The 42,146-nt window shown below is 51.2% G+C and carries 36 protein-coding genes and 1 riboswitch (1 of these 37 running past the window's edge); of the genes, 31 read left to right on the top strand and 5 right to left on the bottom strand.

The window, feature by feature from the left end:
* From ACFVU8_RS22530 to adhP, 6 genes are all read left to right on the top strand, one after another.
* Positions 1–1,132: WIAG-tail domain (locus ACFVU8_RS22530; RefSeq protein WP_387430312.1), on the top strand; the 1,132-nt coding region annotated here is incomplete at its 5' end.
* Positions 1,133–1,371: 239 nt separating this feature from the next.
* The gene (locus ACFVU8_RS22525) at positions 1,372–2,214 is read left to right on the top strand and encodes a glycosyltransferase family 2 protein (RefSeq protein ID WP_379469386.1); all 843 of its coding nucleotides are present in this window, start codon (positions 1,372–1,374) and stop codon (positions 2,212–2,214) included.
* A gap of 3 nt (positions 2,215–2,217) precedes the next feature.
* Positions 2,218–3,156 carry a glycosyltransferase family 2 protein gene (locus tag ACFVU8_RS22520; RefSeq protein WP_387430310.1) on the top strand — a complete coding sequence of 313 codons (939 nt, stop codon included), beginning with the start codon at positions 2,218–2,220 and terminating at the stop codon, positions 3,154–3,156.
* Complete coding sequence (locus ACFVU8_RS22515; RefSeq protein ID WP_175370905.1) at positions 3,153–3,890, top strand: glycosyltransferase family 2 protein; 738 nt, start codon at positions 3,153–3,155, stop codon at positions 3,888–3,890. The genes ACFVU8_RS22520 and ACFVU8_RS22515 overlap by 4 nt, the downstream gene beginning before the upstream one ends.
* Positions 3,891–3,937: 47 nt before the next feature.
* Positions 3,938–4,666 carry a sugar phosphate nucleotidyltransferase gene (locus ACFVU8_RS22510; RefSeq protein WP_379469382.1) on the top strand — a complete coding sequence of 243 codons (729 nt, stop codon included), beginning with the start codon at positions 3,938–3,940 and terminating at the stop codon, positions 4,664–4,666.
* 105 nt (positions 4,667–4,771) lie between these two features.
* Positions 4,772–5,782, top strand: a complete 1,011-nt coding sequence (gene adhP / locus ACFVU8_RS22505) for an alcohol dehydrogenase AdhP (protein ID WP_387430308.1) — start codon at positions 4,772–4,774, stop codon at positions 5,780–5,782.
* Between the two features lie 74 nt (positions 5,783–5,856).
* Here the strand turns inward: adhP and ACFVU8_RS22500 are convergent, their stop codons facing one another.
* Complete coding sequence (locus ACFVU8_RS22500) at positions 5,857–6,660, bottom strand: AraC family transcriptional regulator (RefSeq protein ID WP_387430306.1); 804 nt, start codon at positions 6,658–6,660, stop codon at positions 5,857–5,859.
* Positions 6,661–7,022: 362 nt separating this feature from the next.
* Here ACFVU8_RS22500 and ACFVU8_RS22495 point away from each other — a divergent pair, with 362 nt between their 5' ends.
* The 8 genes from ACFVU8_RS22495 to ACFVU8_RS22460 all read left to right on the top strand — a co-directional run bounded on the left by ACFVU8_RS22495 (position 7,023) and on the right by ACFVU8_RS22460 (position 17,118).
* Positions 7,023–12,188 carry a glycosyl hydrolase family 8 gene (locus ACFVU8_RS22495; RefSeq protein WP_387430304.1) on the top strand — a complete coding sequence of 1,722 codons (5,166 nt, stop codon included), beginning with the start codon at positions 7,023–7,025 and terminating at the stop codon, positions 12,186–12,188.
* A gap of 239 nt (positions 12,189–12,427) precedes the next feature.
* Positions 12,428–12,715 (top strand): nucleoside-diphosphate sugar epimerase, encoded by a 288-nt coding sequence (locus ACFVU8_RS22490; RefSeq protein WP_379469395.1) that lies wholly within the window; start codon positions 12,428–12,430, stop codon positions 12,713–12,715.
* 23 nt (positions 12,716–12,738) lie between these two features.
* On the top strand, positions 12,739–13,077 hold the full coding sequence (locus ACFVU8_RS22485; protein ID WP_379469373.1) for an alpha-helical endospore appendage domain-containing protein: 339 nt from the start codon (positions 12,739–12,741) through the stop codon (positions 13,075–13,077).
* Entirely contained in the window at positions 13,074–13,382 is a 309-nt protein-coding gene (locus ACFVU8_RS22480) for a hypothetical protein (RefSeq protein ID WP_379469371.1), read from the top strand. Before ACFVU8_RS22485 ends, ACFVU8_RS22480 begins: the two co-directional genes overlap by 4 nt.
* 5 nt (positions 13,383–13,387) lie before the next feature.
* Positions 13,388–13,801 (top strand): FliH/SctL family protein, encoded by a 414-nt coding sequence (locus ACFVU8_RS22475; RefSeq protein WP_379469369.1) that lies wholly within the window; start codon positions 13,388–13,390, stop codon positions 13,799–13,801.
* 183 nt (positions 13,802–13,984) lie between these two features.
* Complete coding sequence (locus tag ACFVU8_RS22470) at positions 13,985–14,503, top strand: GNAT family N-acetyltransferase (RefSeq protein WP_387430302.1); 519 nt, start codon at positions 13,985–13,987, stop codon at positions 14,501–14,503.
* Positions 14,504–14,712: 209 nt separating this feature from the next.
* Positions 14,713–14,811: riboswitch (purine riboswitch) on the top strand.
* A gap of 88 nt (positions 14,812–14,899) precedes the next feature.
* Positions 14,900–16,237: a 5'-deoxyadenosine deaminase gene (locus ACFVU8_RS22465; RefSeq protein ID WP_387430300.1), complete on the top strand. Its 1,338-nt coding sequence runs from the start codon at positions 14,900–14,902 to the stop codon at positions 16,235–16,237.
* 125 nt (positions 16,238–16,362) lie between these two features.
* Entirely contained in the window at positions 16,363–17,118 is a 756-nt protein-coding gene (locus ACFVU8_RS22460) for a DeoR/GlpR family DNA-binding transcription regulator (protein ID WP_387430299.1), read from the top strand.
* A 127-nt stretch (positions 17,119–17,245) separates the two neighbouring features.
* On the opposite strand, the gene ACFVU8_RS22455 is transcribed toward ACFVU8_RS22460, so the two are convergent.
* Positions 17,246–18,091: a sugar phosphate isomerase/epimerase family protein gene (locus ACFVU8_RS22455; RefSeq protein ID WP_387430298.1), complete on the bottom strand. Its 846-nt coding sequence runs from the start codon at positions 18,089–18,091 to the stop codon at positions 17,246–17,248.
* Entirely contained in the window at positions 18,091–19,164 is a 1,074-nt protein-coding gene (locus tag ACFVU8_RS22450; RefSeq protein WP_387430296.1) for a Gfo/Idh/MocA family protein, read from the bottom strand. Before ACFVU8_RS22450 ends, ACFVU8_RS22455 begins: the two co-directional genes overlap by 1 nt.
* A gap of 197 nt (positions 19,165–19,361) precedes the next feature.
* Between ACFVU8_RS22450 and ACFVU8_RS22445 the strand changes: the two genes are divergently transcribed.
* From ACFVU8_RS22445 to ACFVU8_RS22425, 5 genes are all read left to right on the top strand, one after another.
* On the top strand, positions 19,362–21,260 hold the full coding sequence (locus ACFVU8_RS22445; RefSeq protein ID WP_387430294.1) for an LTA synthase family protein: 1,899 nt from the start codon (positions 19,362–19,364) through the stop codon (positions 21,258–21,260).
* Between the two features lie 9 nt (positions 21,261–21,269).
* Positions 21,270–22,688, top strand: a complete 1,419-nt coding sequence (wsfD, locus tag ACFVU8_RS22440) for a glycan biosynthesis hexose transferase WsfD (RefSeq protein WP_387430292.1) — start codon at positions 21,270–21,272, stop codon at positions 22,686–22,688.
* Positions 22,689–22,915: 227 nt separating this feature from the next.
* Positions 22,916–25,996 carry a hybrid sensor histidine kinase/response regulator gene (locus ACFVU8_RS22435; RefSeq protein ID WP_387430290.1) on the top strand — a complete coding sequence of 1,027 codons (3,081 nt, stop codon included), beginning with the start codon at positions 22,916–22,918 and terminating at the stop codon, positions 25,994–25,996.
* Positions 25,997–26,018: 22 nt separating this feature from the next.
* On the top strand, positions 26,019–27,110 hold the full coding sequence (locus ACFVU8_RS22430; RefSeq protein WP_387430288.1) for a response regulator: 1,092 nt from the start codon (positions 26,019–26,021) through the stop codon (positions 27,108–27,110).
* Between the two features lie 45 nt (positions 27,111–27,155).
* The gene (locus ACFVU8_RS22425; protein WP_387430286.1) at positions 27,156–28,298 is read left to right on the top strand and encodes a response regulator; all 1,143 of its coding nucleotides are present in this window, start codon (positions 27,156–27,158) and stop codon (positions 28,296–28,298) included.
* A 503-nt stretch (positions 28,299–28,801) separates the two neighbouring features.
* On the opposite strand, the gene ACFVU8_RS22420 is transcribed toward ACFVU8_RS22425, so the two are convergent.
* A complete protein-coding gene (locus ACFVU8_RS22420) occupies positions 28,802–29,566 on the bottom strand; it encodes an AAA family ATPase (protein ID WP_379469347.1) in 765 nt (254 codons plus the stop codon).
* Positions 29,567–29,809: 243 nt separating this feature from the next.
* Here ACFVU8_RS22420 and ACFVU8_RS22415 point away from each other — a divergent pair, with 243 nt between their 5' ends.
* From ACFVU8_RS22415 to ACFVU8_RS22365, 11 genes are all read left to right on the top strand, one after another.
* Positions 29,810–30,898 (top strand): CgeB family protein, encoded by a 1,089-nt coding sequence (locus ACFVU8_RS22415; RefSeq protein ID WP_387430285.1) that lies wholly within the window; start codon positions 29,810–29,812, stop codon positions 30,896–30,898.
* Between the two features lie 31 nt (positions 30,899–30,929).
* Complete coding sequence (locus ACFVU8_RS22410) at positions 30,930–32,063, top strand: CgeB family protein (protein ID WP_379469343.1); 1,134 nt, start codon at positions 30,930–30,932, stop codon at positions 32,061–32,063.
* Positions 32,056–32,253 carry a hypothetical protein gene (locus tag ACFVU8_RS22405; RefSeq protein ID WP_379469341.1) on the top strand — a complete coding sequence of 66 codons (198 nt, stop codon included), beginning with the start codon at positions 32,056–32,058 and terminating at the stop codon, positions 32,251–32,253. Before ACFVU8_RS22410 ends, ACFVU8_RS22405 begins: the two co-directional genes overlap by 8 nt.
* Before the next feature lie 55 nt (positions 32,254–32,308).
* A complete protein-coding gene (locus ACFVU8_RS22400; protein ID WP_387430284.1) occupies positions 32,309–33,823 on the top strand; it encodes a glycosyltransferase in 1,515 nt (504 codons plus the stop codon).
* Between the two features lie 92 nt (positions 33,824–33,915).
* Positions 33,916–35,010, top strand: a complete 1,095-nt coding sequence (gene wecB, locus ACFVU8_RS22395) for a non-hydrolyzing UDP-N-acetylglucosamine 2-epimerase (RefSeq protein ID WP_379469337.1) — start codon at positions 33,916–33,918, stop codon at positions 35,008–35,010.
* Positions 35,000–35,986 (top strand): polysaccharide biosynthesis protein, encoded by a 987-nt coding sequence (locus tag ACFVU8_RS22390; RefSeq protein WP_379469335.1) that lies wholly within the window; start codon positions 35,000–35,002, stop codon positions 35,984–35,986. The genes wecB and ACFVU8_RS22390 overlap by 11 nt, the downstream gene beginning before the upstream one ends.
* Positions 35,983–36,822: a dTDP-4-dehydrorhamnose reductase family protein gene (locus ACFVU8_RS22385; RefSeq protein WP_379469333.1), complete on the top strand. Its 840-nt coding sequence runs from the start codon at positions 35,983–35,985 to the stop codon at positions 36,820–36,822. Before ACFVU8_RS22390 ends, ACFVU8_RS22385 begins: the two co-directional genes overlap by 4 nt.
* Positions 36,792–37,823, top strand: a complete 1,032-nt coding sequence (locus ACFVU8_RS22380; protein WP_379469331.1) for an NAD-dependent epimerase/dehydratase family protein — start codon at positions 36,792–36,794, stop codon at positions 37,821–37,823. Before ACFVU8_RS22385 ends, ACFVU8_RS22380 begins: the two co-directional genes overlap by 31 nt.
* Positions 37,820–38,539, top strand: a complete 720-nt coding sequence (locus tag ACFVU8_RS22375; protein WP_379469329.1) for a glycosyltransferase — start codon at positions 37,820–37,822, stop codon at positions 38,537–38,539. Before ACFVU8_RS22380 ends, ACFVU8_RS22375 begins: the two co-directional genes overlap by 4 nt.
* 145 nt (positions 38,540–38,684) lie before the next feature.
* The gene (locus ACFVU8_RS22370; RefSeq protein ID WP_379469327.1) at positions 38,685–39,407 is read left to right on the top strand and encodes a glycosyltransferase family 2 protein; all 723 of its coding nucleotides are present in this window, start codon (positions 38,685–38,687) and stop codon (positions 39,405–39,407) included.
* On the top strand, positions 39,404–40,441 hold the full coding sequence (locus tag ACFVU8_RS22365) for a glycosyltransferase family 4 protein (protein ID WP_379469325.1): 1,038 nt from the start codon (positions 39,404–39,406) through the stop codon (positions 40,439–40,441). The genes ACFVU8_RS22370 and ACFVU8_RS22365 overlap by 4 nt, the downstream gene beginning before the upstream one ends.
* A gap of 110 nt (positions 40,442–40,551) precedes the next feature.
* Here the strand turns inward: ACFVU8_RS22365 and ACFVU8_RS22360 are convergent, their stop codons facing one another.
* On the bottom strand, positions 40,552–41,622 hold the full coding sequence (locus ACFVU8_RS22360; protein WP_379469323.1) for a glycosyltransferase: 1,071 nt from the start codon (positions 41,620–41,622) through the stop codon (positions 40,552–40,554).
* 210 nt (positions 41,623–41,832) lie between these two features.
* Between ACFVU8_RS22360 and ACFVU8_RS22355 the strand changes: the two genes are divergently transcribed.
* A protein-coding gene (locus tag ACFVU8_RS22355; protein ID WP_387430283.1) for a YhcN/YlaJ family sporulation lipoprotein crosses the window boundary here: on the top strand, positions 41,833–42,146 show its start. The gene runs 595 nt beyond the window's last position; only the first 314 of its 909 coding nucleotides appear in the window; the start codon lies at positions 41,833–41,835; the stop codon falls past the right edge of the window.

Raw genomic sequence — 42,146 nt, 5'->3', positions numbered from 1 at the left:
GACCGAGCAAAGTGTGGAAGAGCGTCATGTAAGACCCGGCAGTATCACCCTTGAGCATCTGGCAGAGGAAGTATACACGTCCGATCTCTTGCCTGATGGCAGCTTAACAGGAGCGAAACTGGCAAAGGGAGCGGTGAACGGACAGCATCTGCAGCCTGAAAGCATAACTGGCGGGCACCTGACCGAGCAAAGTGTGGAAGAGCGTCATGTAAGACCCGGCAGTATCACCCTTGAGCATCTGGCAGAGGAAGTATACACGTCCGATCTCTTGCCTGATGGCAGCATAACAGGAGTGAAGCTGGCAGAGGGAGCGGTGAACGGACAGCATCTGCAGCCTGATAGCATAACTGGCGTGCACTTGGCCGAGCAAAGTGTGGAAGAGCGTCATGTAAGACCCGGCAGTATCACCCTTGAGCATCTGGCGAAGGAGGTATACACGTCCGATCTCTTGCCTGATGGCAGCTTAACAGGAGCGAAACTGGCTGAGCAAAGTGTGGAAGAGCGGCATTTGCGTCCTGGTATTATTAAGCTTGAGCATCTGGCAGAGGAGACAAATATCAGCGAACTGCTGCAGGCTGGCAGCATACCAGGGAACAAGCTGCTGCCAGGCAGTGTAGGAACACTGCAATTGTCGACCGATGCCGTCGGGACTACAGAGCTGCAGGATGAAGCAGTGGATTCCGGAAAAATTGCCCCATTCTCCGTACAGTCCCGCCATCTGGTGGAAGAGAGTGTACAGGGCTATCATCTTGCGCCGGGCGCGGTTAGCGCAGAGCATCTGGCCCCCGGCACGGTCAATCCGGAGCATCTTTCCTTCAGACCGGTGCAGACTGCTGGGTCACGCGAAGCCTTTCAGCAATTTGGCATGACAGCCTTTATGTTCAATGGAGATGCGGAAAGTGTCGAAGTGACGGTGACCTTCGATGAGAGCTTTGGGCACACCGGCTATGTCCTTGTGGCGATGACGAATCAACCTTTCTTTCATGCCTCTCTCAAGAGCCGGTCCTTGCATGAAGCTGTAATCGAGATAGTTAGGCTGCGTGAGAACAGTCAGTTCTACGGCGTCGTTTCCTGGATTGCTATAGGTTCTCCACAGGCTAAACCCGCAGTGAATCAGGTTCCTTTCGATTAATGGATCGATGCATAAGCCCACCAATGACTAGCGCGGCCTCAGGCCGCGCTTTTTTTCATCATCACAGGAGATTCAGGTTCCGTGGCTTTGCCGGAGGATAGGGCTCTTTGTCAGTAACGGCATTTGTCCTGTTTTCTGTGCGGAGGAGACATTGGCCGTTACCCTGCACGGCGGATGACATAAACTGTGATGTAACCCTCAGCCCGGATAATCAGCCCTGCAAGAAAGGTGGATGTGATATGAAGCCCAAACGTGCCTCTGCCCGTCGCCAGTTGCGACCGGCTTCCAAAGCTCGCCGGCGGACGGCCCGACCGGTGCAGCAAGCTGCAGCAATACCTCCTGTTAATCATCCCGAGCCTTATGTGTCCGTTATCATTCCTGCCATGAATGAAGAGCGGACCATCCGTGGCGTGATTGCTGAGGCCAGGGGGGTTCATTCGCGTTGTGAGGTTATTGTGATTGTGAACGGCTCTGCTGATCGTACGGCAGAGATGGCAAGTTCATCAGGTGCCCGCGTAATCTCCTATGAACAGCCGCTTGGACATGACGCCGGACGCAGTGTTGGAGCAGAGGCTGCTATGGGGGAAGTCCTGCTGTTCTTGGATGGAGATTTTGTTATACCGGCTTCAAAATTGCGTCCTTTCGTGCGGGCTGTAAGCGAAGGCGCTGATATTGCCCTGAATGGTTATTCCGGTCCGGTCCGCCAGGCAATGCCCCATCCGGTGGTGCTCTCCAAGCATGCGCTGAACCTTCTGCTCGGCCGTCCGGACCTGAAAGGAAGCTCTATGACCGCTGTGCCGCATGCCTTGAGCCGCAGGGCGCTTGCAGTGCTGGGCAGCGGCCTGCTGTCCCGTCCGCCGCTAGCTCATGCGGCGGCTGTTACGACAGACTTGCGGGTGCAGGCGGTCCATACAGTGGAGGTAGGGAAGCTGAACTCGGTCCGCCGCAAGGCGGGGGGAAGTGATCCCCTTCAGCAACAGATTGTAGAGGATCATCTGGAGGCGGTATCCCTGCTGCTGGAGCGGCGCGGACACCGGGCCGGCTTCGGCGACGGGAGCCGGCGGCGTGAGATCGTGAGGTGACAGATGAAGACAAAGTCGAAACGCAGACGGAAGCTTATCGTGGCCGTGCCCGGCAAGTCCGCCTCTCAGAGAGCGGCAAAAAGTGCAACAGCGGCGGCCAACAGGAGAAGTCCGCGGCGCAGCAGCGGCCGGCCCGCTGTGACCCGCAGGCATGGGTCTCGCAAGACGGGGAGATGGAAACGGAATGGCACCCTGTCGGTAATCATCTCGGCGCGTAATGAGCAGAAAACGCTGCTGCCTTTGCTCAAGCAGGTATCGCGGCTTCAGCCTATGGAGATCATTGTTGTACTTAACGGGTGCATTGACAACAGCTTCCGGCAAGCCCGCCTCTCCAAGGAGGCGCTGATCATCCACCTTCCGGATTCTGCGGGCCATGATGTCGGCCGGGCCATAGGCGCGAAGCTGAGCAGAGGTGACATCTTGCTGTTCCTCGACGGCGACATGGTGATTCCGGCACCGCAGCTTGCCCCTTTCCCTGCCGCGGTAGACAAAGGAGTAGATGTAGCCCTTAATGACCTGAATTCGCTCCTGCCGCCGTTCCGGCTGAGCGACGATGTGACCCGTAGCAAGATGTTTCTGAATCTTGCTCTGGGCCGGGGCGATCTGGGCGTTAGCTCCATGACGGCCGTTCCTCATGCGCTCTCCCGGCATGCGCTGGAGAAAATCGGTTTTCAGGAACTGATGGTTCCGCCCAAGGCACAAGCACTCTCCATCCTGGGAAGTCTCCGGGTGGAACAGGTGGGAACGGTTGATGTCATCAAGCATAATCGGCTGCGCAGAACCAATATTGGAACGGGCAACGCTGTGGAGCAGCTGATTACCGGAGATCATGCCGAGGCGCTGCACGAGGTGCTTTCCCGTCGGGACCCCGGCAGTCTTGTACCGGAAGAGGTCTTTTGGGAGAAGCGGCGCCAGATGGCGATCTGGAGGAATGGGTTATGACGCGAACAAGTATTATCATTCCGACCTACAACGGACTTGGCCTGCTGCGGACCTGTGTGGAGGCCATCCGGGCCTGGACGGATACTCCTTATGAAATCATTGTCGTAGACAACGCCTCACAGGATGGGACCGCAGAGTACTGCCGATCTCAGAAATTGGCGTTCATCTCTTTGCCCGTCAACCGTGGCTTCCCTGCTGCTTGTAATCTCGGGCTGCAGCTGGCTTCCGGCGATGAAGTGCTGCTACTGAATAATGATGTAGTTGTCTCCTCCAGGTGGCTGACCAATCTGAAGGCGGCGCTGTACAGTGCGCCGGGTATCGGGATTGTCGGGCCAGTGACGAACTATGCCAGTGGCCGGCAGCAGGTCAAGACGGAGTACACCGACTTGCCGGGGTATCATGAAGCCGCGAAAATCGCGAATGTCCCCGATCCCCGCAAATGGATCAGAACGCAGCGGCTGGTGGGCTTATGCTTTTTGCTGAAGCGAGAGGTGCTGAATTCTGTGGGACTGCTGGATGAGAGATTCTCACCAGGACATTATGAGGACGATGATTACTGCTACCGCGCTCGTCAGCAGGGTTACCGGTTACTGATTGCCGGAGACTGTCTCGTACACCATGAAGGAAGCGCCAGCTTCAAGGAAGTATACGATAGCGGCTGGGGTGATCTGGTGGAACGAAACCGCGGCAAGTTTATAGATAAATGGCAGGTGGATCCTGCGAATTTCATGTGAGGTGCAGACCCGAAGACTAACGACGTAGATAAAGAGGAGGAAAGTAAGTGAAGGGAGTCATACTGGCGGGCGGAACAGGTTCCAGACTTCTACCGTTGACCCGGCTTATGAACAAACATTTGCTTCCGGTCGGCAATTATCCTATGGTGTGCTACGGTATAGACCGGCTGCGCCGAGGGGGGATCACCGATATTCTTCTGGTCATCAGCAAGCAGTCCGCCGGGTTGTATACGGATTTTTTGGGCAGCGGTGCCTCTTTTGGCGTCTCTCTGACTTATAAAATTCAGGAAGCCGCAGGAGGCATCGCGGAAGCCCTGGATCTTGCGGAAGGATTCATTTCTCCGGGAGAACGGTTCGTGGTTCTGCTCGGAGATAATCTGTTTTTGGACGATCTTACCCCATACGTAGATAGCTTTCTTAAACAGTCCGAAGGGACCGCCAAAGTGCTGCTGACACCAGTGGAGGATGCACGCAGATATGGTGTTCCCGTCTTTGACGATAAGGACCCTTCGTGGATTGCTTACATCGAAGAGAAGCCTAGGCGCCCAAAGACGAATTACTGCGTGACCGGTATATATATGTATGACTCGGACGTATTTGACATTATACGGCGGATTGCTCCCTCGGGAAGAGGCGAACTAGAGATCACTGATGTGAACAACCTGTATGCCGCAGACCGCAAGCTGAGCTATGATGTGCTGAAGGAATGGTGGAGTGATGCGGGAACGTTTCAGTCTCTGCGCGAGGCTGGGGAGAAACTCAAGGATACCTTGTAATGAAGCGGTGGAGTGTTCCGGGAAGTTACCGGACACTCCTTTTTTGGTTAAATGTTGCATGGTCGCACATACTATTTTCAATTCATCATCTAGAGGAGGAACAGTATGAAAGCGGCAGTTACCCATGCATTTAAAAAGCCTTTGGAAATCAAGGAAGTCGGATTGCGTGATCCGGACCCCCATGAGGTGGTCGTCAAAATCCATGCCTGCGGCGTATGCCACACAGATCTTCATGCCGCGAACGGGGACTGGCCAGTCAAACCTAAGCTACCTTTGATACCCGAGCATGAAGGTGTTGGCGTCATTGTACAGATCGGCACGGGCGTTCATCATCTGCAAGTAGGGGATCGGGTAGGCATTCCCTGGCTGTATTCGGCTTGCGGTCATTGCGAATTCTGCCTGAGCGGACGTGAGACGCTGTGTTTGCAGCAGCAGAACGCGGGATATTCGGTCGACGGCAGCTATGCCGAATATTGCATCGCCCATGGCGATTATGTCGTGAAAATCCCTGATGCCATCGATTTTGTGCAAGCAGCACCGTTGTTTTGTGCGGGTGTGACCACTTATAAAGCCCTGAAGGTATCCAAAGCCCGTGCGGGGCAATGGGTGTCGATTGTGGGTGTGGGGGGTCTAGGTCATCTGGCTGTTCAATATGCCAAGGCTATGGGCCTGAATGTGGTTGCGGTCGATACTTCTGAAGAGAAGCTGGAGCTCGCGAAGCAACTGGGGGCTGACCTGGCGATTGATCCGAGGAATGACGATCCTGCAGAGGTAATCAAAAATAAGTTGGGCGGGGTCCAGGCCAGCATTGTCACAGCGGTGAACAAAAAAGCGTTCGACAGCGCCTATTATTCCCTCAAACGGGGCGGTACGCTAGTTCTGGTGGGATTGCCACCAGAGAAAATGGAAGTGCCTATTTTCAACACGGTGCTGGATGGGACAACTATTGTCGGCTCGATTGTCGGTACGCGACAGGATCTGGAAGAGGCTCTGCAGTTCGCGGCGGAAGGGAAAGTGAAGGCGATCACAGCAGTCAGGAAGCTGGAGGAGATCAATGAGGTCTTCTCAGAGCTGGAGCATGGCGAGGTTGACGGGCGGATTGTTTTATCTTTTTAAGAAATGGGAGTTGTCCTTTTGGGGGCACTCCCATTTCTTTTGAACCCGCAGCAGTTCTGGTGAAGGATCGAATTTCAATTCTGCGGAGAGTTAAACTCCCCATTTGCCAGGTACTGCTTGCGGTATTTGAGGGGCGAGGTTCCGGTCATAGCTTTAAATACTCTGCCAAAATGAGTCAGGTTACCAAAACCGGTGTGCTCGGCGATTTCTGAAACGGTTAATGTGGAGTCCTGCAGCAGAGAGCGTGCTGCTTTCAGACGGGTATTATTGACATATTCAATAAAAGTAAAGCCAGTTGTGTCTTTGAACGTTCGGCTTAAATGGGAGGAGCTTATAGAGAACTTGTCCGCCATATACTCCAGAGACAATGGTTTGGTGAAGTTCCCGTTAATGAAGTGGGTGATTTGCGAGATTTTCTTATGGGTCCGGTTCGGCTGTACAAGATGTTCATGGTGACCCGAAAGATTTTTGCGCTGGATGAAGATTAGCAATTCCATTAACAGGAGCTTTCGATAGACGTCGTAACCCGGAGGTTTTTGGGTGTCTTCATGGATCATTTTGCTGAACAAATTCTCGATAAAGATCTGGTCGGGGCCATTTAACTTGATCGTATTGGTCTCAGATTGAAAACAGGAGAGGACGCCTGGTGGAAGAGAGCTGTCCACGAAAAGATCGTGCAGGAACTCCCTTTTGAACAATAAAGTCACTCTCTCGTACTTCGTATTATGTACATTAACTAATCTGTGCAGGTCATAGACGTTAATGAATAATATAACCCCGCCGACGATTTGATAGGTTCTGTCTTCTATGAAATAGTATAGCTCGCCGGACACTAAGTAGAGTATTTCATAAGCATCGTGATAATGAGTGGTAGGCATACTGGTGACTCTTTTTGTCTCACGGCTAATGTAAAAGGGATCTGATTGATAAAAGTTGATTTCCAGGGGTGTCATCTCCAATCCTGCGGGAATGATCGAGAGTAACATCATGATCCATACCTAATTTCATCGTATCACGTTTGTTAAAGGATTGAGCAGGATGTAAATTAAATAGCGGTAAAAGTTGAAAATCAATAGCGATATCAAAATATGCAGAGATAGAGTAGAAAACGATGCGCTATAGTACATATGAATCTGAATATAGAAAGGGGGAGAGTAAAAGGACTGGTCGAAACTGAAAGTTAAAGCGCTTAAACTATTATCTGCGAAAAGAGGGAACGACATTGCCAAAGAAGGGTCATTTGAAAAGAAGACTACACCAATCCATTACTTTATTGCTCGTACTTGTGCTGCTGCCATTCCAGATTGCAGATGCTGCACCTGAACAAGAGGCTGCCGATTTAGCGGCAGTACCTGGTGTCCAGACCATTGCCGAATGGGCATTTGATAAAGCCACTGACCGTATGGGGGTATTCTCGGCTACGTACGGAATCTATGAGGCGGCGTCTACTTTTCGCAATGTAGGCGGTGTGTTCGAGGCTATGGATACAGGCAAGAAAGCAATTAGTTATCAGGGCTGGGACCAGGGCAACGGGAAAAAGTATTGGCTTGCTACCGTGTCTACAACCGGATTCAAGAATATCACCTTATCCTCTGAGCAGAATTCGTCCGGATCAGGTCCGCGTGATTTCAAAGTGCAGACGAGCCTGGATCTTCAGACGTGGGAGGATGTGCCGAATACGAATCTTAAAATGGCCGTCTCCAGCTTTGATTGTCCGGGTGCTACCTGCAAATTGGTGAACAAGCCCCTTCCGAACAGCAATGATCAGGAATTATTATATATTCGCTGGATCGTCAGCTCTGATACCAACACCAAGGGGAATGACGATGGCATAGGGAGCTCAGGCTCCAGCAGAATCAGAAACATCAAGGTATCCGGCGAGCCGATCCCGGGCCAAGAAATCGTCATTCCTACCGTCGATCTTGCCCAGCAGCCGGCTGATGGCGCAAGGAATGTGACTGTTGACGCTCCTATTGAGATCAAATTCAACAAGTCTATTACCCTTGAACCGGGTTATACAGTAGGGATTGTAGATGAGAACCATCACCAGTTGGACTCAGCATCCTTGGAAGTTGTGAACAGCGATACTCTGCGGGTTAACCATTCTTCTTTGACGTATGGACAATCTTATACGGTAACGGTACCTAAGGAACTTATCAAGGGTAAAACGGATCTGGTGCCGCTGGCCCGGGATATTTCTTGGAGTTTTAGTGTACAGGATTCACCATTTGCTCCCAAATCGATCAACATGACGTTTAACGGAGATCCAAAGACAAGTATTGCCTTAGCCTGGTACACGGATGTTATGACGGATACCGTGGTACAGGTGGCAGAAGCCTCGAAGGTTGTCGGGAATGTGTTCCCGGAGCAAGGAGTTTTGACTTATCAGGGGGATGCTGAAGAAATTGCGACCTTTGTGAGTAAAAGCGACAGAAGCAAGAACCGTACAACAAAATTTAGTAGTCATAAGGTCATCGCAGACCAGCTTCAACCGGGAACCGCTTATAAGTTTCGGGTGGGCAATGGCAAGTCGGAGGATTGGAGCGATGTCGGCTCGTTCACTACGGATGCTGCAGACCATCAGCCTTTTCGCTTTATCGCCGGTTCTGATTCTCAGGCTTCCAGCAAATCTGGCTTTGAGCCTTGGGGGGATACCTTCAGGAAAGCAGTTGATTATATAGGCGATCCCAAATTCCTGATCAGCGCCGGAGATTTGGTGGATAACGGTGATTTGGAGGAGCAGTGGCAGTGGATGCTCGGCACAGCTCAAAATTCATTGCTGCAAGTGCCTTTTGTGCCCGTGCTTGGCGGCCATGAGGTCATGGATTATGACGGTGATGAGACAACGCCGAATAACAACTTCTATAACCATTTCAACTTGCCAAAACAGGTTGTAGCGGACACGCATGAAGGGTCTGTGTATTCTTTTGAATACGGTGATGCGCTCTACCTTGTCTTCAATTCGCAGTACTCGGGAGCACTTGCTGAGGATGGAAAAAGTGTGGAATGGGCGGACAAACAATTCTGGGATCAATTGGACTGGATGAAAAATACCGTCGCCCGAAGTGATAAGAAATGGAAATTTGTTACTTTTCACAAAAGCCCGTATGCCGCAGGCGATAACTCTGCGCAATGGGAAGACGAGCGGGTCCAGTTTTACAAGAAATATCTGATTCCCGCGTTTGATGAGATGGGCATTGATATGGTGTTTGAAGCCCATGATCATATGTATATGAGATCCTTCCAAATGTACAATGATGAAGTGATTCCCAAGGAGAAGCTGACCTTTGACGAACAGGGCCATGCGGTCAATCCTAAGGGCACGGTCTACCTCATGTCCAATGCTTTCGGAAATAAATTCTACTATAAGAACAATCAAATGGAGCTGGATGAGCACGGTGAACCTCGGGAAAAATTAGATGAAAATGGAAAACCTGTTCCTTATGATGATTACTTTGCAGCCGTCGACGAACAGCCGGGGAAGAAGATGTTTACGGATGTTTCCATCGCAGACCAAGTGCTCTCCTTTACCGCGTATACCGCAGCCGTAACGGATGAGAATCAGCCGAACACCGTCGGGAACGGATTGAAGGCTTATGATAAATATGGGATTAAGCGAACAGACACAAAGCCGGACCCGGCGGAGGCCGTGAAGGTACAATTGAAGGGCAGTAAGGCGGTTCTGACCTGGAGCGCACCTTCCGCAAGTACAGAACCGGTAAGAGGGTTCCGGATTTATGAGAAGAACGACAAGGTAAAGACGCACTGGAGCATATATGTACCGGTGGCAGAAGGTCAGAGTAAATACAGCTATACAATAGAAGATATCAATCCGGCCAAAAAATATGATTTTATCGTCAAAGCGGTCGGTACGAGAATCAATTCTGATCCGGTTGAAGTCAGCACACTCCAAGGTCCGGTAGAGTCGGAACCGCCTTCAGCACCTTCAGAGTTAAAAGGAACTGCGGTTTCTCCTTACCAAATCAACCTGAAATGGACGGCTTCAGCCGGTAATATCCAGGCCACGGGCTACAACGTCTACCGTAACGGCAGCAAGGTCGGTCAGGCGGATGGAATCACCTATAGTGATACCGGATTAACACCGGGTACGGTCTATAGTTACGTTGTAAAAGCCTATAATGCAGAAGGTGTGGAATCGCTGGCGAGTAATACCGTTCAAGTGATGACCAAGCCGGCATCCACTGGAGAGGGTGTCCATAAGGCCTATCCGCAGCACACGTCTTATGTGGCAGGTTCGATTAAGCCGAATCACCTGACACAGGCCGAACTGGATGCTACCGTGGGCAGATTATACAACGAGTGGAAAGCAAAATATTTGAAACAAAATCCGTATGATCCAGACCAGTATTATGTGTGGTACAGTGATGGCGACTGGTTTGAAGAAAATGAGATCACTGTATCGGAAGCGCATGGCTATGGGATGCTGATTACCGCTTTGCTGGCGGGTCATGATCCGGAAGCCAAGAAGTATTTTGACGGGTTGTATCGCTATTTCAGAGCACATCCAAGTGAGATCAATCCTGATTTAATGGCCTGGCAGCAAGCGGATACCGGCAAGGAAATTATTGATATTAATGGTGCGGATTCAGCAACCGACGGCGATATGGACATTGCTTACGCCCTCCTGCTTGCCGACAGCCAATGGGGCAGCAGCGGGGAGATTAACTATCTGTCCCAGGCCAAAAAAGTTATCAACGCTATTATGGCCAGCGATGTTAACCATTCAGAGTGGACGTTAAAATTGGCGGATTGGGTCAGCGACAATGACCCCATGTTCGGCAATGCGACACGTCCTTCCGATTTTATGCTGCAGCATCTGAAGGATTTTAAAAATGTGTCCGGTGATGTCAACTGGGACCGTGTTGCGGATAAGACGTACAGCATTATTAATAGTTTGTATGAGAATTACAGTCTGAAAGCCGGGCTGTTGCCGGATTTTGTATACAAAGATGATAAGGCTGGGCAGTACAAACCGGTAAGTCAGAAGAAATGGGATACGCCGGATGGATACTTCCTGGAGTCTGAACATGACGGAGATTACAACTATAACTCTTCCCGTATTCCTTGGCGGATCGGTACGGATTATCTTTTGACAGGTGATGCCCGGGCCAAAGGCCAGCTCAGCACACTCAACAGCTGGATTCGCGGTACCACGGATAATGATCCTAAGAAGATTCTCGCGGGATATAAGCTTGACGGCACGGAAGCCATCAATGATTATGCGGATATTTCCTTTTCCGCTCCCCTGATGGTTAGCGCCATGATCGATTCATCCAATCAGAAGTGGCTCAATCAATTATGGGATTACAATGCGGCTGTCTCTACAGAAGATGATTTGTATTTTGGGAATAATCTGCGGCTGCTAAGCATGATTGTGGTATCCGGCAATTGGTGGACACCAACCATCGTGGATACCGAGGCTCCCGTGGAACCGACCATAGAGAGAGCGGAAGCGGTATCCAGCTCGGCCATCGATCTGAAATGGACACCTTCCACGGATAACATGGGAGTGACGGGATACAAGATTTACCGCAATGATGTAGAGATCAAGACGACAACGGCAACAGAGTACAGAGATAACGGTTTATCCGCAGATACCTCCTACAAATACTATGTTATAGCTGTTGATGCAGCAGGGAATACGTCCAAGATCAGCAATGTGCGAATCGTATCTACCTTAAAAGCCAGTGGGGGCGGTGAACCGGGAAGCGGCGGTGGAGGCAATACGGCACCAGCAGCAACACCGACACCGGTGACTCCGAAGCCAAGTGGGAGCCCAGCGCCCACAACCACCCCAACGCCTGTACCGGAACCGTCAGTGACACCAGCAAAGCCACTTTTCAGCGATATCAGCAGCCGCTTCTTGTGGGCTAAGGGGGCCATTGAAGCACTTGCGGCTAAAGGGATCGTCCGGGGTACGTCGGATACGTTCTTCGAACCAGGTGCCAAGATGAAAAGAGCGGACTTCATTTTGCTTCTGGTCAGAGCGTTTGATCTGAAGGCCGGATTTGCTGACAACTATGTGGATATCGATAAGAATGCTTATTATTATGAAGCACTGGGAATCGCCAAGCAGCTCGGCATTACTAGCGGAGTTGGCGGCAATAGGTTCAACCCGGGAGCGGAGATTTCGAGGCAGGATATGATGGTCTTGATCGTCAGAGCACTGCATAAATCGGGGAAACTAACGGATGGAGGTTCCCTCTCCGACCTGGACACCTTTAAGGATGCCGCTAAAGTGGCTGATTATGCTGTGAAGGAAACGGCGGCTTTAGTCAGGGAGGGCGTTGTCCTTGGCGACGGGAAATATCTCCATCCTAAGGAAACTGCAACCCGCGCCGAAACAGCCGTTCTAATTTACAGAATCCTCAATAAATATAATTAATCCGCAAGGCCAGTAGTCCGGTTCAGGTGAGCCGGGCTGCTGGTCTTTGTTTAAATATTAGAACATCAGAAAATCAAGTTTCTCTATAGCGCTAAGTGGAATGGCTAGTTTCTACACGACAGGCAATAACGTCGTCTATACCGACGATCAGAGCACTAACTTGCGCTGCGCCTTCCGGCACCGCTAGGGCTCCTGCCGCATATGTTGTAGCAGGGCGTTTGAGCAAAGGAGACATGAAGGTGCAGAATAAAATAACAAAAGTGCTGCAGCACATGGCCCATACGCACGAACAGATGGCGCGGATCCTCGACGCCGAACGTCACGTGGTTGTCCGTATGTCGCAAATCGTCCACGATTTGCCGGATGCAGATCCTGATTTTGGAGGAACCAGCGGTCTGATCGAAAGCTCGGGTCAGGTCAACAAGAATATTATTTCGTATCTCAATGCCCTGGCTGATCTGGAAGAGGCGATGGCGGAAGGGGTCGGCAGAGTCATCAAGGAAATGAATGGGCAGGAAGAAGAGTAGGCGCAAGGAGTAGGAGGCTGGTGATGAGCAGGGAGAAGGCTTTTCTACAAATGCTGGAGTCGACGGCAGTGATTCAGTGGAACGTCGCCATGATCCTGGAGGCGAAGGCTGTCGAGGCGGAGAAGGTAAAGCAGTGGACACAGCATCATATCCACGCGAGATCGTTCGAAAGCCACGAGGAGCAGTTAAAAGAATCCCTCTCCATTCACGAGGTGATCGTTGAGATGGTCGAAGGACTGACCAAGCTGGAGAACGGACTTTACAGCAATCTGAAGGCTGTGCTGGGCAGTGGTGAGGAAGAAGGCGGCGGAGAAGGGTTCTCGGGCGGAGACGGGTTTGATTTTGGGGACCTGAGCAAATGACCGGGGGCCGTCTATCGGAGCATGCCGTCAAACTGGAGATGATCCGCTCCATTTCCCGTAGCCAGGCTGCGTTGGCCGCCATACTGGAGAGCATCGCCGAATTGACGGGGCATTCCGAACTGACGGCCCGCAAGCTGAGCGATAATATCCGGATCTTAAGTGGGTACCAGAGCGCCATGTGCCGGATGATGTCCGGCATTTCACTGCATCGGCCTAAACGGGGAACTCCTGCAGCACCATGGTTAAACAAGACTAAGACTTGGGCTGGAGGAACCTCCAAAGTACATGGAGTACAGGAGGAATAAAGAGAATGAAGAAGAAGAGCAGCAGAAAAGTGCGTTTAGGTACGACAACCCGCAAACGGCGCAAATTGTTGCTGTCGCGGAAGGTCAAGATCCGCAAAGGCCTTGCCCGTAAAACTCGTAGAGGGCTGATCCGTAAAGGGAAGACCCGCAAAAGTCTTGTGCTGCGCAAAAAAAGAAGACTTCGGCGGCGTCGCATCCTGCGCAGAAGAATCAACATTGCCCCACAAGCTAACGCAGCACCTTCAGTGGATCCTAACGATGCACCACAGGTGATTCCGCTCCCCCCGGATCTTGGCGTCTCTCCGGAAACGCCTCCGGGAGACGCCTATCAGCAGGGCTACACCGAAGCATACAACGTGGGGTTCGACGCCGGTTTCGCCAAGGGCTTCGAGGACGGGCATAAGCTGGAATTCAAGTAACCAAGAAGTGTAGCAGTCTGGGCAAGAAGGAAATAACATCCGGTCGGGAGGAGTACGTCCGGATGTTTTGCCATGCTCTTTTTTCCGGAAATCCCCTCCTCAAAACGGACCCGAATATGATAGACTTCTTGTCAGGGTCTCGCTGAAGGGATCGAATTTGGATAAAAGAAAGCAGGTGCACAGGTGAGCAATGGGATTCGAACTGCACATAAGGAAGAGCTGGAAGAAATCATGAAGCTTATTGCCAAATGTGTGAAAGTTATGCAGGATGGCGGAAGTGATCAATGGGATGAGCATTATCCCAATAAGGAAGTTATCGGAACGGACATTGAGCGCGGTACACTATATGTATACGAAGACAATCATGCCATTGCGGGAATCCTCGTACTGGATGAAAATCAGGCGGAGGCCTATAAGACGATTACTTGGGAGCAAAACCAGGGACCTCATTTGATCATGCACCGTTTGGCAGTGCATCCCGAGGTGCAGGGTAAGGGGATTGCCCGGAAATTGATTGCTTTTGCAGAGGCGCTGGCATTGCGTAACGGGTATACAAGCATTCGTCTGGATACCTATGCGAAAAATACTAGAGCGTTGGAGATATACCCGGGGCTGGGTTATCAGCTTAGAGGCGAAATTTCTTTCCCGAGCCGTACCGCGAATTTCCCGGTATTTGAGAAGGTGCTGATTGCTACGGAGTAAATCTATGTTAGATATGTTTGATATTATCGTTTGATGGGGCCAGACATATTTCGTATGTCATTTAAAATAACACATATAACGGATTTACTCGTTATTTGTAGAATGAAAATATAAAAAAACATAACAGCATGAAGATTCATGTGACTTTAATTAACTTTTAATTGACATGGACCATGTCTTTCTTTTATGATTTAGCTTATTCAAGCGACTGAACTGAATAAGCCTTTTTTCGTATATCCTTAATAATGGGTTTAAGGGTCTCTACTGGAAACCGTAAATTTCCGGCTACGAAAATATGCTGCGGCATATTTTTGTGGCCTTTTTGTGTTACAGCTGGCTCTCAGGTATTCAGCAATTTAACAAGACAAAGTAACCAGGCTAAAGGGGGAGAATGTAGTGGCAGACATACTGATCAGAAATGCAGAGATTGTAACCATGAACAGCTCAGAGGACATCATCACCGGTGATATTCGAATCAAGGGCAGCCTGATCGCGGAGATCGGCAGTGGGCTTACTCCACAAGCGGGCGAGACTGTAATTGATGCCACTAACCGTACGGTTATCCCTGGCTTTATTCAAACCCATATTCATCTGTGCCAGACGCTGTTCCGCGGCAAAGGTGATGATCTGGAACTGATGGATTGGTTACGCAAACGAATCTGGCCACTGGAGGCTGCGCATGATGAGGAATCGCTGTATTACTCTGCAATGCTGGGCATCGGCGAGCTGATCTCTAGCGGGACTACGACGATTGTGGATATGGAGACAGTTCATCATACGGATTTTGCTTTTCAGGCCATTGCGGCGAGCGGCATCCGCGCCTTGTCCGGCAAGGTGATGATGGATCAGAAGGGCGGAGATGTGCCCGCAGCCTTGCAAGAGGATACGGCATCCTCCTTACAAGAGAGCGTGGATTTGCTGGAGAAATGGAATGGCTATGGAGGCGGACGGATTCAGTACGCTTTCTCCCCGCGGTTCGTCATTTCCTGTACCGAGCCGTTGCTGACTGAGGTGCGAGACCTGTCTGCCCGTTATGAGGTTAAGGTTCATACTCATGCATCGGAGAATCTGGGAGAGATCGAGATTGTGCAGGCCATGACTGGTATGCGGAACATCGTCTATCTTGATCATTTGGGCCTGGCCAATGAGCGTCTCATTCTGGCACATTGTATCTGGCTTGATGCCGAGGAGCGGCGGATTTTACGGGAGCGCGGCGTTCATGTCAGCCATTGCCCCGGCTCTAATCTGAAGCTTGCCTCAGGTATTGCGGATACACCGGGCATGCTGCATGAGCAGGTCTCCCTGAGTCTTGGTGCCGACGGAGCTCCTTGCAACAACAACCTGGATATGTTCAATGAGATGCGCCTGGCTGCCATCATTCAGAAGCCGCAGCATGGGCCGACGACTATGGATGCGAGAAGTGTGTTTCGCATGGCCACCATCGGCGGGGCTAAGGCAGTAGGGATGGAAAATAGTATCGGCAGCATTGAGGTGGGTAAAAAAGCTGATCTCGCACTGCTGAATCTGCGTAATTTTCACACGTTCCCGTCCTATGATGTGGACCCGATCTCCCGAATTGTATATTCTGCTACCCGTGCGGATGTGGAGACGACTCTTATTGACGGCGAGATTGTGATGGATCGTGGGCTCATGAAGACGATGGATAAGGAAATTGTGCTGCAGGAAGCCAATCGTTCTATTAAAAGACTGCTCAGCCGCACACCCCTGGGCTGAGTCTCACCGGATTGACCTTGATCAATCCCAGCCGCTATAATTTGCGTAGACAAACGCCGGAAATTACGCGCCGCGGATTGTTATAGACTTCGTCCGCGAGGGACGATGAACAAGGAGTCTTACCAGTGCTCAAAGAAGAACGGCAACAAATCATTCTGGATATGCTTATCAAGGAAGGGAAGCTGGTGGCGGCCGAGCTCAGCAGTCGTCTGAATGTGTCCGAGGACACCGTGCGCCGCGATTTGCGGGAAATGGACAATGCGGGTCTGCTGCATCGGGTACACGGCGGTGCGCTGCCTTCATCCCCGACATTGGCCAGCTTCGGAGATCGCGAGCGGCTGGGTGCAGAAGCGAAGATGTCTCTGGCCCAAGGGGCTACTTCGCTGATTCGCAGCGGTCAGGTCATTCTTATGGATGGCAGCACAACTACGCTGCAAATCGCCAAAGCCATCCCAGCGCATATCTCTGCAACTGTGATCACGAACAGTCCTCCGGTAGCCGTGGAGCTTGCCGGGCATCCCGGGATTGAGGTTACGATGCTGGGCGGTAAGTTGTTCAAAGACTCCTTGGTGAATCTGGGTCCGGCTGCGATTCAGGAATTACAGCATATCCGTGCTGATTTGTGCTTCCTTGGAGTGTATTGCATTCACCCCGAGTTCGGTATCAGTCTGCCGCACAACGATGAAGCTTTTGTCAAAAGAGCTATGATCGCAGGCTCGTCGGAGGTAATTGCACTGGTAACGCCTGATAAGCTTGGAACCTCAGCGCCGTTCGTCGTCGCCCCAGCCTCGGCATTGACTTGCATGATTACGTCAAATGAGGTGCCGGAGAACATCCTCCTTCCATATAGGGAACAGGGAATTACCGTCATTCAGTACTAGCGAGACTGGGATACTGCGACACTCACAATCTCCAGATTGAACGTGCACCTATGGGTGCTCTATCTTAACCAAAAACGCCTGCCGGAGGCTGCAATCCACAAGGGATGCTGCTTCCGCCAGGCGTTTTCTATGTTTTATTCTGAACTGCGGCGAGTTTCCTGTTAAGAAAATCGCGGCTTCCCGGAACATCTCGTTCCTCCAGGCCGTGCATGATCAACGGCCCTTGGTATCCGCATCTGAGCAGCAATTCTATATAGTGCTCATAATGTATCAGACCCTGTCCGGCCGCGCCAAAGCGGGTGCCGGCTTCATCCAGCACATCCTTGGCGTGAGCGAGAATAATGTCATGTCCTAGCAGATGGAAGGCTTCCTCCAAAATGGCCGAAAGTTTCTGTGGTCTTCCAGCCGGGTACAGATTGGCGGCATCCATAATGATTTTGAGCCGGGGGGATTGCATTTCGTCCAGCAGGCGGCGTGCTAGCGGGGCGGAAGCCACAACATTAGCCGGCTCAGGCTCGATGGCAAGCTGAACGTTATGCAGCTCGGCGAGTAGCAGCGCTTGCTCCAGAGCGGCTGTCAATGCACGCCAGGCTTCGGGCGAAGCGTTGCCCGGGTGATAGGCCCACATACTGCCAGCGTCCAGTGTGCCGGTACATAGTGTGATTACGGATGTGCCCATGTCCCGGCACGCTGCGGCCAGTACGGCGAGAGAGGTCAGACCCTTTTCCCGTTCCAGCGGGTCGGGATGGATCATATTGAAGGTGCCGGATACGGCTGACATCCGTATTCCCCGTTGTTGAAGCTCTTGCCCGATCCTGCGCGCTGTGGCCTGAGAAAGTTCATCCGGCAAGGAGGGCAAGCCGGCACAGGACATGTTGAACTGGATTTCAGTGAAGCCGAAGCTGCGCACAGTATCGAGCACTTCTGGCAGGGTGGCTCGCTGAAAGGTTTTGGCGAATATCCCGGGATTCATTAGACGCCTCCAGTAACATCGGCCAGCAGGACACGTTCTCCGGTCTGGGCGGACCGGGCGATAGCGGCCATGCCTCGCATCGCGGCAATCCCATCCTGGATATCCGCTCCCTGAAGAGGGACTCCGTGGAGAATGGTGTCTGCGAACCCTTCGGTCTGCAGCTTATAGAAATGGGCATCTGCGCCCAGTGGGCGGCGGGTGACGCCATCCCTGGCAGAGAAGACCTCGACATCACTGGATTTGAACAGCCATGGATTATAGGTCTTGCCGGTGACGCTACCGTGCTCGCCATAGATCTGAAAGCCCTCGTGCCAATCCATGCGCACAGCAACGGTAAGATCGAGATGGCCCATGCTGCCATCGGCGAATTCCACGGCGACGAACCAGCAGTGGGCGCCGTATTTCTGCACATGTCTGGCTTGGACAGCCACGAGCTCCCCGCCCAGATAGCGGGCGGTGTCCAGCAGATGGCTGCCATGTGTGAGCATGTAATAGCGCTGCTTGTCTTCCTTCGGATTGCCTTGCGGCTTCAGTGCTCCGCTGCCGGTTACAGGCAGCGGCATCACGTTATCCGTGACCGTATAACGGTAAGTGGAATCGCAGTACCAGGCTTTCAGCGCCAGCATCTGGCCCATTTCTTCACGGATGAACTTCCGGGCATAGGCAATGCCGGGGTCAAAACGTTTCATATGGCCGACCTGAAGCATTAGCCCGCTCTCCTCGGCTTGCCGCGCCAGCGCCTGACACTCCTCCACAGTCACGCCAAGCGGTTTTTCCACCAGCACATGCTTGCCTGCAGCCAGCGCTTTAGCGGCCATAGGAACATGAAACTGATCGGCAATGCCAATGATTACGGCCTCCACCAGGGGATCGGCAAGCATGTCATCATAATTGTAATAGACCTTCCTAGGGGAATGGACAGTAGCCATGGCATCTGCCAGTTCTTGCGAGATATCGCAGATGGCGTATAGCTCTGTATTACGCCCTCTCCGACAAGCCTCGAAATGAGCAGCCTGGGAGATTGGTCCGCAGCCCAGTACCCCGATGCGCAACAGCCGTTCTTCTTTGATCATGAGAATTCCTCCTGATATTGGGAATAGTAGTTACTAAAAAGTATATGTGCAAAAACGTGCAATATCAATTAAAAAAACGCATCAATAACAGCGATCCATTTTGAAATAAAAACAATTATTGCTATACTAGTGAAATCTGCTATTTTCCAAGCGGAAAACAGGAATCGAAATCATGTTCAAGAGTTAGAGGGGATGTTATGTACAAGGAGACAAACGGGCCGGTATATGCCCAGTTCTATATGGTATCAGGGCTGCTGCTGTTGAAGCTGCTGCTGCTGAGAGTGTTGTTTTTTGACAGGATCGCCTGGGAGTGGGTGGCCGCCGATGCCGCTCCGGTGCTGCTGCTGATGGGGGTGCTGGCTGTAGTGATCCCCCGGCGTCTGAAGTCTGGGGTCTTCTGGACATTCAACATTGTGCTGTCATTGTTGTTCTTCGCGAGTAGTGTGTATTTCAACCATTTTGGATCGGTACCCACCTATCTGGCTCTATACGAGCTGAATCAGGTATTCCAGATCAAGGAGAGCGTGGAGTCGACGATACAGATTATTGACTACCTGTTCTTTATAGATATCGTGGTGTATGCCCTCTACCGTGGGTTACGCAGATGGTTGCGGGGTTCTGCCTATTCGCAGGAAAAATATGTCTCATCTCACGCCCGCAGAGTTCATCTGATCGTGCTTCTGGTATGCGTAATTGGTGGCGCCTGGTTGTCTGCTTATACAATCACGAATGCGAAAGGGATCACGAATGAATTGGTGCAGGCGGAGAGCGCCGGATTCATCAACTATGAGGTAGTGGCTGCGATCAAGGCTAATGCCGATAACGGTCTGATTGGAACCGGGGATATCAAGGAGACCGTCGGCAAAATTAAAGACCTGGAAGCTTCCTATCCTTACCGTGATCAACCGCTCGGGACGATCCCTGATCTGTTTGGCTCACAGAAAGGCCGCAATGTCATTGTGATTCAGATGGAAGCCTTTCAAAACTTTCCGCTGCATCAGTCGCTGAATGGTCAGGAACTGACGCCGGTACTGAACAAGCTTGCAGATGAAGGATTTTATTTTCCCCATGTCTATCAGCAAATTGGTCCGGGGAACACGTCCGATGCCGAGTTCATGAGTAATACGTCTATCTACCCCATTGCTACGTTGGCGATGTCGACCGGGTTTGGAGATCGGGAGCTGCCTAGCCTACCGCGCCTTCTGCGCAGCAAGGGCTATGAAGCCTACACCTTTCATGTGAACAAGGTTGGTTTCTGGAACCGGAATGAGCTGTACCCGGCATTGGGTTTCAATGGTTACTATGACAAACAGAGTTTCAAGAATGATCACTTTAACGCCTTTGGTGCATCGGACGAGCAGTTGTACATCACCGGGGTGGAGAAGCTTGCTGAGCTAAAAGCTAAGGGAACACCTTTTTACGCACAAATGGTTACCGCCTCCAGTCACCACCCATTCAAGATTCCTGATGCCTTCAAAAAAATCAACGTCGAAGGTGATTTGAAGGACACTATGCTGGGCGACTACTTGACGGCAATCAATTACACAGACTACGCCATTGGTACGCTGATTGAAGGCCTGAAACAGAACGGACTGTGGGACAATACGGTGCTTGTTATGTACGGGGACCATTTCGGGCTGCAGCCGAAGGATGTCCCGCCGGAGCAGGTGGAGCAGGCACTAGGGATCAAATATGACTCTAGGATCAGCCGCTTCAACATCCCGCTTATTGTTCGAGTTCCCGGTATGGAGCAGGGGCAAGTGATCAACCGTACCGGCGGACAGCTCGATATTATGCCGACGATCGCCAATCTGCTGGGTGTCTCTTTGGAGGGAGAGGGCTTTACCGCCTTTGGGCATGATCTTCTGAACATGGACCGCAATGTGGTAGGGATGCGCTACTATCTGCCGACAGGCTCATTTTTTAACGATGACATCATGTTCGTGCCTGGAAAAAGTTTTCAGGACGGCGAGGCCATCTCGCTGGATACACTGGAGCCGGTGACGGACTTCAGCAAATATGAGTCCGACTATGATTATATTCTTCAACTAATGGGCTTGTCTGATGAATATGTGAAGCTGCTTCCGCAGCGGTAAGGAGAGATTATGAGAAGATTAGGCCGTCCAGAGACGGTGGTGACGCTGGTCGGACTGGGGATTATTATTTCGCTGTTGTTCCTGGGTCATTTCATTGGAGTGGCTGACAACGGAGATTTCCTGCGCATGATGAGCACTACCGGTCTGAATTACTACGAGGCGAATGAAACGTATGCCGATCGTTTTTTCAGCTTTAGCCATTCCCGGTTCTCGTATGAAAATTTGTTCAAGGGCTTCTATCCATCCTCGCAAATCGTGCTGGTTCTGATTCCGCGGCTGCTCGGTGGGCTGTTCCACGGAAGCTTCTTCGATATTCGTTTGCTGGGTGCAGTGTATGCTGTGTTATTGTTGGCGGCATCCTGGTTACTTGTAAAGCATAACGCCAAGGGCTCATATCTGACAGGGCTTTTGCTGGGTGCGGGTATTCTGCTTGTCTTTTATGACATCGGGTATCTGGCGTACTTCAATTCGTTGTATGGTGAGCCGGTGTCGCTGGTATTTATGCTGCTGGCCTTCGCCCTGGGGTTAAAGCTGACAGCTATGGAAAAGCCGACAACCAAAGTGCTGACCTTGTTCTTCATCGCCGTCGTTTTTCTTACCTGTTCCAAAATCCAGAACGCGCCGATCGGGATTGCCTTCGCGCTTATTTTTCTACGGTTCTCCTTCCTTAAAGGGGAGGAGAACTGGCGAAAGCTGGCGCTGCGCTTCTCTGCCGCGATCTTCGTGGTATCGGTTGTTCTGTACGTGGCTGCGCCGAAGGATCTGAAGCATATCAACCTGTACCAGACGGTCTTCTTCGGGATTCTTAACGAATCGCCGGATGTGCGTGGTGATCTGCAAGACCTGGGATTGCCAGAGCGGCTGGAGGTGCTGGCAGGAACGAATTATTTTCAGAATGATACGGCTATCAAGCAAAATGACCCCTCGTTAGGGCCGGACTTCTACGACAGGGTATCCCATAAAGATGTGCTGTTCTTCTATCTTAAGCATCCAGATCGCCTGATTAAGAATATGGAATATGCAGCGGGCAACAGTATGGCCATCCGTCCGTACTACCTCGGGAATTACGAGAAGACGGAGAATAAACCAGCTGGAGCTTTATCCTACACCTACAGTACTTGGAGCCAATTCAAAAACAAACATATCCCGCATACGCTGACCTTCCTGTCTGTATTTTACGCGGTGTACTTCGCCGTGGCGCTGTTACAGTATTTCCTTGCCCGGGAAACCCGGAGCCGATTGGCGGGGGAACTGCTGATGCTGCTGGGGCTGATTGGCATCTTTTGCTTCCTGGTACCGATCCTGGGCGACGGTCGGGCCGATATCGGCAAGCATCTGTTCATGTTCAACGTGAGCTTCGACATGATGGTTGTTGTGATGTTCGGTTGGGTGCTGCACCGAGTGACCCGGCTGTGGAAACGGAGATAAGGTTAAGTTTGTTCCTCGTAGTTTCCATTGCAAAGAGTAGTTTGTTGCACTGGAGTGCAAGGTCGTTAACATGCGAATAGATTTATTGGAGACACTTTAAGAGGCATCGCCCTCTAAAGTGTCTTTTTGTTATACACCCGTTTTAGAAACTATTTATTTTGAGATTTTTGTGAGTCACTAGTTATACAATGATACTGTTCAGTTGTTTGTGGAGAGGGGACCGACTGGTGAGAACAATCAAATACAGCAAGGCTGTTGGCTTTGCTTTGTTTTTTGTAATAGCAATATCGCTATTAACCGCAATTTATTCCCATACGTTGCCTAACCGGATGGCGCCTCTGGCGAAGCAGGGGGTACTTGATCTGACCCAGTGGGATTTGCACAATAACGGCGTTATCAATCTGGATGGAGAGTGGGAGTTCTATAAAGATGAACTGCTCGAACCCAAAGATTTCGTGCAAGGGCGTGCAGAGAAGGCTGCCTATCTGACCGTCCCGGGTACATGGCGGGGGGAGAGTGAGGGTAGTGGAATTAGCCGTAAAGGCGCCGGAACGTATCGGCTTACCATTTTATTAAAGGATAAGGACGAAGTTCTCGGATTGAAAATACGGAGTGTCCGCATGGCCCACCGGCTGTTCATTAATGATGTGATGGAAGGCGGGAGCGGTACTCCTGCTATGGGTGTCGAAGGTTTCCAGCCGAGTAATACACCCTACACAGTCTTTTTTCATAGTGATACTGCCAAGCTTGAGATTCTTCTTCAAGTCTCTAACTTCAACTTTGTTACCGGGGGCATCGTGAATTCCATTCCATTCGGTACACAGGGACGAATTTCGGAAGTAAGCAGCATTCAGCTGGGGGCGGATATTGGCATTATCTTAATTCTGGCCATGTTCGGAGCTTATCATTTCAGTTTCTATTTTCTGGGGCGAAGAGAGAAGGCTTATCTGCTTAGTGGACTATATTTGCTGCTACAAGCCCTTCAAGACTCCCTATACGGTGAAAAGGTGTTTCAACGTTTCTTTCCGGACCTGCCGTTTAACTTCGTGTATAAGCTGCTGGAAATCAGCCAGTTTCTAGGTGCGATCATCATTTTTATGTTCTTTTGCAGTGTGGAGAGCCGTCTGATGTCTGCGAAAAAGCTAAGGCTCCTCTTATTGCCCTTTGCGCTTTACCTCATTGCAGTTGTCACTTTGCCGTACAGTGTCCACATCAGTGTGAAATATTTTTTGGTGATCTATATGGCGTTTGCGGTGGCTGGACTTATCATCCGGATGATCTACTTGTACATTCGCAATCAGCAGCCGTCCTCCGATCGGTCAGAACTGCTGCTCATTATTGTGGGGGCTTTCGCGCTCTTGGTGTTTCTGGTGGACTCAAGCCTTTATTCCGAGAATGTTATTACCAATGATCTGGTTGGCAAATGTGGGGTTGTCATCTTCATCGTCCTCATCAATATCATGCTGGCCTTACGATTCTCGAATGCCTATGCCAATATAGAGGTGTTATCACGCCGGTTGATGGTCTCCAATCAGTTAAAGGACGAATTCTTAATGAACACCTCGCATGAGCTTAAGACCCCTCTGCATGGCATTATGAATATGACCTCTTACTTGCTGGAGGATATGGAAGAGAATCTACAGCCGAGCCAAAAGCAAAATCTATGGCTGATCAAGGATACGGCAACCAAGCTATCCATGCTCATTGAGGATCTTATTGATGTCAGCCGTCTGAAGCATGGGGAACTGCGTCTGCAAATGACGGTGGTGGATCTTCGTGTCGCTGCCCAGATTGTTATAGATGTGCTGCAGTTCGAGCTTGCAGGAAAAAAGGTAGAGCTGGAGAATCTGGTAGCCCACGATACCTGGGTTCTCGCTGATGAAAGCCGCTTACAGCAGGTGTTGTATAACCTCGTTCATAATGCGATTAAACATACAGAAGAAGGCGAGATCCGGATTACGTGCAGCCTTGCTGAGAACGTAGCTTCCATAGTGGTGGAGGATACGGGAACCGGCATTCCGCTGGACAAGCAGGAGACGATTTTCGAATATTTTGAACAGGTGGAGAAGCCGCTCCCCAAAGATGGCTACACAGGCATGGGCGTTGGGCTATATATCAGCCGTAAGCTGGTGGAGCGTATGGGTGGAGAGATTCGGGTGGAATGGTCCGAGTTGGGGCTAGGGACACGAATGCTTTTCACCATGCAAAAGATGCAGCGGATTCCAGGATATCGTGAATCAGCGGCAACTGCTGAAAATAAGAGATTGGCTCACACTGAGCTAATCTCATTGGATGATATCGATCCGAAACTTGCGAACACCATATTAATCGTCGATGATGAGGCCTCCAATATTCATAGTCTACTCCACATCCTCAGAAGGCATCACTACAATGTAATCACTGCATTCTCTGCCAGAGAAGCCTTGGACAAAATGAACTTGTACCCGGATGTCGACTTGGTGATTCTGGACGTCATGATGCCGGGAATTTCGGGCATTGAATTGTGCCGGACCTTGCGTACCAAGCACTCCATTCTGGAACTGCCGATTTTGTTCGCTACAGTCAAAGATTCGGCTTCAGACCTTGCGCTTGGGTTTAGGGCCGGGGCGAATGACTATGTCACCAAGCCGTTTGATGTGGAGACGCTTATTGCCAGAATACAGACCTTAATAGCGATGAAAACGTCATTCGAGGAGGCGCTTCGTAATGAGCAGGCTTTTCATCAAGCGCAGATTAAGCCACATTTTCTATACAATGCACTAAGCAACGTTATTTCGTTCTGCTATACGGATGGAGAAAAGGCCGCTTATTTGTTGACTATGCTGAGCCAGTATATCCGCTTTATTCTGGACATGGACCGCTCTACCCTGGTTGTACCCTTGCATCGGGAACTGGAGCTCATTCATGCGTACGTTGAGATTGAGAAGGCAAGGTTTGGGGAGCGGTTTGATTACGTGCTTGAGGTGGACAAGGGGCTGGCGTATTTTGAAATCCCTGCTTTAAGTATTCAACCCTTCGTTGAGAATGCTATCCGGCACGGACTGTTTGAGAAGGAAGGACAAGGCAGAGTTAGTTTAACAGTGCAGGCAAGAGAAGAATATATCAAGATTACTGTCGAAGATGACGGGATCGGTATTCCGGATGATTTGCTGTACAAGCTGACCGGCGGGGAAAGAGAGGATGGGGGCATAGGCATTGCCAATGTCAGGCAGCGCGTAGAGCGGATTGCAGGTGCTGCTTTAAGTATCCATTCCAAGCCGGAGCAGGGAACGATAGTCACAATCTATTTGCCTATAGAACAGGGATGAGCAGAAACGAGGGAGGACGAGCATGTTTCGTGCGGTAATTGTTGAGGATGAGCAGCCCATTCTTGAATTGATGAAGGTCATGATTAGTCGAGATCACCATTTCATCATTGCCGGTGCATTCATCCATCCACTGGAGGCGCTGGAGCGGTTGCCGGAATTGAAGCCGGATGTGGTGTTTATAGATGTTGAAATGCCGAGGTTAAACGGGATCGAATTGGCCAACCGAATTTATGCGTTAATGCCGCAGACACAAATCGTATTCACAACAGCCTATAAGGACTATGCCCTGGAGGCGTTCGAGGTACAAGCCCTGGATTATATTCTCAAGCCTGTGACGCCAGCGTCCATTAATCGAGTGCAGGAGCGTCTGAATCACAAGCGTGTGCCTAATAACGAGAGTTTTCAGAAAAAGAGGGCGGCGATCCGCTGCTTTGGTGAATTTGAGATTCGGGATGCTATGGGAAACCCGCTACATTTTCGTACCCGAAGAGCAGAGGAGTTATTAGCATACTTCCTATGTCATCCGGCTACCTATATCAGCAAATGGAGGCTGCTTGACTTGCTTTGGCCGGAGATGACCGAAAAGCAGAGCTTGTCCAATTTTTACAATACGCTGTACCTCTTAAGGAAGATGCTAAGGGAAAATAACTTTGGTATGGAAATCAAGAAGCTCAATGACAGATACATGCTGGATATCGGTGATGTCGTTTACGATGTACTGGCGTTTGATCAGGCTAAAAGCAGTGAGAGCAAAGAGAAGCTCAACAAGGGGCAAGCAGAGCACCTTTGTTCCTTGTATCAGGGACCGCTGCTGGACAACAAGCCATATCTATGGAAAGCTGCCCTGGAAGAGGCATATTTTAAGCAGTACACCGTGCTGATTGGTGATCTCGTTGAACGGAGGATTGCTTCTGGGCACTGGGATCAGGCAGAGGATCTGCTGGAAGGCTACCTGTCTATGTATCCGCTACAAGAGAAAATGCATGTGCTTTTGATAGACATGTATGAACAACGCGGGAAAAAAGAAAAGAGCAGCCGACTTCACCAACAATATTTGGAGGCTTACAGCCAGGAATTTGGAGCTGAAGCATTGGCAGAACTGAAATTGCAATAAGACGATCAGAGGTTGACCGTCAGTACCCAAGAAAGGAGCGATGGAATGGAAGAAGGAAGGACGTTTACTGTAGTCATTGTGGAAGATGAAAAGCCGATTCTGGAGTTGATGAAGGTAGTAGTAGGCAGGAATCCGCATTGTCACATTACCGGCGCGTTCAGCAATCCTATGGATGCTTTGACCAGCCTGCCCGATCTTCAGCCGGACATTGTGTTTCTGGATGTGGAGATGCCGAGGCTCTCCGGTCTGGAACTGGCTCGCAGGATTGATGAGTGCTGCGGAAATACGCGAATTGTATTTACAACAGCCTACAAGGAGTATGCGCTTGAGGCTTTCAATGTCTTCGCCTTTGATTATATTCTGAAGCCGGTTACCCCCGCTGCTATCGAGCGGATTACAGACCGGCTGATAAAAGACGCCGGGCGCTCAGCTTCGTCTGGGGCCATATCCACTTCCGTCCCGAAGGCCTTCATCCGCTGCTTCGGAGGCTTTGAAGTTCGGAACCCGAAGGGGGAGCTTATCCATTGGCCCGCACGGAAAACGGAAGAGCTGTTTGCTTATTTACTATGTTATCCCAATCAGGAATCCAATAAGTGGCATCTAATGAATGTGCTATGGCCAGATATGGATGAGGAGCGTGCGACACATAATCTGCACAATACAGTGTACCGCTTGAGGAAGCTGCTGAAGGAACAGGACATCGGCATGAATATTGTCAAAACCGGAGACGGGTATTTTCTGGAGACCTTGCAGGTCTCCTATGACCTGCTGGAAATGCAGCGGAGCAGCCCTGCTTTGGCTGATGCTACGGAGGATGTGACCTCGCTGGAGACTTTATGCGATCTTTACCGGGGCAGCCTGCTTGATCGGAAGGATTATCTCTGGAAGGTAAAATTGGAGGAAGGCTGTGCCAAGCAGTATAAGGTACTACTCTATCAACTGGTACGGCGCCAAATGGCTAGAAAGGACTGGGCTCAGGCTGAGCAGCGCCTAGAAGCAGGCCTGCTGGTCTACCCGCTTGAGGAAGATATGCATCTGTTGTTGCTGGAGGTATATGCGGCAAGTGGCAAGCCGGAGCGTGTTGTGAAGCACTATGCAGGTTTTGAGGAGCAATACCGCAAAGAATTGGGACTCGGGCCACCACAGGAAATGAAGAGATGGGTGGATGCTTATTTGAGCGGCCAGTAACTGTGGCAGTCTTATAGTAGAATTCAGAAATACGAAATACCCCCTAGAGGAAGTTTCCGAGCTGACTTCCTCCAGGGGGTATTTCTTTACAAAAATGGCACTATCTCCGCAACTAACAGCATTTTTGTACCTTAATTTTATGAAATATAAATAAATAAGGCATATAAGTGCATTATCGTAGCTTATTTTTTAAGAAAGTACGCTGAAAGGCTTATTGTGGAAGAATTAACGTACAATTTTGCATTTAATTACCACTGAAGTTTAGCTGCAGAGTATTTAGGGTACAAAAATGCCGTTAATTACACTTGGGAAATAACAGCGACCAGAAGTCCAGATACTCCACTCTCCACTGAAGTAACGATCAAGCCTTGCGTTTGGTTTATAAATTGAGATCTCAAGTACGTCTTACATAAGTTTGGATCTTAAGTTCGTCTTATATAACAATCTATCATTTCTCGCTTTAAGTCCCTCAGGAGCTTTTAAACTCTACCTGTCTAAAAAACTTACTCATCATCCACGAGCAGTTCCCGCAGCATCTTCTCGCGGTCATTCATGAATGCTTTGGTAACAGTGAAATGTTCAGTCTCCTCCAGCGTGACCTTGCGCATTCCCTCGCTTTCCAACTGAAAGATATCCGCGCCGGGATAGGACATCAAAATCGGAGAGTGGGTCGCGATAATAAACTGCGAGTTCAGCTTCACCAGCTCATGCATCCGTGCTATTAGTGACATTTGGCGTACCGGAGAAAGTGCAGCTTCCGGCTCATCGAGGATGTAAAGGCCACGGCCGCCGAAGCGATGAACAAATGTAGCGAAAAAAGACTCGCCATGGGATTGCTCATGCAGTGACTTACCACCATACGAATCTTTGATCTGCGGTGAGGGAGCCTGTTGCTCGTCCAATTCATCTATATATGAAGCGACATTATAGTAGCTCTCCGCCCGCAGGAAGAACCCGTCTTTAGGACGCCGGACGCCGCGGGCAATTCTGAAAAACTCGTAGAGCGACGAATGCGAAGCACGGGTGTTGAACGAAAAGTTCAGGGTCCCACCTTCGGGATTAAAGCCCCAGGCAGAAGCGATACCTTCCAGCAGTGTTGATTTTCCCGTCCCGTTTTCCCCTACCAGAAAGGTAACTTGTTTCTCAAACACAAGACGCTCCAGATCACGTACGGCTGGCAAATTGAAGGGGTAAGAGCCGAAAGAGGGAACTTTATCCCGCAGCAGCTCCGCGTGTCGTAAATACAGCGTGGTATTGGCGTTATACATGCATGATTACCTCCCCATAGGTCGAACCAGGCGGCAGCACAGTATTTCTCCCGAACCTGATAATCCCTTTATTATAGCAGTTTGGCAGGAGTGGATACATTCTGCATTGGTGTGTGCCAAGCCGGGCGAAAGACAGGGGGCATCTGCCAATTTATGCGTGCTACAGACAGATGTCCATGAGGCGGGTGCTGACTCCGCATATAGTACACTGTCTTGAGAATACGACAGGGCAGGGTGAAGGCCGTGACAGCTAAAATTAGAAAGGCGCATAACCCCGAATACCTCGATGGTTACCACGAGGGATACCGTCTAGGGTTATGCCAGGCCGTGCAAGGCTTAAACCCGCCGAAAGCGGAGGCATGCCGGCCATTTAAACTCATGTATGTACCTCAGGGTTTCGAAGCCATTGATACCGGTGTGAAGGAAGCTTTGCAGCAGCTCGTCAGCGAATTGGTGGTTAGTACGCCTGAAGCTATGTATGAAACCGCCGTTCGGGAACGACCGGAAGCGGTGCTTGTCATGAACGGGCTGCATGTGTTTCCGGAGAACCATCTGGAACAGATTGCTGCCATACGGGGGCTGGGCATTACAGCGGCGATCTGGTTCGTGGATGATCCTTATTTTACAGAGGACACCGCGGTCATTTGGCGGCATTACGACCATGTCTTTACGCATGAACTGGGTGCTGTGGAATTTTATCGTTCCCTTGGAGCGGCATCTGTACATTATGTGCCCTTGTGTGTGAACACCGGCATGTTCCATCCCCGCCGCACCGGGCCTCAGTACAAATACGATATCGTATTCATCGGTAATGCCTTCCGCAACCGGACAGAACTGTTCGACCAGTTGGCTCCTTATCTGAGCACCAAGAAGGTATTGATTGCAGGAGGATTCTGGGAACGGCTGGGCCGTTATGATCAATTGGCCCCGTTCATTAGGGACGGGTTTATCCCACCCGCAGAAACTGCAAATTATTACAGTGGTGCTAAACTTGTCATCAATATTCACCGACCGTGGGAGAACGGACAGGATAATCGCAATACCCATCAGCTTCCTTCCCGGTCTATCAATCCGCGCACCTATGAGATCAGTGCCTGCGGAACGATGCAACTGACGGATGTCCGGGAGGATCTGGGGCGCTTTTATAGCCCTGGCTATGACATTGAAACGTTCAGTTCCGCAGAGGAACTGAAACGAAAGATGGACTATTATCTGCATCATGAAGAAGAACGCCGCCAAATTGCGTTACGCGGACTGCATACCACGCTGCGAAATCATACGTTTACTGCCCGCCTGCCGCAACTGCTGGATGTCATTGCCCCGCGAAAATAAATCTATTTATGAATAAAGGAGCGAGAAGCTGATGAGCAATAACTTTGTACTCCCTACCCCCCCGCTGCCTCTTACACCTTCGGAAAAAGAAAAACTGCGGGGACGGTTAACCGGCTTCAAGACAGGGCATGACGAAGGGTATCTGCGAGGCCGGCTGGCAATTCTCCACGGTAGACCGGAGGAACCGCTTCCTGTGCGCGATATTCACGTTATGTATGTAGCCTCAGGCAAGGGCTATCCTTACTCTCCTCTGGACGAAGCCGTAGTTGCGGCTCTGCAAAAGCTGGCCACCCGGGTAACAGTGACAGATGTTCGTCAGAACTTGGTGGAGCTGGCAGGGGCAAATCACCCGGATCTGGTGTTAGTCTTGGACGGCATGGACCTGCCACTGGAGCAGATTAACGTGCTGAGAGGCTACGGTATCCGCACGGCCATCTGGCTCACAGATGATCCTTATTACACGGACTTTACTTTGAAAATCGTACTGCATTACGACTACGTATTTACTTTGGAGCGCAATTGCATTGATTTCTACAAAGGACTGGGCTGCCAGCAGGTTCATTATCTGCCATTCGCTGTCCACCGGGAGCATTATCATCCGACCACGACACGCTCACCGATCCAGCGCGATATCAGCTTTATCGGCTCCGCTTACTGGAACCGGGTCAACTTCTTCCGTGAACTCCTGCCTGATTTAATGAAGTACAACACGGTCATCAACGGAATCTGGTGGGACCGTTTGCCGGAGGCTCCGCAGTATGGCGATCGGATTGAGATCGGGAAGTGGATGTCCCCGCAGGAAACAGCGCTTACTTACAGCGGCTCCAAAATCGTCATCAACCTGCATCGGTCACATATCGATGAGGATGTCAACAACAATTCACTGGGTATTACGGCCGTTTCTCCGAACCCGCGCACCTTTGAAATTTCCGCAAGTGGTACGCTGCAGCTCTGCGATGCCAGGGATGACATGGGGAACTTTTATAAGCCGGGTGAAGAGATCGAGACCTTCGCCAGCCCGCGGGAAATGATGGACAAAATTCGCTTCTACCTTACGCATGAAGAAGAGCGCCGCGAAATTGTACTCCGTGCCTATGAGCGGACGCTGAAGGAGCACACGTACACCAAACGTCTAAATCAATTGCTGACTATTATCTATGGCTGAGCGAAGTCAGGCGAAGGACAGGAATGTGCTTTTGCCGGGTGAACAAATGCCGGTGCCGGGAGTAGATTTTTATCAATATACTGAATCACCGGATTCAGCATTTGCCTCTGAAGGAATAGCCTGGCTGATGGATATTGTTGTACAGGGAAGGGCCCGGTCAATGGAAGAACGTTGGCCGGACTCCGGATAACTTTTAGGAGGTGAATGGCCGCTCCCAGCCTTGGGTAAAGGAGCGCCAAGACGCCATGGCCGACAAAGCTACAATCGTCCTTTTTTCTCATGTCTCCAATACACGAAGCATTACCGGTGCGGAGAAGCTGCTGCTCTTCTTCGGCCGTGAGCTGTCCCGTTTTTTTGACTGCATCCTGGTTGCGCCGCATGAAGGGAAGTTGACCAGGCAGGCTCGGAGCTTTGGGCTGAATGTACAGCTTATGCCGATCCCTCTTTTGTATGGAATGTACACTCCGTATGCAGGCCTTCCAGCCGATGCCCGTCAGCTGCAGGAGAGCAGAGAATATCGGGAGCTAACCGACTGGCTGGTCGTTCTGCGTCCGGCTTTTATCATCACCAGCACCTGTGTGCATGTACTCCCGGCCATGGCCGCCAAGTCGCTAGGCATTCCCGTAGTATGGAAAATCTCGGAGGCCATAACGGACAATGAATATACAGGAATCAGTGTCGATCTGATACACCGCAACAGTGACGAGATCCTGGCTATCTCGCATACGGCGGCAGCCTGTTTTCCGCACGAGATGATGGTCGACAAGGTCACGCTGCTTCCCCCGTCATGGAATGATGAGGAGATGATGGCAGCATCCTGGAGCAAGCTGCGGGGCGAACGGAGACTGGAGCTGCGGGTACAGCCGCACCAGAAGCTGGTCGGCTATATATCTTCCTTCATTAATAAGGAAAAGGGACTGGAACATTTCGTAGATATGGCGGTAATCGTAGCGGCCGCACAACGGGATGCCAAGTTTCTCGTCATCGGGACACCAGGGGATAAGAGCTTCTATGACCGCTGTGTCCGTAAGGTGAAAATGGAGGGCCTCCACTCCCGCTTCCAATTTGTTGGCTATGAGAATTGCCTGCCGGCAGCTTATTGTGCGATGGATGTCCTCGTTGTACCCAGTCTCATCCGTGAGGGCTTCGGGATGACAGCCCTGGAGGGAATGTCCTTCGGTAAACCTGTCGTGGCCTATGCTTCCGGAGGACTGCAGGAGATTCTGCAAGCTGGGGGCTGTGGTGATTATCTGGTCCCGGTAGAGAATACCGTGGCACTGGCTGATGCGGTAAAAGCGCTGTTGGCGGAGCCTGGTCATGCCGCCGCCATAGGGAACAGGGCACGCGAGCTGGCCGAGGCCGCCTATGGCCCGGCAGCGTACCGCATGCGCCTGCATGGACTCGCGGAGAGGTGGAACCTCCGCTACTGCAGTTCGCCGCCGGCTGCGATCCCCGTCGCAGCGGTGCCTCCGCCCGGACCTGCGGTCCCGGGCGAAAGCGAGCCTCCCGCCGCCGCCGAGCCGCGGCGGGGAACTTCGCGCCGCGCGTCCCGGCTGCGGCGCCGCAAGATCCGGCGCGGCCGTCTGCGCCGCGCCAAGGACCGGGCGCGCCGGCGCGGGCGCCCGTCCGCCATTCGCCGCGCGTCCCGCAAGCGGCGGTCAAAACCCGCCGCCCGGCGGAAGCGGTCCGGCGGCAAGCGTTCCGGCAGCAAGCGCCGCAGCAGCGCCCGCCGGACCAAGGGCCGCCGCAAGGCGGCGTAGGCCGCGCCAGGGGAAGCGCGGTCTCTCCGGCCGGCCGCTTCAGATCCTTGGCGGCCGGAACGGAATTATACACAAAGCAGGGGAGTGAACTCATGAAGATCATGACGATCTTGGGCACACGGCCCGAAATTATCCGTCTCAGCGTAATCATTCCGCTGCTCGATGAGCACGCGGAGCGACATGTACTGGTGCATACCGGCCAGAACTTTACCTCCAGCCTCAGCGGCATCTTCTTTGCAGAACTGGGCCTGCGGGCACCGGATTATGTGCTGCAGGATAAGCAGGCAGGGCTTGGTGGACAAATGGCTGCTATGTTTGGCGGATTGGAGCCGATTCTGCGGAAGGAACAGCCGGACCGTATTCTGCTGCTTGGTGATACCAACAGCGCATTGTGTGCGATTCTGGCTGAGCGCATGGGAATTCCGGTGGTGCATATGGAGGCGGGAAATCGTTGCTACGATTTGAATGTGCCCGAAGAGAAAAACCGCCGTGTCATCGATGCGGTTTCCACCATTAATATGCCTTATACACAGCAGAGTAAAAGACATCTTGTCAGTGAAGGTTTCCCCACGAACCGGATCGTGCTGACCGGAAATCCGATCCATGAAGTGATGACACATTATGAAGCCCAGATTGGCGGGAGTGATATTCTAGACCGTTTAAGCCTTACGCCTAGTCAGTATTTCCTGGTTACGGCTCACCGGGCTGAGAATGTTGACGATCCTCACTCGCTTGAACAAATTATGTCTGGTCTGAATGAAGTTGCCGAGCATTTTGGAATTCGCCTGATCTGCAGCATCCATCCCCGCACACGCTCTAGGCTTACAGAGCAGCTCTCGTTATCCATGCACCCACTAGTTGAATTTCATGAGCCTTTCGGATTTTTTGATTTTGTTCATTTGGAGCGGCATGCGTTGTGTGCAATCAGCGATAGCGGCACGGTTCAGGAGGAATGCTGCCTGATGGGGGTACCGGCCGTTACCATTCGCAAAACCACTGAGCGCCCGGAGACGGTGGATTGCGGAAGCAATGTGGTGTCCGGGGTGAATCGGGACAGCATTCTGCGCTGCGTCAAGCTGATGACCTCGCTTCACCGGGAATGGGAGGCACCGGAAGGCTATAAAGCCCCGGATGTCTCGGCTAAAGTAGTCAAATTTTTGCTTGGAGGGAACCTGCATGTTCAATAATAAACGGATTCTGGTCACCGGCGGCACCGGTTCCTGGGGGCATGAACTGATCCGGCAGCTGTTGCCGCAAAATCCGCGCGAAATCATAGTATTCTCCCGCAGCGAGTCAGCCCAGGTAGCGATGAGCCGCGAGTTTGAGGATGATCGTCTCAGCTTCACTATTGGCGATATCCGCGATAAGGATGCCCTTACCGCGGCCTGCCGGGGGATCGACTATGTATTTCACCTGGCAGCACTGAAGCATGTTCCGGTCTGTGAAGATCAACCCTATGAAGCTTTGAAGACCAATGTAGTCGGCACACAGAATGTGATTGAGTCGGCGATTACGAACCATGTGGAGAAAGTCATCTATATTTCTACAGACAAAGCGGCCAACCCGTCCAACTTCTACGGAATGACGAAAGCGATTGGGGAGAAGCTGATCGTGTATGCCAACCTGCTTGGTTCAAACACACGGTTCGTAACGGTACGTGGTGGCAACGTGCTTGGCACGAACGGCAGTGTTGTGCATCTGTTCATGAAGCAGATTAAGGATAAAGGACAGGTGCGCATTACAGATATGGGCATGACGCGTTTCTTCCTGACTCTGCGCGATGCTATTACGCTGCTGTTCAAAGCTTCGGAAGTCAGTGTCGGCGGTGAAATCTTTGTCATGACCATGCCGACCTGCCGGATCGTCGATCTGGCTGAGGTACTGATTGAGGCTTCCGGGAAAGAGGATGTCAGCATTGTTGAAACAGGCATCCGGCCTGGTGAGAAGATCCATGAAATCCTCATGAGTGACTTTGAAAGTATGACAACAGTAGTCTATGACGAACAGTATCTGGTGATTTTGCCAACGCTGGATATGCCGGAACTGAAAGAGCATTACAGCCGTTACCCGCATGTCTCCTTTAATAGCTTCAGCTCCGAGACCAATCTGATGGAACAGGATGAGATCAAGGACATTTTGATCCGGGGAGGTTTTCTCCAATGAAGCTGCTTATCCTCGGTGGAAACGGTATGGCAGGGCATATGCTCGTGAATTATTTTCGCCGTCAGGGCAAGCACAGCGTCTTCTATACAACCCGGGATAAACAAGATCTCAGCGGGCTGTATGTGGATGCCGACGATATCGCCGGGGTAGAAAATCTGGTCGATATCGTCTCCCCTCATTGTATTATCAATGCCATGGGGGTGCTTAACCAGTTTGCAGAGCGTGACAGAATCGGAGCTTACCATGTGAACGGGTTTCTGCCACACCGCCTGCGGCGTGTGGCGGATGAGGTTCATGCGCGGCTGATTCATATCAGCACCGACTGCGTGTTCGAAGGAACACGCGGCGGTTATGCCGAGGACGACACTCCGGACGGGACTTCAGTATACGCGATTACCAAAAGTCTTGGTGAGGTGCGTGAACCGGGGCATTTGACCATTCGTACGTCTATTATCGGGCCCGAAATCCGCTCCGGCGGGATTGGATTACTAGAGTGGTTCCTGGCCCAGACGGGCCAGGTCTCGGGTTATAGCCGGGTAATGTGGAACGGGGTGACCACCCTGGAGCTGGCTAAAGCCATAGATTCTTTGCTGGATTCTACTGTTTCTGGTCTTATCCATCTTGCCCACCCTCAGCCGCTAAGCAAATACCAACTGCTGCAGCAGATTCGTAAAGCTTTTGACAAGCGGGATGTGGAGATTGTTCTTGAAGATATGTACGTGCAGGACCGTACACTGCTAAGCACAAGACCTGACTTCAGCTGGGATTTCCCGACGTATTCAGTGATGCTGGCGGAGCTTGCGGAGTGGATGAATCCGCCGGAAGCGACCCTATGAACGGGCGCAGATTGCTTATCACCGGAGCAGGGGGATTTACTGGACGCCATGCAGTTCGCAGCTTCGCGGCAGAGGGAGCGCAGGTCACGGCAGTGTTGCGCCGCCCCGGGAATGATGGGGGCTCCAGGGGAGCTGCCCCCATATTCCCGGAAGGCGTTCAGGTGCATTACTGCGATTTGAGCGACAGGAAAGCTGTTAATGAAATGATCCAGATGGTCGCACCGGATGAGGTTTTGCATCTCGCGGGCAAAAATTCGGTGCCGGAATCCTGGCGTGACCCGCTGCTATATATAGAAAGCAATGTAATGGCCACTCTCTACCTTCTGGAAGCCTTGCGGAGCCTGCCTCAAAGCCGAATTCTGGTGGCAGGCTCGCGTCTCAAGTTTAAGGCAGGCACGGCGGCCGGACCGCCGCATCCTTACAGTCTCAGCAAAACATTGGAGGAACTGGCGTCACTGGCCTGGGGAACCTTGTTCCGGCAACCGGTGCTAATGGCTGAACCCTGTAATCTGATTGGCCCCGGTCCCTCCACCGGGTTTTGCTCATTATTGACCCGGTATATTGTCAATCTGGAAGCAGGGGGGAAGCCGCCCCTGTTCAAGCTTTCTTCCCGGTATGACCTTCGTGACTTTCTGGATGTACGTGATGCGGTCAAGGCTTACAGTGTGATTTTGAATAAAGGAGAGACAGGAACGGTATATAAGATCGATTCCGGCCGCCAGCGTTCCCTGGGCGAGATCGCGGAGCATCTGGTCAGCCGCTCGGCAGTAGCGGTGCCGTTGGACTGGGGCCCAGAAGCCAGTGAAGCACAGGAGCAGAACGCGCTGAACGCGCTGGATCAGACGCAACGAGAGGATTCCGGGGCAATTGTCCCTGATGTCCAGGCTACACCAGAAGTGAATGTAGCCACGTTAGGATGGAAGCCGGAGATCGGTCTGGAGACCTCGCTCACCGATATCCTGGTCCATTATCGAACCAGCAGGGAAGGAGGATTAGTATGAACAATCCGAAAGTGTCAGTCATTATCCCTTTTTATAATTGTCCTTATATTGAACAGGCGCTGCAAAGCGCATTGTCACAATCCTGGCAGCCCTATGAAATCATTCTCGTAGACGATGGTTCGACGATCCATCAGGAGCGGATTACTCCGTATCTCCCTTACATTCACTATCTGGGAAAGAGCAACGGGGGAACGGCCACCGCTCTGAATCACGGTATTAGGCAAGCTACGGGTGATTATATCGTCTGGCTGAGTTCAGATGACTTGTTCTATCATGACAAAATCAGAAATCAGGTTCTGTACATGGAACAGAACAATTTGCTGATCTCCTATACTAATTTCAATTATATTAACGGACAATCCCAATTGATTAAGCTGGATGCGGCAGCGGTATTTCCAGACCACCTTGCGTATCTCCGCTGCTTCCTTCAGGGCAATCCTGTAAATGGCTGTACGATCATGATCAAGAGAGAATTGTTTGGAGCCATTGGTTACTTCGATGAATCGTTGCCCTTCACCCACGACTATGACTTGTGGTTCCGGGCAATACTCAATGGCTATCCTCCGGTGCTGCTGAATCAATCCCTGACCGCTTATCGTCAGCATGATGGTATGGGCACGATGAAGCATTACGATGCCATTTTGGCCGAAGTGGCTGTAACCACCAATCGCTATCAAGCTCCACTCCGTGAACTGATCTCCTCTATGGGAGGCTAATTATAAGAGAAGGACAGGACTAATTATCGGGAGATTCCTGGAGGACTATATGACCCGTGCAGCGTCCTCCGCCTGCGCGGGTCTCCTTTAAGGGACGGCACAGATTCTACGGAGGCCGTACGTTTAAGGTGGAGGAGGTGAGCACATGAATAATAAATCCAGGGTTTCGGTAGTCATTCCCTTTTACAATTGTCCTTATGTGGATCAAGCGCTGGAGAGCGTTCTGGTTCAGAGTTATACCGACATTGAGATTATCGTCGTTGACGACGGTTCTACGGTCCATGTAGAGAAGCTTGCGCCTTATATGGATAGTATTTTATATATCCGTAAGGAGAACGGTGGCACAGCTTCGGCGCTGAATCAGGGCATTAAGGCGGCAACCGGAGGCTTTTTTGCCTGGCTCAGTGCTGATGATATTTTTCACCCTGACAAAATCAGAAGACAGCTGGAAATGCTGCGAAGCTCCGGTCTGTCTTTTAACCATACGGCCTATTATTGTATCAATGAACGGGGAGAACGGATGAGCGAAGCGGTGAGTTCCCCGTTTGTCAGCAAAAAGCATTTGCTGGAGACGATGATGACAGGTTGTACTGTGAATGGCAGTACGGTGCTGCTGGATATGGACATTTTTCGTAAGCTGGGGCTGTTCAATGAGGCATATTTGTATACTCATGACTATGAGTTATGGCTTCGGCTGCTGCCTTATTATGAATGGTCTTTCATTGAAACGCCGTTGCTCAATTACAGGGTGCATGAGGCTATGGGCTCTGTGGTTCACAGTGAAGCGCAACGTCGGGAAATTAAAAGGCTACAGGCCAAGTATCGCATGCAGATTCTGCGTTTGCTGCGGAAGGAGGACAGTAAATGAAGCTGACGTTTCCGATTCTGACCTTGTCCAAAGGCGGGGCACAACGGATGCTGGCTGAACTCGCCAACCGTCTGGCTGAGTTCGGTCATGATGTGACGGTCCTTATGGCCCGAAACGGGATTGTGGAATATCCTATGATATGCAAAATCATTCACTCCTCGGGTCCGGTGGGCATCAGCGCTGCTGATTTCCCCTTCAGTGATGTTATTGTCTCTAATTATTACAGCACCGTGGCAGTATCGCAGCAGGCCAGCGAAGCGGGCAAAGGCATTCACACCCGGCTGACGCTCTGCTATGAACCTACTTTTTTGCCGGATAATAACGCGTCCTTCGCCTCCTACAGCGTGACGAGTAACCTCTTCGTCCTCTCCAATTGGCAGCAAAGCCTGGTGCATCTGGTCCATGGTATCAAAGGCCGGATTGTGCCCATTGGTGTGAACCCTGACTTCTATAATATGAAACTCCGCAGTCAGGGAGGTAGACGGCTCATTGTTTCCACGATCTTACGCAAGCCTGAAGGGGGGTTCTCCGACCACCGCGAGCAGGCTTATCTGATCCGGCAGTTGAACAAGGTGAAGGAGTGCCACCCCGAGGTGGATATCTACCTGATTATCCCGCCGCGTGAATTTGCCGAGTCAGCGACGCTGCAAGAATTCCTGCGTGATCCGGGCTACCATATTCGTACACCCGCCAATGATGCGGAGCTCTGCTACCATTATAATGAGAGCGACATTTTCGTCAGTGCCAGCACGCATGATGCCGGCTCTCTGCCCGGGCTAGAAGCCATGCGCTGCGGTGCGGCGCTCGTAACCACCTATGCGGGCGGGAACATGGAATATTGCAGCCCTGGCGAGAACTGTCTGATGTCCTACCGTTATGAAAACAAGTTGGCTGAGGATGTGCTGAGACTAATTGAGGAGCCGGAATTACGTAATAAGCTTGCCCTTAGAGGTGAACAGGATTCGCAGCGTTTCACCTGGCAGCAGAGTGCTGAAATATTACAGCGTGAGCTACTTGAGATTGTGTCACAATAACGAAACGTCAATCCTTTGCCTGAGGCATATAAAAAGAACCTTCAATCCCGCGTCTGTGGAATGAGGGTTCTTTAAGCTGGATATAGCGTATTGGATGCGGCTTTGAGGATTTAAAAAATGGAGAAGGAGTTCAGCATCTCGCGAAAGGACTGGCTGTATTGTCCCGAACCGAAGCTGGCGACCATATGGTCTCTGCCCTGTTTGCGGATGCGGCTTCGCAGCTTGTTGTTATCCATCAGCTCCAGCGCTTCGGTGACCGCGGTGTCGACATCACCCAGCGGATAGAACTTCCCGGTCCGGTTATGCACGATAAAGGAACGGACACCGTCAGAATCTGTACTGAGCACAGGGCAGGTACAGCAGACGGCTTCCGCAACGGCATATCCGAAGCCTTCGGTAACCGAGGTAGACAGGAGGAAGCCCCCGGAATTAACAATGGAGGAATAGTACACCGGCATGACCCCGTTGGGGATATTGGTAAATACACTAAGCCGGTCTTGCAATCCCAGTAGCTGAAGCATCACGTCAAATTTCTCTTGCTCTCCCACTCCGGCCAAGGCGGGATCATGGAACATCCAAAGATGCAGATTTGGCTTATGGATCCGGAGTTGATAGGCGATCTCCAGATATTCGCGCCAATTCTTGTTGCTCTCCAGCCGGCCTACCCAGGCAATGACCGGGTCGACTGGCGGATCATTTGGAATATGCTTGAAGGTGTTTACATCGACAAGGTTTGGAATGACAAAGCGCTGCATCCATGGGCAGATTTGCATGAACAGCTCCATTAAATGATCTGTGGGGGGGATCAAAATCGCATTACAGAAGGACTGTAGAAAGGGGACAGCTACTTTAATCAATTCCTCTGCTTCATGTCTTTTTCCCAATCCCTGGGCCTCATAAATGAGGATTCCTCTATAACCGAGCATGCGGAGTCGTTCCAAGAGGGCAAAGTCTGATGTTACGATAATGGCATCATAATAATTGGATCTGATAATTTTAGTGATTTCTTCATCCGTGGAACCGATAAACGTCGGAAAGGCTGCTCCGTTATCCTCGCCTGATCCCGGCATGAGATACAGCAGATGGCATTCAATTCCGCTCCGCTGCAAGCTCTCGCATCTCAGCTTGTTCAGTGTTTCGACCCCTCCGCTGGGTACATAAAACGTAAATAAAACCTTCAACGCTCACCCCTCCTGACTATTTTGTAACGGTATCGTCGGACCCTTCTCGAAAAGATAAGCTACTGTTTATAAGATACGCGGCTGTTCCCCGGCGGGTGACGGTGAAAGCCTGTAGTACCAAATCCTTTCAGCATAGCCTGGCCGAATTCAAGCCATCCTAACGATTGTTACATTGGACACCCATTACATTTAGAGATGGAGGATGAATTCATGTTGCGATCTAAAATCAGCATGTCCGTTTCCGCCGCATTGCTGCTCGGTATGGTCAGTCTTACCGGGTGTGGTGCCAACAACACGGCAGGAAACACGGTTCATACGAAAAGTGTCCGGGGAACACATGATGGCAGGCTGTCCGTGAATTCGGTGCGCGGAGGGAACCAAATCCGCAACTACGACAAATTAGAAATGAGTCAAAAGCTGGCTGACCGTGTAGCTTCCTTGCCGGAAGTTCGCTCCGCCAATGTTATGCTTGCCGGCAGGTCAGCATACGTTGCTGTAACCCTTGACCGTTCGACTACCCAGCC

This window comes from Paenibacillus sp. NPDC058177 (genome assembly GCF_042883835.1).
Lineage (GTDB): Bacteria > Bacillota > Bacilli > Paenibacillales > Paenibacillaceae > Paenibacillus_AQ > Paenibacillus_AQ agri.
This window is presented reverse-complemented; position numbering and strand designations above follow the sequence as displayed.

Coding starts and splice junctions, on each gene's coding strand:
- ACFVU8_RS22425 (WP_387430286.1), top strand. CDS start 27,156: ATGGAAGAAGGAAGGACGTTTACTGTAGTCATTGTGGAAGATGAAAAG.
- ACFVU8_RS22375 (WP_379469329.1), top strand. CDS start 37,820: ATGAACAATCCGAAAGTGTCAGTCATTATCCCTTTTTATAATTGTCCT.
- ACFVU8_RS22370 (WP_379469327.1), top strand. CDS start 38,685: ATGAATAATAAATCCAGGGTTTCGGTAGTCATTCCCTTTTACAATTGT.
- ACFVU8_RS22390 (WP_379469335.1), top strand. CDS start 35,000: ATGTTCAATAATAAACGGATTCTGGTCACCGGCGGCACCGGTTCCTGG.
- adhP (WP_387430308.1), top strand. CDS start 4,772: ATGAAAGCGGCAGTTACCCATGCATTTAAAAAGCCTTTGGAAATCAAG.
- ACFVU8_RS22500 (WP_387430306.1), bottom strand. CDS start 6,660: ATGCCTACCACTCATTATCACGATGCTTATGAAATACTCTACTTAGTG.
- ACFVU8_RS22430 (WP_387430288.1), top strand. CDS start 26,019: ATGTTTCGTGCGGTAATTGTTGAGGATGAGCAGCCCATTCTTGAATTG.
- ACFVU8_RS22515 (WP_175370905.1), top strand. CDS start 3,153: ATGACGCGAACAAGTATTATCATTCCGACCTACAACGGACTTGGCCTG.
- ACFVU8_RS22365 (WP_379469325.1), top strand. CDS start 39,404: ATGAAGCTGACGTTTCCGATTCTGACCTTGTCCAAAGGCGGGGCACAA.
- ACFVU8_RS22520 (WP_387430310.1), top strand. CDS start 2,218: ATGAAGACAAAGTCGAAACGCAGACGGAAGCTTATCGTGGCCGTGCCC.
- ACFVU8_RS22445 (WP_387430294.1), top strand. CDS start 19,362: ATGTACAAGGAGACAAACGGGCCGGTATATGCCCAGTTCTATATGGTA.
- ACFVU8_RS22405 (WP_379469341.1), top strand. CDS start 32,056: ATGGCTGAGCGAAGTCAGGCGAAGGACAGGAATGTGCTTTTGCCGGGT.
- wsfD (WP_387430292.1), top strand. CDS start 21,270: ATGAGAAGATTAGGCCGTCCAGAGACGGTGGTGACGCTGGTCGGACTG.
- ACFVU8_RS22420 (WP_379469347.1), bottom strand. CDS start 29,566: ATGTATAACGCCAATACCACGCTGTATTTACGACACGCGGAGCTGCTG.
- ACFVU8_RS22480 (WP_379469371.1), top strand. CDS start 13,074: ATGACCGGGGGCCGTCTATCGGAGCATGCCGTCAAACTGGAGATGATC.
- ACFVU8_RS22385 (WP_379469333.1), top strand. CDS start 35,983: ATGAAGCTGCTTATCCTCGGTGGAAACGGTATGGCAGGGCATATGCTC.
- ACFVU8_RS22525 (WP_379469386.1), top strand. CDS start 1,372: ATGAAGCCCAAACGTGCCTCTGCCCGTCGCCAGTTGCGACCGGCTTCC.
- ACFVU8_RS22410 (WP_379469343.1), top strand. CDS start 30,930: ATGAGCAATAACTTTGTACTCCCTACCCCCCCGCTGCCTCTTACACCT.
- ACFVU8_RS22450 (WP_387430296.1), bottom strand. CDS start 19,164: ATGATCAAAGAAGAACGGCTGTTGCGCATCGGGGTACTGGGCTGCGGA.
- wecB (WP_379469337.1), top strand. CDS start 33,916: ATGAAGATCATGACGATCTTGGGCACACGGCCCGAAATTATCCGTCTC.
- ACFVU8_RS22485 (WP_379469373.1), top strand. CDS start 12,739: ATGAGCAGGGAGAAGGCTTTTCTACAAATGCTGGAGTCGACGGCAGTG.
- ACFVU8_RS22475 (WP_379469369.1), top strand. CDS start 13,388: ATGAAGAAGAAGAGCAGCAGAAAAGTGCGTTTAGGTACGACAACCCGC.
- ACFVU8_RS22400 (WP_387430284.1), top strand. CDS start 32,309: ATGGCCGACAAAGCTACAATCGTCCTTTTTTCTCATGTCTCCAATACA.
- ACFVU8_RS22455 (WP_387430298.1), bottom strand. CDS start 18,091: ATGAATCCCGGGATATTCGCCAAAACCTTTCAGCGAGCCACCCTGCCA.